Raw genomic sequence first — 55,715 nt, forward strand, 5'->3', positions numbered from 1 at the left:
TATCGGGCGTAAGCCCCTTCAGACGGGCCTGCCACCCGCTGGAGAACCCCACCTGCACAATCTCCGATCGGGCGAGTAGACATAGCCGGCAACAGTTCCGACCATCGACCTGAAGGACACCCATGGACCTGACCCCCCGCCCCGAGCACAAGTTCTCCTTCGGCCTCTGGACCGTGGGCTGGCCCGGAATCGACCCGTTCGGCATCGCCACCCGCCCGATGCTGGATCCCTGGGAGTACGCCGAGCGGCTGGCCGAGCTGGGCGCCTGGGGCATCACCTTCCACGACAACGACGTCTACGCCTTCGAGGCGACTGACGCGCAGCGTGAGCAGGCGACCACGCGGCTCAAGAAGGCCGCCGACGACGCCGGCCTGGTGATCGAGATGGTCACCACCAACACCTTCACCCACCCGGCGTTCAAGGACGGCGGCCTGACCAGCAACGATCGCTCGGTGCGTCGTTTCGGGCTGCGCAAGATCATCCGGGCCGTCGACATGGCCGCCGAGATGGGGGCGAGCACCTTCGTCATGTGGGGCGGCCGCGAGGGCGCGGAGTACGACGGGTCGAAGGACCTCTACGGTGCGTTCGAGCGCTACAAGGAGGGCCTGGACACCGTCGCCGGCTACATCAAGTCGAAGGGCTACGACCTTCGGATCGGGTTGGAGCCCAAGCCGAACGAGCCCCGCGGCGACATCTTCCTGCCGACCGTCGGTCACGCGCTGGCCTTCATCGCCCAGCTCGAGCACGGCGACATCGTCGGCGTGAACCCCGAGACCGGGCACGAGCAGATGGCCAACCTGAACTACACCCACCAGCTCGCTCAGGCGCTCTGGAGCGGCAAGCTCTTCCACATCGACCTCAACGGTCAGCGAGGCCTGAAATACGACCAGGACCTGGTCTTCGGTCACGGCGACCTGACCTCGGCGTTCTTCACGGTCGACCTGCTGGAGAACGGCTTCCCGGGCCAGCCGGACGCGCCTCGCTACGACGGTCCGCGCCACTTCGACTACAAGCCGTCGCGCACCGAGCACCTGCTCGGTGTCTGGGAGTCGGCGAAGGCCTGCATGGAGACCTACCTGCTGCTCGCGGAGAAGGCGAAGGCGTTCCGCGCCGACCCGCAGGTGCAGGAGGCCATGGAGTACGCCGGCGTGTCGAACCTGCGCGTGCCGACCATCGCGGCCGACGAGACCCTGGAGCAGTTCCTGGCGAGCGACGACGGCTTCGACCCTGACGAAGCGGGCCGGCGCGACTACGGGTTCGTGAAGTTGCAGCAGCTTGCCATCAAGCACCTGGTCGGCTGATCCGACGTGCGGTCGGCGCGGGATCGGCCTGCCCCGCAGGACAGGCTGACGGTGGTCCCGCGCCGACTTCGTCCGTGGGTGCTGATCGCGGTCGGTACGGTGTTCGTCGTCTTCGTGGTGGGTTCGGTCGTGAACGTCATCGCGGACTTCAGGTGGGATTCCCCTCTCAGATTCTTCGCCCCCGTCTGCCTGTGCGTCTTTGCATGGATCCACTTCCGGCCGCTGCATGCAGACCGCGACGGCATCACCAGACGCGACACATTCCGCGCGACGCCGTGGTCCCAGGTCGAAGCGCTCATCGAACCCGGCAGGTGGGACCCCACCATCCACCTTCGGATGTCGGGAAAGGATCGGCCGACGGGCTTTCCGGCCGAACACCTCGAGCGCTTGGTCGAGCTCAGCGGCAAGCCGGTGCAGCGCCGTTCGTATCCGGGACCGGCGGCGAGCGGGAGTTGACGGACGTCGAACGGCATCACCGTGGATGACCATCTTCCCGGCGACAGCATCAGCACGCCTAGACCGCTGAGCCGCCACCCGGTCCTGCTGATCCGACCAGTGGTGCTTACCGGGTGCACGGCGTGGGCCGGGTGGAGGCTGGCCGACCACTTCTCTTGGCCGCTGCTGGTCGCAGCGATGCTGATCGCGCTGAACGCAGCATTCAGGTCGGTGGTCATGTTGCGCCCCGGGCGCGCCGATTCCGTCCGCATCCGACCCCGCTTCGCCCTGCGCTCCATGCGCTGGTCCGAGCTGCGTGGTGTACAGACGCCCGGTCGCTGGGACACCGAGGTGTACGTCATGAATCTCGCCGGGAGGCCGCGTGCCACCGGATTCTCGCTCGACTACCTCGACGACCTGGTCCGTATGAGCGGACGAGCGTCGGTGCCGCGGCTTTCCGAGCTGGGGCCGCCGGTGCGCCGCGAACCACTCCCCCGGTCGCGAGAGCAGACGCAACGCGATCTGGCCGCCCGGGTCGAAAGGGTGAGAGCACTCAACGCCGAGCTGCTGAGCGACCCGGACTCACCGACCCCGGCGAATGAAACCGGTGTCGGGAATGAATCGCCCAATCCCTAGTTGAACGATGTAACCGACTTCTCACAACAGTCCGAGGAGGACATGTGGCTCCCAAGGTTTGGTTCATCACCGGCGCGTCCAAGGGCTTCGGCCGCGAGTGGGCGATCGCCGCGCTCGAGCGCGGGGACAAGGTCGCCGCAACGGCGCGCAAGACCGACACCCTCGACGACCTCGTGCAGAAGTACGGCGACGCGATCCTGCCGCTGCAACTGGACGTCAACGACCGCGACGCCGACTTCGCGGCGGTGAAGGCCGCACACGACAACTTCGGCCGCCTCGACGTCGTGGTCAACAACGCCGGTTACGGGCACTTCGGGATGGTCGAGGAGCTCAGCGAGCAGGACCTGCGCGACCAGCTCGAGACCAACCTGTTCGGCGCGGTCTGGGTGACCCAGGCGGCGTTGCCCTACCTGCGCGAGCAGAAGTCCGGGCACATCCTGCAGGTCTCCTCGATCGGCGGCATCAGCGCGTTCCCGATCGTCGGCGCCTATCACGCGTCCAAGTGGGCCCTCGAGGGCATCAGCCAGGCCCTGGCCCAGGAGGTCGCCGACTTCGGCATCCACGTGACACTCATCGAGCCGGGCGGATTCTCCACCGACTGGGCCGGTCCGTCGTCGAAACACTCTGCCGAGCTGAGCGCGTACGACGAGACCCGCACGAAGGTCATGGAGCAGCGTCAGACGCGCAACGCCGAGCCCGGCGACCCCGCGGCCAGCGCGGCCGCCGTGCTGAAGCTGGTCGACGCCGACGAGCCGCCCCTCCGGGTGTTCTTCGGCAGCGGCCCGATCCGGATCGCCAAGGCGGACTACGAGTCGCGCCTCGCCAACTGGGAGAAGTGGCAGCCGCTCGCTGAAGAGGCTCAGGGCTCCAAGTAACCCTGATCGCACGCGAACAGGCCCTCCCACCGATGCGGTGGGAGGGCCTGTCGTGTCTGTCGATCCGGCTCAGATGCCGCCGGACCCGGGCGTCTGCGGGTTCCCGGTGGACGGCGGGTCGTCCAGCGGGCTCGCCGCTGGATTGAACGGCGCCTCGGGATCCTTCTGCGGTGCGGAGTCGAACGTCGACGTGGTCCCGGCCGTCGTGCCGCCCGCCTGCTTCTGGATGGTCTCCTCGGCCTTGTCGCTGGCGGTCTTGATCTTGTCGGCGTACTTGCCCTTGGTCGCGTTGTTGACCGCCCCGCCGACCTTGTCGATGCCACCGCGGATCTTGTCCGGATTCTCGGCGGCGGCCTTCTTGGCCTTCTCGATGTTCTCCTCGGCGGCCTTGGTGGCCTTGTCCAGGGCTTCCTTCGCCTTGTCCATGAAGCTCATGACGTGCTCCTTCGTTCGAGGTCGTCCTTCATCCTGCACCAACGATCGGGTGTCCGGGAACCTCCCCACGGGGGGTCTGCGGATGCGGGGAACGAGCCGTGTGCAGGCGAACAACCGCGCTAGCGTGGAAACGGACCGACCGCTGGATGGGAGCGCCTGTCATGTCATCACGCAAGGGCCCGGGGCCGTCCGTCAAGGACGACGACCTCTACGAGAAGCTGCGCGACGAGGGCAACAGCAAGGAGAAGTCGGCGCGCATCGCGAACGCCGCTGCCAACACCTCGCGATCGAGCGTGGGCCGCAAGGGCGGCTCGCACCCGTCGTACGACGAGTGGACCAAGCACGACCTGTTGCAGCGCGCCCGGGAGATCGGCGTCGAGGGCAGATCAAGGATGTCCAAGGACGAGCTCGTCGAGGCTCTGCGCGACCACTGACCTATGAGCCCGACGCAGCGCGAGCGGGTCCGCGACCTGCTGGACCACCACGGCCGCACGTACGCCGACGAGGCCGGGATCACGTTGCGGGACAAGCCTGCCCCGCTCTACCAGCTGCTCACTCTCGTGACGTTGTTCTCCGTGCCCATCTCCGCCGGGGTCGCTGTCGCCGCGGCGCGTGAACTCTTCGCGGCCGGCTGGCGCACCCCGGAACACCTGCTGGGCTCGACGTGGCAGCAGCGTGTCGACGCGCTCGGCCGCGGCCACTACCGCCGCTACGACGAGAGCACCGCCACCGCTCTCCAGGAGTCCGCCGAACACCTGCGCGCCGCGTGGGGCGGGGACCTGCGCAGGGTGCGCGACGACGCCGCAGGCGACGCGGACGGCATCCAGGAACGCATCGCACGCTTCCCCCGTATCGGCCCGACCGGTGCCGCCATCTTCTGCCGCGAGGTGCAGCAGGTCTGGCCGTCGGTGCGGCCCTTCTTCGATCAGCGAGCCGTCGACGGCGCACGCGATGCGGGGCTCCCGACCGATGTCGGTCGGCTGGCCGCCCTGGTCCACGACGACGACCTCGCGCGGTTCGCGGCGGCCCTCGTACGCCGTGAATTCACCTGACCTGCGGCGTCCTCCCAGACGCCTCTGGCATAAAGGAGCACATGGAACGTCGATCCCTCCTCACCGCGCTGGCCGCGGGAGTCGCCGCCGCCCTGGCCGGATGCAGCAGCGCCAAGCGGTCGGCCACGACCACCGCGCCGCACTCGTCCCCGAACAGCACGGCCACCAAGGCCCCTGCCAGCACCCGGGTCTTCCACGCCCCGCACGGCATCGTGAAGGCACCCGTCCCCCGCGGCACGCTCTACATGTTGCCCGGCACCGGTAACAACGTCGCCCTGACCGTCGACGACGGCACCGACCCGCGCGTCGTGGCCGGATACGCGAAGCTGGCGAAGGACACCGGCCTGCGCCTGACGTTCTTCTGTAACGGTGTCAATCCCAGCTGGACCGAATCGGCGTCGGCGCTGCGACCGCTGCTGGAGGAGGGCCAGATCTTCATGGCCAACCACACCTGGTCCCATCCGAGTCTGCTCAGCCTGAGCAGCGCGGAACTCACCGATCAGGTGCGGCGCAACGAGACCTTCCTGAAGAACACATACGGGGTGCTCGGTCGCCCCTTCCTGCGACCGCCGTTCGGCTATCGCAACGCACGCGTCGACGCGCAGCTCGCCGATCTCGGCTACCCCGCGGTCACCATGTGGTACGGCAGCCTGGCCGACTCCACCGTGTTGAACCCGAAGCGGATCGTGGTGCACGCCGAGGAGTCGCTCAAGGCCGGACACCTGGTCATCGGGCACGCCAACCACGACCCCGTGCTCAAGGTCTACGACCAGATCGTGCACATCATCACCTCGCGGCATCTGCAACCGGTCCATCTGGGCGACGTCTACCAGGTGTGAGCGTCTGGGAGTGACCGTGGCCGATGGGGCAGACTGGCCGGAGTCCACGACCACACGCCCGAGGGAGTCCCATGCCGGAACAAGGTGACACCCGTGTCGCTGTCTATCTCGACTTCGACAACATCGTCATCTCCCGGTACGACCAGGTGCATGGACGGCAGCGCTTCTCCAAGGACAAGGTGCGCACCGCCGACCGAGCGACCGACACCGAGATCCTGGACAAGCTGGCCCAGGCCACGGTCGACGTCGGCGCGATCATCGACTTCGCGTCGTCGTTCGGCACGCTCGTGCTGACCCGGGCGTACGCCGACTGGTCGGCCGACGTGAACGCCGATTACCGCGGCCAGCTCGTCGGGCGCGCCGTCGACCTGGTGCAGCTCTTCCCCGCCGCGGCGTACGGCAAGAACGGCGCGGACATCCGCCTTGCGGTCGACGCGGTCGAGGACATGTTCCGGCTGCCTGACCTCACGCACGTCGTTCTCGTGGCTGGCGATTCGGACTACATCGCGCTCGCCCAGCGGTGCAAGCGGCTCGGCCGGTACGTCGTGGGCGTGGGCGTCGCCGGATCGACCAGCCGCTCGCTCGCGGCGGCCTGCGACGAACTCGTCACGTACGACGCGCTGCCCGGCGTCGAGCCGATCGCCGCGCCGGAGCCCGAGCCGGAGGTACCCGCGACGGCCGACGTGGTCGCCGACGAGAGTCCCGAAGCGGGGACCGAGCCGGCCCCGACCAAACGCAAGCGGGCGACGCGTAAGCAGACCAAGAAGGACGAGGACGACCCGCAGATCGTCGCGACGCGCCTGCTGGAGCGTGCGCTGCGCCTCGGCCATGAGAAGAACGACGACGAGTGGCTGCACAGCTCGGCGGTCAAGAGCCAGATGAAGCGGATGGACCCCTCGTTCAGCGAGAAGGCCCTGGGCTACAAGTCGTTCTCCGGCTTCGTGATGTCACGCGACGACGTCGCGGAACTGGACGACAGCTCCCCCGCGCGCCAGATCCGCGCCCGCAACCGCGACTGAGACCCTGCCGGGTCGCTACAGCTGGGCCCGCTGCAGCCGCGCCTCCCAGCGCGGTTTCCACGGCTCGCACTGCTCGCCGCGCAGGTGCGCCGCGAGGTCGTCGAGATGCACGCCCCAGCCCGCTTCGTGGAAGGGCGCCCGGTCCAGATCGAAACCGCCCTCCTCGACGACGAGGCGGGTGCCGCCGGCCTCGGGCGTCAGCGTCGCCTCGATGGTGGTGGCCTCGTCGTCGCCCTCCGCGAACTCGACGACCAGCCGCCGCGGTGGCTCGCAGGCAGTGATCCGCGCCGGATCCTGGGCCCCGCTGGTGAAGGCGGTGGTGATCTCACCGCCCACCCGCAGGTCGCCCGTCACGGTGACGAGCCACCGCGCCAGACGCGCCGGGTCGGTGACGGCCTCCCACAGGTCCTGCGGGTCCGTCGCGTAGAAGTCGTCGACGTGGACGACTCCGCGCCCGTCGACCTGCTTCACGTAGGTGTGCTGCTCGGTCCGGATCATGTCCTGTCCTCTCGGTGCGATCGCCCGCGGGCGACCTCGGTGTGCAGGGCATCCAGGCGCCGGCTCCACAGGTCGCGGTACGGCGCCAGCCAGCCGTCCAGCTCGGTGAGGCCCTGCGGACGCAGCGAGTAGATCCGGCGTTGCCCCTCGGCGTGGACGTCGACCAGGCCCGCCTCCCGCAGCACACGCAGGTGCCGTGACACACCCGGTCGGGCCACCGGCAGCAGATCGGCGATCTCACCGGCCGTCAGGTCCTGATCGCGCAGCGAATCCAGGATCACCCGACGTCCGGGGTCCCCGATCGCTGCCAGCATCGCGTCCATGACATCGAATGTACCCGATCAGTTACATAACGCAAGTGTTACGCATCGCACGATCGTCACCGCGCGGACCGCACGGGGTCCTGCACCGGCGCCCTGTTCATATCCCATGTCAGCAGGTCCGGTTGACGTAACCGGACTGTCCCCTCGCGACCACGTCGCGGTCCCGCAGGAGCAGCGACACCCGCCCGCGACGCACCGCGCAGGCCTGCGCGAATCGATCTGCCGAGTATTCGATCTCGATGACCTTCGTGCCGTACGCGCTCGTATAGGCGTCGCACTCGTTGTACTCCTGACACTCCTCGGCGACCGCGAAGTCATATCCCGATCGGCGCAGCCGGGTCGCCAGCTCGGCGGCGTTCTTCTGTCCGATGAGCAACTTGTCCCGATGGGCGATGCCCGCGAGCAGTGCAGCGAACGCGACGGCGTCGGCCTGCGTGAGGTGCCCCTGCGAGCGGGTGTAGGAATCGAGGTTGTCCGGTTCGACGGCGTCGTACCCGCTGTGTGCGCACCCGGCGAACCAGCCACCGACAACGGCCGCGATCGCCGTGCGCTTGGCGGGCGTGGCGATGTCCAGTAGCGCTTCGTTCCAGTCGCGGTCGATGATCAGCCGGCCGCTGGCGTCGCGCAGCAGCAGGTTCGGGTGTGTGTGCTGCCACCACGCCAGATCACCGGGCTGCGCCTGGTAGGCGTTGACGTAGCAGACGTTGTAGCGACCCGGCGCCGGCGCTGAGGTGCGGTCCCGGTCGACGATGCGCACACCGGAAGCAGGCGGGTAGGAGCCGCCGATCTGGTAGTCGAAGACACCTGCCGCCGGAAAAGCTCTGGCAGCTGCGGAATTCCGTGTCGGCGTGCCGCTGATCGGGGCAGCTGTGCCCTTCGTGCCGAGCGCGTCCGACGCTGTGGCGCCACATCCGGTCAGCGCAAGAGCGGCCGCGACCAGCAGCGCACCCGTCCGTCGTCGTGCCACCGCACCATCATCACGTAGTTGGTCCCGGCGACGGGCGGGTCGACGGGAGCGGAAGAGCGCGGCGGGCGTCGTACGGGAGCGCGAACTGCGTGCGTACCCCTCGGGAGAAGAGCACCGAGTCCGGCATACGGGTGCTGACCCCGGGCAGACCGCAGTGGGCCACCAGCGAGTCCTGCAGGTGCAGCAGCTCGGCGTTGCGCAGCGGCCACGTCCGGTGCTCGTTCGGGACATACAGGGTCCGGCCGAACGCTCTGGTGTGCAATCCCCAGCGAGCAGTGAGGAACTCGGCCAACGGGTCGGGCTCGGCCAACGCGTCTCCAGGGCGTACGACGACGGTCGTGGCCGCGCTGCGCGGCGCCGGCCACCGCCGTTGCGAGGTGTAGGTGATCACTCCCCCGGTCTCGGCGACGCGCATCCGCGCCCACGTGTAGGGCAGTGCGAACACAGCCCGGGCCCCGAGGACGACAGCCAGTCGGGACGCCTCCAGGGTGCGGAAGACGATGCCCCGTCGCCCCTGCGCATCGACCGAGTAGAGGCGCACGTTCGTCTCCGCGAACGTCCCGAGCCACGGCACCGCGCCACCTCGCCCGACGCCCGCATCGACCATCCGGAACGGAATGAGTCCCACCCAGCTGGTGCCGTCGTGCACGTCCGGACGCGTTCCAGGCGGCAGCAGTGGCTGGACGACCGAGGGTTCGACACGCCAGTGCAGGAACGTCAGGTCGCACCAGTCCTGACTCATCATCTGCAGCCCGGTCAGGGCCGGGGCCGTCGCGCTCACTGCCTGCACCGTCATGCGGCCACTGTGCCCCTTCCTCATCGCCACGACGCCGCCGCCCCGGACGCGCGCGCGCGACAATCGAGGCATGGACCTTCGACGAGTGCTCTTCGCCGCCGCACCTCCCGTCGCCGCCGCCGTGATCGGCGGACTCGGATCCCGGGAGGCGCCCACGACCTACGCGCGGCTGGACAGACCGTCCTGGGCTCCGCCGGCGCAGGCGTTCGGCCCGGCCTGGTCGGTGCTCTACGCCACGATCGGTGCGGCCGGATGGCGCATGTACCCGCGCGTCTCTCGCACGACCCGCCTGCTGCACCTGGCCCAGCTCACGGCGAACGGTGCGTGGCCGGTGGTCTTCTTCGGTGTCCAGGACAAGCGGGCCTCCCTGGCGGTGATCGCCACCCTGGACGCGCTCATGGCCGCCGAGCTGTGGTCGTTGCGCCGGACCGATCCGGGGTCCGCTGCGATCCTGGTGCCGTACGCCGCGTGGATCGCCTTCGCGACCGCCCTCAACGCCGCCGTCAGCGACCCGGGAGCCTGACGCCAGGATCACCGCGCGGCACCGGCACCCGCCGCGGAGTCGAACGACTCAGAGGTTGGTCTCGTCGGTCGGGATGCTGGTGGGCAGGGCGGCGGCCGGTTGATCGTCGCTGTCGCCGACCGACGGGCAGTCGATCCCGATCGTGTAACTGGCCATGCTGATCGATCCGGCGGCGTGCCCCTCGACCAGGGAGCTGACCTGCTCGCCGCTGTCGGCGGCCAGGCCGGCGAAGTAGAGCAGGGGAAGGAAGTGGTCGGGGGTGGGAACGGCCAGTCGGTAGTCCCGGTCGGCGTCCAGCCCGGTGACGTCGATCGGGCGGTCCAGCAGGATCTCGCGGGCGCGTACGTCGAAGCGGGTGGCCCAGTCGTATGCGCTGTCGGGGCGCGAGAAGTCGACCGCGCCGAGATTGTGCACGATGTTGCCGCTGCCGACCACGAGGACCCCCTCACGCCGTAGCGACGCGAGCTTCTGTCCGAGCTCCAGGTGGTAGTCGATCCCCTTGTCGGCGTTGATCGACAACTGCACCACCGGGATGCTGGCGTCGGGGAACGCATGCACCAGCACCGACCAGGTGCCGTGGTCGATGCCCCAGCTGTCGACGTCGCAGCCGACCCACATCGGCTTGGCGACCTCCGCGACCTGGTCGGAGAGCTCCGGCAGCCCTGGCGCCGGGTACTCCACGTCGAAGAGCTCCTGCGGGAAGCCGTAGAAGTCGTGGATGGTGCGCGGGCGCAGCATCGCGGTGACAGCGGTGGCGTTGATGTACCAGTGCGCGGACGACCAGGATCGCCCGCGGCCGGGGCACGGCGGCGCCGAAGGCACGCCACGCCTGGGTGTAGCGGTTGAGCTCGAGCGCGTTCATCGGGTTGCCGTGACCGATGAACGCCGCAGGCATCATCGGTCGGGTATCGGTGGTCGCCGTCATCGTGTCCCCTCACCGCGCGCGTGGTGCGCTGACGCTACCGCTTTCGCACGGATCGGCGCCGCGCCGGCGGAGTCGACGCGCCCGGCGGGGCACCCCCCGTCAGAACGGGTACTGCGGGATGCGGCTCTGCATCGTCACCCATTGCGTTTCGGTGAACGCCTCGATGTTGGCCTCCACCCCGCCGAAGCGCGCGCCCGTGCCCGACGCCGCCGTCCCGCCGAACGGCGCCACGGCCTCGTCGTCGACCGTCTGGTCGTTGATGTGAACGATCCCGGTCGGCACCCGGTCGGCGAGGGCCAGGCCGCGCATGACGTCCTGGGTGAGGATGCCGAGCGACAGGCCGTACTCCGTGCGGCTCGCCAGCTCCACCGCCTCCTCGACGCTGGAGAACTTCGCCACCGGCGCGACCGGGCCGAAGACCTCCTCGTTGAACGCCGGATGGTCCACCGAGCAGTCGGCGATCACCGTCGGACGGTAGAAGAGGTCCTCGTAGGTACCCCCCTCCACCAGTCGCGCGCCGGCCTGCGTTGATCGGGTGACCAGGTCGTGCACGTGGTCGCGCTGACGCACGTCGATGATCGGGCCGAGCGGGGCATCCGTGGCGGCCGGGTCGGCCACCTGAATACCGGCTGCGCTGTGGGCGAGCCGTTCCACGTACTCGTCGTAGATCGCCTCGTGCACGATGTGGCGACCGGTGGTCATGCAGATCTGTCCCTGGTGCAGGAACGACCCCCATGCGCCGGCCGCGACGGCGGCGGGCACGTCCACGTCGTCCATCACGATCAGGGCGTTGTTGCCGCCCAGCTCCAGGTGCGCCCGCTTGAGCAGCCGGCCGGCCGCCTCGCCGACCTTGCGTCCCGCAGCGGTCGAACCGGTGAACGAGATGATCCGCACGCCGGGGTGCTCCACCAGGGCGCTGCCGACGTCCGCGGCACCCGGCAGGACGTGCACGAGGCCGTCGGGCAGACCGGCTTCGGCGAGGATGGCGGCCAGGAAGAGGCCGCCGGAGACGGCGGTGCGAGGGTCGGGTTTGAGGATCACCGCGTTGCCGGTCGCCAGCGCGGGCGCCACGGACCTGCTGGACAGGATCTGCGGGAAGTTGAACGGCGAGATGACGCCGACGACGCCGGCCGGCACTCGCCGCGCCATCGACAGGCGTGGGGCCCTGGTGCGCAGCAGCTGCCCGTACGGCGCCTCGACGGTCGCTGCACCGGTCCAGTACTCCGCAGCGACCAGCGAGGCCTCGAAGCCGGCCTTGCCCTTGCCCGAACCAGCCTCTCGCACAAGCCAGTCGGACAACTCACCGGCGTGCTCCTCGATGAGTGTGGCCGCCCGCCGTAGCGCGGCAGCACGCTGGTCGTACGGCAGCGCGGCCCACTCCTTCTGCGCCTTCGTCGCTGCCGTCACGGCGTCGTCGACGTCCCGAGCGGTGGCGACGCCCACACTGCCGATGACCTGCCCGGTCGCCGGCTCGCGGACGTCGGCGGTCCCGCCCGCCCCGGCGCGCCATCCGCCGCTGCTGATCTTCCCGGCCCAATCGCCTGCGTCGAAGAACGGCATGGAGCACCTTCCGTAGAGCGGATATCTCGTCGCCGAAGAGCATGTGCCGGCGGCACTTCGGATACTAGGGCTGCACGGTGGGTCGCACGAGGATCTCGTTCAAGCTGACGGACTTCGGGCGGGTGACGGCGAACGCGATGATCTCCGCGATGTCCTCCGGCGTGATGGCCATCTGCTCGTACATCTTCTCGGCGCCGCGCTTGGTCTCCTCGTGCGTGATGTGATCGGTCAGTTCGGTCGCGACGGCGCCCGGCTCGATGACGATGACCCGCACGTCCGGCTGCAGCTCCTGGCGCAGCGCCTCGGACCAGCCGTTCAGACCCCACTTGGTGGCGGCGTACACACCGTTGCCCGGTCGGGCCGTGCGTCCGGCGACCGACGAGAGGTTCACCAGGTCGCCTCCGCCGTCGGCTCGCAGCAGGGGGAGGAACACCTCGGTGGCGGTGATCGCGCCGAGCAGATTGACATCGAGCATCTGCTTGTAATCGTCCTTGCGCTCGGCGTCGAACGGCCCGAGCAGCATCACGCCGGCGTTGTTGAGCAGGACGTCGACGCGACCGAGCTCCTTCTCGACGCGCCCGGCGGCCGCCACCAGGGTGTCCCGGTCGGTGACGTCGGCCGCGATCGCGATGCTGCCGTTGTCCAGCTCCCCCGCAAGCGCCTCGATGCGTTCGGCCCGGCGCGCGATCAGGGCCACCGTGTAGCCCGCGGCGGCCAGCGCTCGGGCCGTCGAGGCGCCGATGCCCGAGGATGCCCCGGTGATGACGGCGACCTTGTCCGTGTCCTTCGATGTGGGCATCTGCTGCTCCTCTGGGTCGTGTGATGGCGGCCGACGCCTGCCGGACCGTCGATCGACCGTAGCCCTGATTGAACGCACGGGGAGTCCTCGCCGGGTCGGTCCGGGCTGCGGGAAGGACGGCTCCGTCGGCCTGATCCTCGCCCGTCGCACGGTCCCGCCACCTGCGTCACGGATTCCTCGGATCGCCATTGACGGGCTGCGAGAAGCGGGAGTAGAAGGGGGACGTTCGTCTGTTCGTGCCGGCCCGAACAGACGACCTCGAGGCGCTGTCTCGCCAACCGGCAGTCTCGCCAGGGGTGCTGACCCCGGGCTCACGTCACATATTCGTCCTGCCCAGGGAAGAGCCCATGAACGATCTCAGCGAGGCGTCGCCACGCCGTGCCTGGCGACTGACCGTATTCATCTCATGCGTCCTGCTGCTGTTCGCCTCCGGTGGGGTCTGGGGCGGCGCGAGTGCCGCACCGGCGACCCGACCGTCCGCCACAGCGCACACCGCCGTACGAAGTGCGGTGCGGCTGGTCGCGACGACCACGCCCGGCCGGCTCCGTGCCGCGGCGAAGGGCCAGGCCGCGAAGGTGCACGTCGCGCCCCTGCTGCGGCCGCATCGTCCGTCCCTGTCGACTGAACAGCGGGCCACCGCGCCGCGGACCACGCCGCGTACCGTCGGACACGCCCGGCAACAGCTCCAGGGCGCCCTCTCGCCGACCGTCGAGTTCGACGGAGTCGACGCGATCCAGAGCAAGGCGGTCGCCGGGTACGACGTGGAGCCGCCGGACGAGGGCCTGGGCGCCGGCAACGGATATGTGGCCAATTTCGTCAACGTGGCCGGTGCGATCTACCGCACCGACGGCAGCACGGTGACGGCGCCGTTCTTCCTGAACACCTTCTTCGACGAACCCGCCACGGCCAACCTCACGGACACGCGGGTCTACTACGACTCGCCCAGCCGCACCTGGTTCGCGACGATGCTGGAGTACGGGCTGACCAGTGACGGCTCTGCCGTCACCGAGTCGCATGTCGACCTCGCCGTGAGCAGCACCGCCAACCCGGCGGGTGCGTGGCACATCTACCGGGCCTCCACGACCGACCTCGACCACGCGGGATGCCCGTGTCTCGCGGACTACCCGATCATGGGCGTCAGCCGGTCGAACGTGTACCTGTCCACTAACGAGTTCACCTCCAACGAACAGGCATTCAACGGCGCGCAGCTGTACGTGCTGTCCAAGTCGCAGCTGGTCGCCGGCCGCGCCACCGTCAACACCGTCAACTTCCAGAACCTGGCCGCCGGCGGTGCCCCCGGGTACCACGTCCAGCCGGCCAACACGGTCGCGAACGCACCGGCCGAGTTCATGCTCAGCTCGCTCGACCCCAACAGCACCTTCGACAACCGGTTGGCCGTCTGGGCCGTCACCAACGAATCCTCGGTGACCACTGGACACGGGATGCCGTCCCTCAGCGTGCGGGTCATCGGGTCGGAGGCGTACGGCTTCCCGCCGAACGCGCAGACACCCCCAGGGTTCTGTAACGGAAAAGCCTGCGACGCAGGCCTTCCCACCACCGGCGTCCTGCAGACCGACTTCGATGCCATGCAGGAGACCCAGTACATCAACGGTCGACTCGTCGGAGCCCTGAACACCGGTGTCACCGTCGTCGGCGACACGGTGGCACGATCGGGCGTCGCCTGGTTCGTCATCAAGCCGACCGTGAACGGCGCGAGCGTCGGAAGCGGCACCCGCGTGACCCGCCAGGGGTACGTGTCCACCAGCGGCGAGTACCTGCTCTACCCCCACCTGAACATGACCTCGAGCGGCGCCATGGCGCTGGTCTTCGGGCTGGGTGGACCGGGTACGTACCCGTCCGCGGCGTATGCGACGGCGCGCGCCGGCCGTGACTTCGGGCCGATCCAGGTCGCCGCCGCCGGCACCGGACCCGACAACGGGTTCTCCGGCACCGCGAAGTTCGGCGGTGCGGGCCGATGGGGCGACTACTCCAACGGGGAGATCATCCCGGGGACCAACCGCGTCTGGTTGGCCACCCAGTACATCCCCAACACCGGTGACGGGAACGCCAACTGGGGCAACGCCATCTTCGAGCTACGCCTGCCCTGACCCTGGTTCGATCTGACGGGACACCACTGAGCTGGCGGCCCACACCAGCTCAGTGGTCGCCGTCTCAGGAGTGCATCATCGGCGCGTAGGAGATGCCGACGATCAGGCCCTCGCTCGACTGCAGACGGGCGACCGTCTGTCCCCACGGCTCGGTGCGAGCGTCGTGCAGCAGCGTGAAGCCCTTCGTCGTCAATTCCTGTGCCGCGACCTGTACACCGTCGGTGTCCGCGACCTCGAACTCCACGCTCGCCTGCGGCACCGGCCGGCCCGCGGGCCAGTCCGGCACCCCGAAGCAGGCCCGCGCGGCCTGCTCCAGCGGCCACACACCGAAGGACTTGGATCCATCGATCGTTTCACTGTGCAGGTAACCGTCACCCTCGGCGGCCAGCGGCAGGCCGAGCGCGTCGACGTACAACTCCCGGCTGCGTTGCGGGTCCGGGGTGATCACCGCGAACGAGGTGATGAACTGCACTTCCACGACGCGTCCTCTCGTCGATCTTCCCGTCAGTCGTGCGCGGCGCCCGGGTCGGGCAGCACGTCGCGCCACGAGTGCTGCGGGTCGTAGCCCAGTAGGTCCCGCGCCTTGTCGATCGCGTAGAACGTCTCGTCGCGGCCCATCTCCCGATGCACCCGTACCCCGTCGTAGAAGCGCTCCCGGATCTCTCGCGTCGTCGCGGCCACCGACATGTCGGCGTTGGCGACGTTGAAGACCTCGTAGCCCAGCCCGTCGGTCTCCAGGCAGCGTTGCACCATCTGCCCCAGATCGCGAGTGTCGATGTAGGCGAACACGTTCCGGCGCCGCAGCGAGGGGTCGGTAAGGAACGGCGGGAACAACTCGGCGTACTCGTGCGGCTCGATGACGTTGTTGATCCGCAGCCCGTAGATGTCCGTGCCGGTGCGTGCCTGGAACGAGCGTGCCGTCACCTCTCCGGCGACCTTCGACATGGCGTAGGCGTCCTCGGGCACCGTGGGGTGCTCCTCGTCGACGGGCACGTAGAGCGGGCGCCGCTCGCCCTGTGCGAAGCAGATCCCGTACGTCGTCTCGGAGGACGCGAAGACAATCTTGCGCACGCCGAGTCGGGTCGCGGCCTCGAGCACGTTGTAGGTGCTCAGCACGTTCGTCGCGTACGTCGCGGCGTCCGGCCGTAGCAGGATCCGAGGGATGGCCGCGAAGTGCACGACCGCGTCGTACCCGGGCTTCTCGGCGAGGTCCAGGTCGTCCATGGTCGGTATCCCGGCGATGGCGGAGTAGGTCTCCCCCGCGTCCGTGAGATCCACCCGCAGATCGGTGACCCCCGCGTGTCCGAGGGGCACGAGGTCGGCGTTGGTGACCTGGTGACCCTGTGCGGCCAGATACGGCGCGACATGCTTGCCGGCCTTGCCGCTGCCACCGGTGAAGAAGATTCGCATGACTGCTTCTTACCCTGCTCGCTCGCGTCTGATGCCGTCGAGGTCGTCAGACCCTCCTGCGGCGCCTGGCGGCGGGCCCAGAGAGCGCGTCAGGATCCGAGCCCCGCACCGGAGCGGCGCTCGTGGTCCAGGTGCCGCAGGACGGCCGCGACCCGACGATCGGTCTGCTCCGCGGGTGCCAGGTCCAGCTTGGCGAAGATGCTGCGGATGTGTTTGTGGACCGCCCCTTCGGTCACCACGAGCCGGTCGGCGATCGCGGCGTTACCCAATCCTTCGGCCATCAGTGCCAACACCTCCGTCTCCCGCGGTGTGAGCCGGTCCAGGCCGGCGTCCGGCCGCGTCGTGGTGAGCAGTTGAGCCACCACCTCGGGGTCGATCGCCGTGCCTCCCCCCGCGACCCGGTGCAGGGCGTCGAGGAAGCTCTCCACCCGCCCGACGCGTTCCTTCAGCAGATAGCCGAGTCCCGCCGCACCCGCGACCATGAGATCGGTGGCGAAGGCCTGCTCCACATAGGCCGAGAGCACGAGCACGCCGAGACCGGGTTGGCGCCGTCGGGCCTCGACCGCGGCGACGATGCCCTCGTCGGTGTGGGTGGGCGGCATCCGCACGTCCACCAACGCCACGTCCGGGCGGTGCTCCGCGACGGCGTCGAGGAACGACGGTGCGTCCTGCGCCGTGGCGACGACGTCCAGCGACTCCGCGCGCAAGAGTGCCGCCAGTCCTTCGCGCAGCAACGAGTCGTCCTCGGCGATCACGATCCGCACGGCAGATCCACCTCCAGTCGGGTCGGCCCGCCGCGCGGACTCCGGATACTCATGGTGCCGTCCAGGGCTTCGGCGCGGCGCCGGATGCCCAGCAGTCCAGAGCCCTTCCGATCGGTCGCGCCACCGGCACCGTCATCCTGGATAGCAACATGTAGATGCTCACTGTCACTTCGCACCGTGACGACGATCGATTTCGCTCCGCTGTGCCGTGCGGCGTTCGTGAGGGCCTCGGCCACCGCGAAGTACGCCGTCGCCTCGGTCGCCGCAGCGCACCGGGTGCGAAGGTCGACCTCCAGACGACACGGGATCGGGCTGGCTGCGGCTAGACCGTCGAGCGCTCCGCCCAGACCGCGGTCGGTCAGCACCGGCGGGAGGATGGCGCGCGCGACCGATCTCAGCTCCGCCAACGCGGCCTCGGTCGCGGTCTGCGCCCGGTCGACGGCCTCGAGTGCCGTCGCCGGGTCGCGCAGGACGGCCTGCCGGACACCGCCGAGCAGCACGTTGACGGCGACCAGCCGGTTCTGGGCGCCGTCGTGCAGCGCGCGCTCGATGCGGCGCAGCTCGATGGCGTGCGCATCGAGCGCTGCCGCGCGGGTCGCGGTGAGCTCGGCGATGCGCAGGGACATGTCGCCCTCGTCCGGTGGCGGAAGCAGCAGTCGACCGGCGACGGCCTGCAGCCTTGTGAGGGCCGGAGTGACCAGCAGCACGGCCGCGACGAGCGCGACACCCAGTGCGGTCACCGCCCACGCATGGGACGGATCGTCCAGCGCCCAGTGCACCTCGGCGTCCTGTCGCGGGATCGACTGTCCTGCCGACAGATTGCGCCAGAATGGGAAGCCGAGTGCGCCGACGGCCGCGAGAGGCAGCGCCAGTCCGATGATGCCGAGCGCCACGTCGACCGTGCCGTGCAGGACGAGCCAGGCCAGCTCGCGCCGGGCCGTGGGATCGACCAGGTGATCTCGCGGAGCCGGCACCGGCGCGGCGGGCGACTCGATCGCGTCGCCCCACCGGGTGAGACGGACGCGCTCGCGATCCGCCAGGGGCCGCACGGTGCGCAGGCAGGTCGGCAGCACCAGGAATCCGATCCCCACCACGCAGAGGATCCAACTGGCGGCCAGTAACGCAAGCAGCACCATCGCCAGCAGGGCGCTGCCCAGTCCGCCCGTCAGCTGCCGGAACGAGGTCCGCGCGAGCCGGAGCGGGTTGGTCGAGCTCCGGCGGAGCGCTTGCCCGCCGGGTGCTTCTGCACCCGGTGGACTGCCGAGGCCGTCCGCTGCGTCCAACGTCCTCACCCTCCGCGACGTGCGGGGCGGCGCCTCGCAGAGCCTCATCGTTCCAGGAGTGCGCGCCGGAAGCAGTACAGCCTGCTGCACCATCGAGACACCCGTACGCGGGATCGCGCTCGATGCGCGGTCTGCGGAAACGTCGTGGCCATCGAACGATTCGACCAAGGAGCGATCATGACCGACGACCACGACCCGACCACGCCCCACGACCCTGCCACGGAGGACACCCGTCGCACGCCCTGCTGGATGCGCAGCCGGAAGGCCGCTGCCGCTGGCATCACCGCCGTCGTACTGGCGGGAGGTTGGGCGGTGTCGAGCACACCCGGAGCTCAGGCCGCATACGAACAGGCCGATGCCGTGAACCATCAGCTGGACCGGACGAGCGCGAACCTGGACCGGCTGACCGCCGACCATCACGCCGGAGGCGGCGTCAAGAACACCGCACCCACGGACGCGGCGTTCCAGCGCTCCCTGAACGCGCTGGTCACCAGGGACGGCATCCCGGGTGTCGAGGCGTTCGTGCGGCAGTCCGACGGGAAGGTGCGCAGCTACACGGCCGGTGTGGGCAACCTGAACACCCGGACGCCCGTCCCCGCGGACGGCGAGGTGCGGATCGCGTCCAACACCAAGACCTTCACGGCGACGGCCGTCCTGCAGTTGGTCGGAGAGGGCCGGATCGGCCTGGACAAGCCGATCGAGACCTACCTGCCGGGCCTCGTACGCGGGAAGGGAATCGACGGGCGCCACATCACCGTGCGCAACCTGCTGCAGCAGACCTCGGGCCTGCCCGACTACGACACCCTCGTGGCGTCCAAGGGCCTGCTCGCGGTGCAGCACACCTATTTCGAACCGCGCCAGGCGCTGGACGCGGCACTCACCGCTCCAGCGGAATTCAAGCCGGGGACCAGCTGGGCCTACAGCAACACGAACTACGTGCTGGCCGGACTGATCGTGCAACGGGTGACCGGTCGTCCGATCGGGGAGGTCATCACCCAGCGGGTCATCGACCGCCTCGGGCTGCGCCACACGTACTGGCCGAAAACGGGGGTGCAGACCATCCGTGGACGGCACGCGCAGGCGTACTTCAGCGCCAAGCCGGGCGCGAACCCTGTCAACGTGACCGAGTTGGATCCGTCCCTCGGGTGGGCCGCAGGGCAGCTGATCTCCACGCCGAGTGACCTGTCCACGTTCAATCGCGCGCTGCTCGACGGCAAGCTGCTCGCGCCCGCACAGCAGCAGCAGTTGCTGACCACCGTCGCCGCGCCCGGCTTCGAACCGGAGAAGGGATGGTCCTACGGGCTCGGCTTCGCCAAGCGCACCCTGTCCTGCGGGGTGCAGGCATGGGGCCACGGTGGCGACATCACCGGGTTCGAGACCCGCAACCTGACCGCTCGGGACGGGCGCAGCGTCGTGATCGCGACGACCGCGCTGCCGACCAAGATCGAGGGACTGGTGCACGTGAACGCGGCGGTGCAGCAGGGCATCTGCGACATGCGGTGATCTTGCTTACTGTCACCCGGGACAGCGTGGGCGATGATTTCCCATCGCCCACGCTGCCAAGGTCCGAGCCCGTGCTGGACCCGTCGCCGATGGTGCGTCTACCAGATCCGGCCGCCTCTTAGTCGCTGCCGAAGATCTCGCGGACTTCTTTGAGTGCGTAGTAGACCAGGACGTATCCGGCCACCGGATCCGCCCACCACCACCCCGCCAGGAGATTGAGCAGCAACCCGAGAAGTACGGCGGCCGCAAGCAGGCCGTCGATGAAAGTGACGCGACCCTCGGTTGCCAACACAGGGTTGTCCAGAGCAGCGCCGGTGCGGGCCTTCCCCGCTGCGAGGACGAACATGACCGCCGCGGTCACGGCCGTCCACACGATGCCCAGCGGTGAGTGACGCGGGTGATATCCGATGGCCAGCACCCAGGTGGACTGCACCAGGAGGTAGAGCGCCAGCGCGCCGAACGCACCGCCGATGAGGCGCAGCGCAAAACGCCGACGCATGTCACCGCTGCCGGCCAACTCCCAGATCACGACGGTCGATGCGCCGATCTCGATGACCGAGTCCAGTCCGAAACCCGCCAGAGCCACCGACCCAGCGGTGACCGCTGCAACCGCGAGCACCACGATGCCGACGACGTTCCAGGCCAGCGTCACCTACTCCAGCCAGAAGCCTCGACGTACGAGCACCGCCCGCGCGGAGGCATCGACAGCAGTCACAGCCGAAGTATCGCCGCCGAGGGTTGAGGTCAGCTTCCGGGCGGCACCGGTGGGTCCGTGCTTCGTTCGGTGCCGACACATCCGCCGGGCCGGGTGGGCATCAGTCCGGGGGTGAGGTTCCAGGTGACGCCGGTCTCGGTGACGGTGGCGGTGAGCAGATCGCGGTGAACGATGGTGTGGTGCCGGGCGCACAGCAGCGCTGCGTTGGTCAGGGTTGTCTGTCCGCCGGCCCACCAGGGCCTCACATGGTGGGCATCGCACCAGTCCGGTGGTCTTTCGCAGCCGGGGAAGGTGCAGTGCCTATCGCGGTGGATGATCGCGGTCCGCAGGCCGCCGGTAAACAGGCGTTTCGCTCGCCCGACGTCCAACGGTTCCGACTCGGTGCCCAAAACAGCCGGGATCAGATCCGCATCGCACGCCATCCGTCGCAGAGTGCCCGCGTCGAGATAGTCACCGTCGGTGGTACGCCCGATACCCGGCAGGTACGTCGGTGCGAATCCGCCGTCGTCTGAACTGTGTTCGCTGAGTCGGCCCGCTTCGCGAAGCCCCTCGTACAACGTTGCGTAATCCAGGGTGACCAGGATCTTCGCGGTGCCGCCGAACTCCCCGACCGGCCGCGGGCTGGTGCCGTCCACCACACCGGCGGCGGTGTCGACCAAGCGCACCAGCGCGTCCGCGCGCCGTTTGGCCGGGGTCCGGGTGTCACGCTCGGGCGCACCGGTGCTGTGCTGCGGCGCGGGATCGTCGGTGGTGCTGGTCGAGCACGGCTGTGGCGTGGGCGCGGACAAAGCCCGCAGCGCGTGCTTCACGACCGCGGCGTGCCCGCCGGACAGTTCGGCCACGAACCGGGTCAGCCCGGAAGGCAGGTCGGCCCAGAAGACCGACTCGCAGTCCTGCTGACGTTCCTCGTCCCGTACCAGCCGTTCGGGGGCGTACTCACCCAGGATCCGGTTGCTGAGCTGCCGCAGCGTCCGACACCCGTGATCCGACAGGCTCAGGTAGCGGCCGAGCAGGTCATCACGGTCGGCGGTCGGCAACTGGGGCAGGATCCGGGGCACTTCCCGCAGTGCCACGTCGGCGACCGACACACTCGCCGCCCCCGTCGCCAACGCGTCAACTACGACGTGGTTGCGGGGATCCACGCAGTCCACCCCCACCCTCCCGACCCTACGGGCCACGGCCGGTTCCACACCCGCCGCCTGCCTGTCCACCCACGCCGGTGCCCCTGTCGCGGTGGAGCTCGCGACCGTCCCACGGCCCAGCGCATCCGCGGTCGCCAACGCAGCGACGTTCTCCATCCGGCTGCCCATCCGCAGCATCGACCCGACCACCTCACCCAGAGCGGCCTCGTCCAGCTGCCACAGCGCGCCAGGCCACTCCTCCAAAGCGGTGGTGAACTCCCCCAGCAGCGCCATCAACCGGGCGCCCGTGCCAGGCGCTGGGGGACCATGTACGTCGGTCGTCGGCTGCGCCATGACCCCTCCTGCGCCGGTGATAGCACCCCTTGCCATCTACCCTGAATCATACGCCTGTTCGATTTAGCACACAAGGGTTGGAGCCGCGAATATGACTGCGAAAGCTCATCATTCGAAGTCAAGTTATCCACATCCGTCATCGATATGTCAGCATCCTGGAGGTTGTCCACTCCGCGTTTCCTCCCTTGAGGAGCCGCTTCGATGGGTCCTTCGGCAACCTCGAAAGTGCCCTTCCCCCACAACCTCGGCGGCTTCGGCGCTCCGCCGGTGCGTGATGCCCTGCACCGGCAACTCACATCGACTCAACCCTGGCCGGCGCCGCAGCGCTCCACCGATTGCGCCCTGCGGCACGCCCCCGGCCGGGGGGTACGTTGGCGGCGTGGCAGGTCCGCCGCGGCAGGTGACGGCGGTGAGGGAGTTGACCCGGATGAGCGCACGGTTGCAGGAGCTCGCCTACAGCGAGACTCCGCGCGGCACCATCAGCCTGCGTCGCCGCCGGGAGCCCACGCTCGACGTCGACGTCTACGAGGTGAAGCTCGACGAGGAGTTCCTCATGTCGAGCCTGTTCACCGTCGCGGAGATCGAGCTCGCCCGGCTCGGCCTCGCGCAGACCCGGGGCACCGACCTGGACGTCGTCGTCGGCGGCCTCGGCCTCGGTTGCACCGCACGGGCCGCGTTGGAGGATCCCCGAGTGCGCTCGATGATCGTCGTCGACGCGTTGGCCGAGGTCATCGACTGGCACGAACGAAAGCTGCTGCCGGGAGCCGACGACCTCGTGGACGACCCGCGGACCCGGCTGGTGTTGGCGGACTTCTTCGCCATGGCCGCCTCCGAGGACGGCTTCGACCCGGACGCCGCCGGCCGCCGCTTCGACGCCGTACTGCTCGACATCGACCACACGCCGCGCCACGTGTTGCACCCCGACCACGCGGCCTTCTACAGCCTCGACGGGTTGCGCCGGCTCAAGGGTCATCTGAAACCGGACGGTGTCTTCGCCCTCTGGTCCGACGACCCGCCAGACGATGACTTCATCGCGTTGCTGGACGGGGTCTTCGACTCCTCGGAGGCGCACGTCGTCACCTTCGCGAACTTCCTCACCGGTGGCCACTCGGCCAACACGGTGTACGTCGCGCGGTGACCGCGCCGCGGACGCGGCTGCGGATGCACACCTCGGGCGATCCACAGGTCTAGCCTGGCGAGACGCCCGAAACGAACAGAGGACGCACCGTGACCGTGAGCGAGCAAAACACCGCGACCGGCGAAGAGGCGCGTAGGCATTTCACGCCGGCGCTGTGGCTCGCGGCCATCGCATCGGCGATCTCCTCGTTCCTCTACGGCTACGACACCGGCATCATCTCCGCCGCGCTGCTGCAGATCCGCAGGGACTTCAACACCGGCCACAGCTCCGAGCAGGTGATCGCCGGCAGCATCCTCTTCGGAGCGGTCCTCGGCGCACTCGCCTGCAGTCGACTCTCGGAGCAGCGCGGCCGACGCGGCACCATCCTCATGCTGGCGTGCATCTTCATCGTCGGCGCTCTCGCGTGCGCCCTGTCCCCGAGTGCGCCGCTGCTGTGCGTCTCGCGCGTCATCCTCGGCTTCGCCGTCGGCGGCGCCACCCAGACCGTGCCGATGTACGTCGCCGAACTCGCCCCGCCCGCGCGCCGCGGCCAGCTGGTGCTGACCTTCCAGGTCGGCATCGGCACCGGCATCCTCGTCTCGACCATCGTCGGCGCGACACAGAGCCTCAGCTGGCGCGTCTCCATCGGACTCGCCGTCGTGCCGGCGACGATCCTGCTGCTCACCGTGCTGCGCCTGCCGGAGAGTCCCCGTTGGCTGGTGGCGCAGGACCGAGCGGACGACGCCCGAAAATCGTTGTCGCTCATGCGTCCTGGAGGTGCATCACTGGACGGGGAGATCGGCGAGATCACCCAGAACGTGACCGAGGAGCTCGACGTCAAGGCCAGTCAGCGCGGATGGTCCGGGCTGCGGCAGGCATGGGTGCGGCCCGCCATCATCGTGGGCTGCGGTATCGCGATGTTCACGCAGCTGAGCGGCATCGAGATGATCATCTACTACGCGCCGACCATCCTCACGGATGCGGGATTCTCGACCAGCACCGCGCTACGAGTGAGCGTCGGACTGGCGAGCACCTACCTCGTGATGATGCTGGTCGGCCTCAACATCATCGACCGTGTCGGCCGACGACGGCTCACCCTCATCATGGTGCCGGGCACCGCGGCTGCACTCTTCGTGCTCGGCCTGCTCTTCGTGACCGGTCACAGCGGACGTCACGACATCCCGTTCATCATCACCTGCCTGATCGTCTTCATGTTCTTCAACGCCGGCGGCCTGCAGCTGATGGGCTGGCTGACCGAGTCGGAGATCTACCCGCTCGCGGTCCGCGGCGCGGGATCGAGCCTGCAGGCAGCGGTGCTCTGGACGACCAACCTGGTCATCACACTCACCGTGCTCACCATCATCGACGCTGTCGGTGTCGGGCAGACGATGTGGCTCTACGCCCTCTTCAACGTCGCGGCATGGATCTTCGTCTTCGTGAGGATGCCGGAGCTCACCGGCCGCTCCCTGGAACAGATCGAACACGCCTTGCGCGAGGGGCATTTCACTCCGCGCAGCTTCGCCCAGGCCACCCGCGACGAGGCGACCTGACCACCCGGGAGGACGATGCCGTAGGCCGCTATGCACCGACCGCTCGGGTCCCGGCCCGCCACACCCCTTCCACCTCGTTATCAAGGAGCGCACGTGAACATCGTTGTCGGATACATCCCCAGCCCAGAAGGCCTGGCGGCCATCGACCACGCCGTCATGATGGCCAAGCTCGGTGAGGGGCGAATCGTCGTCCTCAACTGCGGCACCCGTGGAAGCGACGCCGACCCGAGCTTCTCCGAGGCGGCGGACTGGGACGCGGTCGATCAGAAGCTCACCTCGCTGGGCCTCACCCACGAGATGCGTCAGCCCGCGCAGGCCCGGACGCCCGCGGACGAGATCCTCAAGGCCGCGTCCGACATCGCCGCGGATCTCATCGTCATCGGCATCCGCCGCCGGTCCCCCGTGGGCAAGCTGATCGCGGGCAGCACCTCGCAGCAGGTGCTGCTGGACGCGAACTGCCCCGTCCTCGCGGTCAAGCGCCCCCTCGACGGGAGTTGACCGCAGCTCGTCGACGAGCGACCTGATTCGAGCCGACCTCCGTCGTCCCCGGTGATGCGCAGTGGTGCGGCCCGGTATGCAACGAAGCGGCCGGACTCCCGATGGAGGGGGTCCGGCCGCGCCGCGTGCCGGGAGGTCAGGCGGGCATGAAGGGCAGCACCTCCTTCGCCGGAGTCTCGGTGCTCGCCACGAGGTCGTGGACGCCGTAGCTCAGGTGCACCACGTCCTCGGTACGTTGGATGACGATGTCCGCGCCGACATTCACGGCGCCCGGCGGAGAGCTGCCTGGTCCAGTCACCGGCGGTGGCGACGGCCTCGAGCCGACGGTGTCTCGGGATGGCTCGCCTCGGACTGGACGCCGTCGTGCTCGAGCCCCGGGCCATGCCACGCCTCGAGCACCTCGCGGTCGCCCCTCACCCCGCGCTCGACACCGAAGGGACGGGCCGGGCAGGGACATGGCGGTGCATGAAGTCGCGGATGACACCCTGGAAGCGCGCGCGTTCCTCGGTCTGCGGGGAGTGACCCGATTCCTCGAAGACCACGAGCTCCGAGTGCGGCACCAGCGCGGCGATGGTCTCGGAGGAGCTCACGGGGGTGACCCAGTCGTGGCGGCCGACGGTGACGAGCACCGGGAACTCGATGGTGGGGAGGCGGTCCTTGAGGTCGTAGCTGCCCCAGTTGTGCTGGAAGCACCAGTTGTGGGCCTCGTGCCGGTAGTGACCGTTCTCGACCGCCGCGGCCGACCGGGCCGGGTCGTAGTCGTGGTCGTAGAGCCCGATCATCTCGCTCCAGCACTGCTTGAGGTCGGCGTCGTCGCGGATGCGGCCGCTCCAGTACCGGTTGAAGTTGTCCCAGTCGATCTCGATGCGGTCCTGGTTGCGAGCGTTCTCGAAGGCGAGCTTCAGGTTCGATCCGTCCGCGGACGTGTCGCGCAGCACGACGGCCTCGACGTGCTCGGGGTAGGCCAGCGCGTACTCCAGAGCGATGAAGCCGCCGTACGAACCGCCGGCGACGGTGACCCTCTCGACACCGGCCCACCGACGCAGCGCGTCGACATCGGCTGCCCACTGCGCGTGGGAGTACGGCGCCACGGCCTCGCTGACGCCGCAGCCGCGTGCGTCGAAGACAATGACGCGGTACTCATCGGCCAGCGGACCGAAGGTGTCCCGCGGTTCGGCGAGGGAGCCGATCCCTCCCCCGCCGTGGTGGGCGATGACGAGTGGTGCGTCCCTCGGCCCCAGATCCTCGACGTTGAGTCGGCATCCGTTGATGAGCAGGTCCATTCGTTCTCCTCGGGTCAGGTGATGAGGTCGCGGTCCACGAATGCCCGCTCGGTGGCCGGGTCGGTCAGAAGAGCGAGTGACCGCCGTCGATCGACAGGGTCTGCCCGCTGATCCATCCGGCGTCGGGGTCGGCGAAGAAGAGGACGCCTCGGGCGATGTCCTCTGCCCGCCCCGTCCTGCGGGTCGCGATGCGCTCGAGCAGCGCCGTCTGCCCGTCGGATCCGTAGCTGTCCCATTGCTTCTGGGTCGTGGGGTTGGAAAGTACGAAGCCCGGTGCGATGCAGTTGGCCGTGATGCCGTGGGGACCCAGTTCCCAGGCGAGCTGCCGCGTCAGGCCGATGAGCCCCGCCTTCGCGGACGTGTAGGCCTGCACGCCCGTCAGGCTGACGCTGCGCCCGGCACCGGACGAGATCGTGACGATGCGCCCGAAGGACCGCCGTTTCATCCCCGGTGTCACCGCTCGGACCACGTTGAACGCCGTCCGCAGGTTGGCGTCGACGACGGCGTCCCAGGCTTCGTCGGTGACCTGCTCGATCGGGGTGTGGGTCTGACCGCACACCCCACCTGCGGAGTGCACGACGATGTCGACGTCACCCAGTCCGCGCAGGTAGTCGGTCGCGGCGGACGCGTCTGCCAGGTCGACCTGTTCGCGGTCCACCCGGTGCACGTGGGCTCCGGCCCCGGACAGCGCGTCCGCGATCGCTCGTCCGATCCCCTGCGCCGTGCCGGTCACCACGGCCGAGCGTGTGTCGAACGTTGCCACTGGACTCTCCTCAGAAACAGTGCGAGTGCCGCGAGCAGTGCCGGCCGGACCGATCCGACCGGCACTGCTCACGCCGATGCAGACGTGGCTAGGCGTAGACCGCGCTGTGGTCGCCGTCGCCATCCCAGTGACCGGCGAACATCGCGTTGCTGTTGTGCGCGATCAGCGCTTCGCCCTGCGGTGTGAGCGCGATGGTGCCGCCCGTCGCGCCACGGCCGGCCAGCTCCTCGTCGTAGGTGGCGCGCGTGGACTCCTCCAGCGTCGCCCCTGCGTAGCGCACCCGCGCAGCGATGTCGTGGCCGACGACGCCTTGGATGAAGGCTTCGCCCTCGCCGGTGCAGGAGACGGCGATCGACTTCGAGCTCGCGAAGGACCCCGCGCCGATGAGCGCGGTGTCGCCGACGCGGCCGACGGCCTGCGCGACCATCCCGCCGGTCGAGGTCGCGCACGCGACGCCTCCGGAGGCGTCGATCGCGACGGCACCCACGGTGCCGGACTTCGACGGCGCGATCTCCCGCTGCAGAACCTCGTCCAGCTGCTTCTGTCGGTGGGCCGTGACGAAGTAGTCCGGCTCCACCGTCGCCAGGTCCCATTCGGCCGCGAGCTCCGCGGTGGGACTCACGAGCAGCACGTGCTCGGTGCGCTCGAGCACCGCGCGGGCGGCGAGCACCGGATTGCGCGCGTACCGGCTGACAGCGACGGCTCCGGCCCGACCGTCCCCGTCCATGACGGCGGCGTCCAGTTCGGCCGTCCCCTCGCGAGTCAAGGACGCCCCCCGCCCGGCGTTGAAGAGCGGGTTGTCCTCCAGGACCATGACGGCCGCGCACACGGCGTCCAGTGCGCTCCGACCGGCCATCAGAGCGCCGCGTCCGGCGTCCAGGGCATCCTGCAGTCCGCGTCGGTAGTCCTGGGCGGCCTGCAGTGCCAGCTCGGTGGTGCGCGGCCCGGCTCCACCGTGGATGAGCAGCACCGGGCGGATCTCGCCCCGTGCCGAAGGCTGCCGCGAATAGAGAATGTTCATCCCGTCCACGGCTGTCAGCGCCCGCCGGCTTGGCGGGTGATGTAGTTGACGGCGACGAATGATTCGAAGGCCGCCAGGGAGTCGTCCGACTCGATGCGGATCGTCCGGGTGCCGATGCGCTCCGCGCCCTTGACCCAACTCCCGACCTCGGCCATGTCCCCGGTCTGGACGTCGAGGTCGAGCTGGACGGGGTGGGTGAGATCCACCCGCGCCAGGCCTCCGGATGTCGCGCGCTGCACCGCCTCCAGGGCACCCGCTCGGATCAGCCTCCGGGACGCCGTCGGGTGCAGATTCTTCGCGCTGAACCGGGAGTCGGAGTACTTCGTGACGACCCGGACCGCATTGCGCGCGAAGGGCGCCGTCTGCTGCTGGGTCGCATCGTCACCGGTCACCAACCCGATCGGCACCGAGTAGTGGTCGGCGACGAGAGCGTTGATCCCGCTCTCCCCCACCTCCACGCCGTTCACCCGGGCGGCGGAGAAGACCTCGGGGTTGTAGGTGTGCGAGAGCGTCGAGGCTGCACCGGAGATCGACCCGTGGTAGCCGACGAAGAAGATGACGTCGAAGGAATCGTCCAGCTGCTGCATCATGTAGTGCTGCTTGTGCCTGCCGGAGACGTACATCACCTCGTGGGCGAGCGCGCTCGGATCCAGGTTGCGCATGGTCGAGTGCGAGTCGTTCACCACGATCTCGTCCGCGCCGCCCTCGACGGCGCCGTCGATCGCCGCGTTGACCTCACCGAGCATCAGTTCGCAGCCCAGGGCGTACGCCGCGCCGCCCTCGCGGCACTGCTCCCAGTCCACGATCCCGGCGACGCCCTCGAAATCGAACGAGATGTAGACCTTCATGCAGACTCCTTCGTTGCTGCGATGGACCGGGGTTGCAACGCTCCGGCGAACAGGCATGCGGCCAGATGGTCGGGTGCGCCGGCCGGCTGCAGCGCCGGGTCCGTGTCGAGACACGACGACTGCGCGTGCGCGCACCGCGGGTTGAACCTGCAACCCTCGGGCAGATGGATCGGACTGGGCGGTTCGCCCTCAATGGCCGGCGCACGCTCCAGATCGACGGGTCGCATCCGGGGGACGGAGGCGATGAGCGCCTTGGTGTACGGGTGTTGCGGGGCGGCGAACATGGCCTGCACCGGCGCGACCTCGACGATCCGGCCCAGGTACATCACCGCGATCCGGTCCACCAGATGCTGCACGACCGCCAGGTTGTGCGCGATGAAGAGGACGGACAGCCCCAGCTCGGTGCGCAGCGATCGGAACAGATCGAGGATGGTGGCCTGCACCGACACATCGAGGGCCGAGACCGGCTCGTCGGCGACCAGCACCTCCGGTCGCACCGCCAGAGCCCGGGCGATCGCGATGCGCTGCCGCTGCCCACCGGAGAACTGACCCGGATACGCATCGAGCGCACTGTCGTCCAGACCCACCAGGCCCATCAGGCGGGACACTTCCTTGTCGATCTGGTCCCGCGGCACGATCTTGTGGACCCGGAGCACCTCCGCCAGTGTCGAGCGGACGGTCAGCCGGGGGTTGAGGGATGAGTAGGGGTCCTGGAACACCATCTGGATCCGTCGGTGCTCGCCGGCGTTGCGATGTATCCCTATCTCCGACCCGTCGGACAGCACTCGTCCGGAGGTCTGACGGGTCCCTCCCGCGATGATCTTCGCCAGCGTCGACTTGCCGGAGCCGGACTCCCCCACCAGCCCCAGGATCTCCCCGCGCTGCAGCTCCAGGGAAACTCCGTCCAGGGCCCGCAGGATGTTCCTGCGGCTGCCGTACTGCTTGGTGAGGTCCTCGACGCGGAGCGCCTCGTTCACGCCCGAGATGATGCTCATGCGTTGACCTCGAAGATCTCATGGACGCGGTCGCAGGCCGAGAGCCTGCCGCCCGCCACCGGGGCGAGCTGCTTGGCACTCGTCGTGCACGCCTCGACGGCGTGGCGGCAGCGGGGAGCGAATGCGCACCCCGGGAGCGGATGGGTCAACGACGGTGGCAGTCCCGGGATGGGCTTGAGCATCCTCTCCGGGTCATCGAAGTCCGGTGCGGATTCGAAGAGGGCCTCCGTGTAGGGATGCAGGGGCGCGCGATACACATCGCGGACGCTGCCCTCCTCCATGATCTGCCCGCCGTACATCACGCTCAGGCGGCTGCATGTCTGGCTGATGACGGCCAGATCGTGGGTGACGAACACCAGCGCGCTGCCCATGTCCTCGCACAGCGTGGCGAGCAGCCGCAGCACCTGGTCCTGCACGGTCACGTCCAGCGCGGTGGTGGGCTCGTCGCAGAGCACCAACGTGGGCTGGCACGACAGCGCCATCGCGATCATGACCCGCTGGCGCAGACCCCCGGACAGCTCGTGCGGAAAGGCCCTGGCCCGCCGGACGGGGTCGGGGATCCCGGTACGCGCGATCATCTGCACGGCCAGGTCCATCGCCGCCTTCTTCGACAGTCCCAGGTGACGACGCGGTCCCTCCGCGATCTGCGCGCCGACCCGCATGGTGGGGTTCAGCGCGGTCATCGGCTCCTGGAAGATCATCGACAGCTTCGGGCCCATGATCTGCCGGCGTCTGGCCGCCGACATCGACAGGAGATCCTCGCCGCCCAGCCAGGCCTGCCCCTCCATGACCTCCACGCCCCGGGGGAGCAGGCCGGCGATGGCCTTCAAGGTCATCGACTTGCCCGACCCCGACTCCCCCACCAGGCCGTATCGCACACCGGCAGGGACCTCGAAGGACACGTCACGCACCAGGGGATCCCAGTGGCCTTCACTTCGGCGGATACCGAGGCTCAGGTGCTGCACGCTCAGCACCGGCGTCGACGGTGTGTCGGTCGGCACTATCTTCTCCGCTCCGGGGACAGCAGGTCACCCAGGCCATCGCCGATCAGGGACAGTCCGAGCCCCGTGATCACGACGGCGACACCGGGCAGCACTGCCATCCACCACAAGGTGGTGATGAATTCCTGCGCGTCGGAGATCATCGATCCCCATTCGGCGGTCGGTGGCGTGATGCCCAGGCCGAGATAGCCCAGGGTCACGATGACCATGATGTCCATGATGATGTCGGACATGGCGTAGGTGATGGCCTGGCTTACCACGTTCGGGCCCACGTGCCGAGCCAGCACCCGCAGATTCTTCAGGCCCCCGAGGCGGGCGGCCTGCACGTACTCCTGGCGCCTCGCGACGATCACCTCACCGCGCACGATCTTGCAGTAGGAGACCCACGAGACCAGGGCGATCGCGAGATAGATGCTGCGCTCGCCGGAACCCATGACGAAGACGAGGGCGATCACCAGCAGATACAGCGGGAAGGCGTAGAAGACATCGACCACGCGCATGATGATGATGTCGACCCAGCCGCCGTAGTAGCCGGCGATCGCGCCGAGCACGGACCCCACCACGAAGGGGATGAGGACCGCGAGGAAGCCGATCTTGAGGTCGACGCGTGCGCCGTACAGCAGTCGGGAGAGGACGTCGCGACCGAGCTTGTCCGTCCCGAGCCAATGCGAGCCGCTGGGCCCCTGGAGCGCTTGGTCGAGGTTCTGGTGCAGCGGGTTGTCCGGGGAGATGAGCGGGGCCAGGACGGCGAGCAGCACCATGATCCCGACGATGATCAACCCGGCGACGAGCGAGCGGTTCTCATACCAGGGACGCAGCCGACGCGACGCCGGCTGCCCGCCGCGGCGTGACCGACGCAGCGTGGCGACGGCACTCATACGTCACCCCGACGGGTGAGATCGACGCGTGGATCAAGGAGCGTGTAGACGATGTCGGTGAGCACTCCCACCGCCACGACGAACACCGCGACGAACAGGGCCACAGCCTGCACCGACGGGAAGTCGCGCGCCTGGATCGACCCGATCAGCAACGATCCCAGTCCGGGAATCGCGAACACCTGCTCGATGACGAGCGTGCCGCCCACGAGGTAACCGACGTTCACCCCGACGATGCTGACGGCGGGGATCACCGCGTTCCGCAGGACGTGGCCGGAGAACAGCGACCAGCCAGCCGCGCCCTTGGACCGTGCTGTCGCCACATAGTCGCTCTCCAGCACGTTGAGCATCGAGGACCGCAGGCTGCGGATGATCACCGGTGACACGGAGATGGCCAGCGTCAATGCGGGCAGGAAGAGGTACCAGAGGTGTTGGGAGAACGTCTGCCCGTAGCCACCCACCGGGAACCACTTGAACCCGACCGCGAAGACCAGCAGCAGCATCACCCCCACCCAGAACTGGGGCATACCGAGCCCCACGAGCGGCACCACCCGCACGGCATGGTCGCGGGCTCCGCCGGGGCGGCTGGCAGCCCATGCCGACAGCGGGACGCTGATGATCAGCATCAGCACCACGGAGTAGAGGACCAGCAGCAAGGTCACCGGCACCCGCTGCAGGACCAGACTCAGCACCGAGGTCTGGTAGGTGTAGCTCTGCCCCAGATTCCCGTGCGCGATGTTGTCCAGGAAGTGCAGGTACTGCTGCGGCAGTGACTCGTCCAGACCCATCTGCTTGCTGAGCGCCGCGACCCTGGCGGGTGTCGCCTGGGCACCCAGAATGGATTCGGCCGGATTACCCGGAATGAGATGCACGAGCAGGAAGACCACGACGGTCACCCCGAAGGCCACAGGCACCGCCTGCACGATGCGCATGGGCACGAACTTGAGTCGCCCTAGCATGAGATCAGCCCTTCTCCCATTCGACGGACGCCGGGCGCGATTACTTGCTCTTCCACACGTCGGCGAGGGGGTAGTTGCCGAGCGGTGTCACCTCGAACTTGTGCACCTTCTTGGAGACCCCGTAAGCGAACGGCGCGTAATACAGGTACGCCAGCGGGGCATCGTGCGCAGTCACGTCCTGCAGCTGGTTGTAGAGCGCGGCGCGCTGGGTCGGGTCCACCGTCTGCTCCGCCTCGCGGTTGAGTTTGATGGCGGTCGGGCTCGAATAGTTGGTGTAGGCCGACTTCGCACCACCGGCGGGGTCCACCGCGAAGCTAGTCCACTCATCGGGGTCAGGAATGTCCATCGTCCACGCGGACAGACCCATCTCGTACTGCATGTTCTGCTGGGCGTTGTGGTTCGCGGTGGGGTCCAGCTGCTTGATGGTGACGTTGATGTTGTAGGGCTTCAGGTCGCTCTGGATGATCTGCGCGGTGGTCATCTTCGAGGCATCACCGGACGGGATCAGCAGCGTCGTACTGAAACCGTTCGGCACCGAGGACTGGGCGAGTTCGCTCTTCGCGAGGGCTGCGTCCTTCATGATCCCGGGCGTGCTCTTCTGGTAGAACGGCACACCGGGCATCAGCAGCGAGTTCGCCGCGGTCCCGTGGTTGAACAGGACCGCCTTCACGATGGCCTGGCGATCGATCATCGCCGAGATCGCGCGGCGTACGTGGATGTCCTGGAACGGCTTCTTGGCCTCGTTGAACGCGACGTAGTCCAGCTCGGTCGAGGGGAACGCCGTGGCGGAGACCGTCGGGGAGCCCACCGACTGGAACGTCGACCAGTCCGGGTACTCGTCGACGTCGGCCTGCCCGCCCTGCACCTGCAGCTTGCGCGTGTTGGAGTCGGGTACGACGTTGAAGGTCACGGACTGCAGGTGGGGGTAGCCCTTCTGCCAGTAGTTGGGGTTGGCGAGCAGCTTCAGGTACTGCCCGCGCTTCCACTCCCCCCACTTGAACGGCCCCGTGCCCACCGGCGCCTGGTAGAAGGCGTCCATCGTCTTGCCGCCGTAGTTGTTCGGCACCACGGCGTTGGAGAAGAGCGCGAGGTCGGCGATCAGGGGTGCCCACGGGTGCTTCAGCGTCACCACGACCACGTACTTGCTGGGCGCCGAGACCTGCTTGATGGAGCTGTTGATGTAACCCCAGCCCGTGGACGCGTACTTGGTGTCCTGGTCGATGGAGAACTTCACGTCGGCCGAGGTCATCTCCGTGCCGGTGGAGAACTTGATGCCCGGCTTGAGCTGGATCGTGTAGGTCATCTTGTCGGCGGAGATCGTGTACCCCTTCGCCAGCAGAGGGGTCGTGCCCTTGCCGTCGGGGGTGACGGTGAACAGGGGCTGCAGCATCTGCTCGAAGGTGAAGATCGACGTGTTGTCGAAGGTCAGGATGTTGTTCATGGACTTGGCGTCCTGGGCGCGTGCGACGACCAGGTTCCCGCCCTGGACGGGGGTCCCCCCGTCGGCGTTCGTCCCAGAGGTGCCGCCGGAGGCACCACCCGAACATGCGCTCAGCGCAACGCTGCCCATCGCGAGCGCACCCACGGTGGTCAGACTCAGAACCTTGCGTCTCATGGCCTACTCCTCGATGTCGGACGACCCGAGACCCGCGGCGCCAGTGCCCCGCGGGTCGTTGTGTCGAACGTACGGACGCTGCTCCCCCGGTACCAGGAGGGTGAGCAGGTCGTTACGCAAACGTTATTACAGATGTGTCTTGCGCTCTGTTTTTGTATGGTCTGGTTACATCTGTTACGCACCGTCGTGACCCGTTCCGGTCATGCGATCGAGAGTGGAGGGCCCCTGTATGCCAACGGAACCCTCGGCGTCGTCCACGGTCGATGCGCGGGTGCACCAGATGATGGACGGGCTGAGCGACGCCGAACGACGCGTCGCCAGGCGACTGCTGGCCGACTATCCGGCGTGCGGACTCGGCACCAGCCACAGCCTCGCCGCGGAGGCCGGGGTGAGCGCACCGACCGTCGTGCGCCTCGCCACGCGTCTGGGCTTCACCGGGTTCAGCGACATGCAGCGGGCGCTGCGCTCCGAGGTCTCCAGCGGGGCCAGCAGCCCGGTGCAGCGCACGATCGCGCAGAGCCATGATCCGCACGGGCCCACGCCGTTCGCGGAAGCGATGCGGCGACGTGCCGATGCCGTCACCGCCACCGCGCGCCGGCTGCCCCCGTCCGAACTGGACTCGGCCATCGGCCTGATCACCGGCTGCACCAAACAGATCCTCATCACTGGCGGGTTCTTCTCCCGCTCCATCGCTCAGGTCCTCGCCCTGCAGCTCTCCCAGGTGCGCGGCGACGTCGTGTACGTCGACGATCCACTTCGCCACGACGCAGGGCTCATCCTGGATGCCCGAAGGCGTTCTGTCCTGGTGCTTTTCGATCTACGCCGATACGAGCCGGCATCTCTCGAACTCGCCCAGCAGGTCAAGGCCGCCGGACTGGACGTCATCCTGATCACCGACCGGTGGATGTCACCGGTCGCAGCGGTCGCGGACGTCGTCCTCACCGCGGAAGTCGAAGCCGTGCCCTTCGACACGTTCGTCGGGCTGCTCGCGCTGGTCGAGACCATCGTGGAGTCCGTGATGTCCCGGATGGGGGCACAGGGCATCCGTCGGATGCGCAAGTGGGAGGACCAGGCGGTGGGTCACACCAGGGCCCACAACACCAACCCGCCACGCCAGTGACCACCAGCCGGCCGACGAGGCCGGACTAGCGAACAAACCGCAACGAGGAGACACGATGACCGAGAACCTGCAGCACAAGACCGCGATCGTCACCGGCTCGGGCAATGGGATCGGTCGGGCCATCGCGACCGCTCTCGGTGCCGCGGGCGCACGGGTGATGGTGTCGGACGTGCTGGTCGACGACGGCGAACGCACCGTGCGGGAGATCGTCGACAACGGCGGCGAGGCCGCCTTCACCGCCGCGGACGTCTCCGATGCGGACCAGGCGCAGGCGTTGGTCCGCGCGACGGTGGAGCGCTTCGGATCCCTCGACATCCTGGTCAACAACGCCGGCGTCGGTGGCGGCAAGCTCCGGCTGCACGAGATCGAGCCGGCGGACTTCGACCGCGTGATCGACGTCAACCTGCGCGGCACCTTCCTCTGCACCAAGTACGCACTGCACCACTTCCTGGAGCAGGGCAGCGGGTGCGTGGTCAACACCGCATCGACGTACGGACTCATCGGCGCACCGAACGCCGCCGCGTACTGCGCGTCCAAGGCGGCGATCATCAATCTGACCCGTCAGCTGGCCGTCGACTACGGTCACGACGGCCTGCGGTTCAATGCCATCTGCCCGGGATACATCGACACCGGGCTCGGGCGGCGCGGCCCGCAGTTGTCACCCGAGGAGTTCGACGCGGCGACGGCCATCAGGGAGAAGGCCGCGGGCATGCAACCGCTGGGACGTCAGGCCCAGCCCAGCGAGGTGGCCAACCTCGCCGTCTTCCTGGCCTCCGACTCCGCGTCGTTCATGACCGGGTCGATCGTCACCGTGGACGGTGGGTGCACGACGACGTTCAACTACGGCGAGGCCAGCAACTAGCCGCCGCGCGGCGGCGTATCCCGCACCCCAAGAGGGAGCAACCTCGCCGAGGTCCAAGGGTGTCGGGGCGAAAGTCCGCGCGGCGGGTCCACCTCGCGTGAATCCGGACGCGCACGATATGGGGATCCCGCGCTCGTTCCGTGCGCCCCTGACACAGCCACGACAAGAAGCGCTCTGGGGCGCGTCGTCCGGGCGGTGAGGACCGCGTCTGCGGTGCCGAATCGGCCCACACATCGTGGGTCACCGGCAAGACTGGGACACCTCTCCCCCGCCACGTGGTCGCCGTGCGTGTGCCACTCAGGAACAGAGCCGGAGTCCGTCATGGCTTTCCTTCCGCTCCCCCGCAGCGCCGCCTGGTCCCACCGATACACCCGCACCGCGCTCGAGGTCGCGTTCTTCGAATCCAGCACTGAAGGCTACGTATTCGCTGGGTGTACGACCGCCGTCGAGGACGCGAGCCCGTGGCTCGTGAGCTACCGCATCGCCGTCGACACGCAGTGGCGCACCCGCCATGCCGAGATCACCGGTCGCTCCGAGGACGGCCCCCGCTCGCTGGTGCTGGACAGTGACGGCGAAGGACATTGGTTCGTCGACGGGGTGATCCAACCCGGGCTGGAGGGGTGCTTCGATCTGGACCTCGAGTCCTCGGCGCTCACCAACACCCTCCCCGTGCACCGACTCGCGCTGCCCCCAGATGCCGGAAGCCAGGCACCAGCCGCGTACGTCCGAGCCCACGACCTCAGCGTCCATCGCTTCGAGCAGCAGTACGCACGCACTCACGACCCCAGCGCCCAGCGATACTCCTACGCCGCCCCGTCATTCGACTTCTCCTGCGAGTTGACCTACGACGCTGCGGGCCTGGTGCTCACCTACCCAGGGATCGCCACCCGCCTCGTTTAGGCGGGTGGCGGTGGTTTCGTGGCCTACCACCACGTCCTACCGCCCAGAGTGACCCATGCCGCCGCGTTGCGGAACGTGGGCTCAGGCCGGGGGAGCGCGCTTAGGAGCTCGCAGTAAACCTTGGCGATCGTGTCGGTGGTCAGTAGTCCGTCGCCCTGCAATTGGAGGCGAGCGCGCGTCGATCCCACGCGAGACTGGTGAGATCTGCCGGTCCCTCGCACCGATCCCGTCGGGGCCGATGCGCCGGTGATGCCGGCCCGGTCAGCCCTTGTGGCGGGGTTTGCGAGTTGCCCGGTCCTGGAAGGACTCCGCGGAGCCCTTCGTGCCGTCGTCCTCGGCCAGGTCGATCAACCTGCCCGAGATGCGGGTGGTGCGCAGCTTGTCGAAGACCTCGGGGGGCAAGTCGGCCGGCAGCTCCACGAGCGAGAAGTTGGGCCGGATCGAGATGGCGCCGAAGTCGCCGCGGCTCAGTCCGCCCTCGTTGGCGATGGCGCCGACGATCTGGCGCGGCTCCACCTTGTGCCGCTTGCCGACATTGATGCGGTAGCTCGCGAACGTCGTGTGGCCGGGCCGAGCCCGTCGTTCGTGCTGGGCGCCGCGCTCGGGCCGGGCGCCGCGATCGCCACGGCTGGACTTGCTGTCGGCGCCGCGGTCGGGTCGCTCTTCACGGGCGGGGCGCTCGGTGCGCCGCGACTTCTCGGCGACCGGGTCGAGCAGCAACGGCTCCTCCCCCTGGGCCACCACGGCCAGCGCGGCGGCCACGTCGACCTCGGGCACGTCGTGCTCGCGGACGTAGTGGGCCACGATCTCTCGGAAACCCTCGATGCGATCCCTCGCCTGCAGTGCCTCGGTGATCTGGTCATCGAAGCGGGCCAGGCGCGTGGTGTTGACGTCCTCGACGCTGGGCCAGGACATCGGGGTCAGCGGCTGGCGGGTGGCCTTCTCGATGTGCTTGAGCAGGTACCTCTCCCGCGGCGTGATGAACGAGATCGCATCGCCGCTGCGCCCGGCCCGGCCGGTGCGCCCGATCCGGTGCACGTAGGACTCGGTGTCGGTCGGGATGTCGTAGTTGACCACGTGGCTGATCCGTTCCACGTCGAGGCCGCGGGCCGCTACGTCGGTGGCCACCAGGATGTCCAGGGCGCCGGACTTGAGCTGGTTCACGGTCCGCTCCCGCACGTTCTGGGCCACGTCGCCGTTGATCGCCATGGCCGAGAATCCCCGGGCCCGCAACTTCTCGGCCAGGGTCTCGGTCTCGTTCTTGGTGCGGACGAACACGATCATGCCCTCGAAGTTCTCGACCTCCAGGATCCGCGTCAGAGCATCGACCTTCTGCGGATAGCTCACCGTGAGGTAGCGCTGGGTGATGTTGGCCGCCGTGGACGTCTTGCCCTTGACGGTGATCTCGACGGGGTCGTTGAGGTACTTCTTCGACAGCCGGCGGATCTGGGCCGGCATCGTTGCCGAGAACAGGGCGACGTTCTTGTCCCTGGGCGTGTCGGCCAGGATTGTCTCGACATCCTCGGCGAAGCCCATCTTGAGCATCTCGTCGGCTTCGTCGAGCACCAGGAAACGCAACTGGGTCAGGTCCAGGGTGCCCTTGTCGAGGTGGTCCATGATCCGGCCGGGAGTGCCGACGACCACATGGACGCCCCGGCGCAGCGCGGAGAGCTGCACGCCGTACCCCTGGCCGCCGTAGACGGGCAGGACCTTCACGCCCTTGAGGTGGGCGGCGTACTTCTCGAAGGCCTCACATACCTGCAGCGCGAGCTCGCGCGTCGGGGCGAGCACGAGCGCCTGCGGCGCCTTCTGAGTGAGGTCCAGGCGGGACAGGATCGGCAGGGCGAACGCCGCGGTCTTGCCGGTGCCGGTCTGCGCGACGCCGACGACGTCACGGCCTTCGAGCAGCGGCGGAATGGTCGCGGCCTGCACCGCCGACGGGGTCTCGTAGCCCACGTCACGCAACACGGCCTGCACCTTCTCGGGCAACCCGAGCTCGGCGAAGGTCGGCATCTCGCGTGCCGCCGGGGTCCCGTCCGCTACATCACTCACCCGACGACGGTAGTGGGTGCTGGCGCGGACGCGCGCTCACGACGTCGCGGCCACCGTCTGCACCCTGGGTTGCTCTCGCCGCGCCGCCCGAGCCAGCTTCCTCACCCGCACGGCATCCGCGGTCCATACGCTCCGTGTCGCAGCTGGTCTCAGAACGGTGGTGTCACCGACGGTGCCTTCTGGCTGAGCCGATCCCGTGGGTGGGGATGCAGGCTCGGTGCGGGTGACCATCTCGACCACGGCCCACTCGACGTCACTGTCCGGACCGAGTTCACGATCAAGACGGGCGGCCTTCTCCAGGAGGGCACTGAGCCCCTCGATGGGTACGCGCGGTGTCACGCCGCACCCCGAACACCACGGTGTACGCATCTCAGCGGGTCCGTCATACGTCGGTCTTCGGGGTCGCCCGCACCACAACAGCAGGCACCACCGGCTGGCCTGTCATTTCGGGCAGAATCCCGAGCGCGGGGTTCACCGTGAGCACAATGGGGGGCGCAATGGCGTGATCGATGTTCTCGGCCGCCTGTACAAGCCACGCGACGACGCTGGACATCGATCCCTGCTCCACCAAGGTAGGTAGCTGCGTCCAGTACTGCAGGTAGGCCTCCTGCAAGCGGCCCTCAGGGCGATCACCCTGCAAAGCGACCAGGTGGGCATAGACCAGGCCGGTCGTCATGTCGTAGATCTGCGCGAACGCGGCCCGGTCTCCACCGGCAGCAGCCGGCACCTGACTGCCCCACCGTCGCTCCATCGGCAAGGTGTACCAGCCACGAGGGTGCTGCGGCCGCTTAGTAGGTGCGTTCCAGGAATTGAGTCCAACCTGACATCTGCGCAGCGGTGACGTCATTGGAACCTGCCGCTCGTAGCGGCGATGGTGCGCAAGGTCTGTTGCAGTGCGGCCATTTCCTCAGAGGCCAGACCGGTGGCTTCGGTGATGACGGCCCGGATGTGGGGCTCCTGCTCTTGCAGCGCGGCGCCGGCCTCGGTGACGGAGACGGTCACGATCCGTTCGTCCCGGCTACGGCGAGAGCGCGTCACCAGACCGGCTCGTTCCATCCGCCGCAGCAGCGGGGTCAGCGTGCCGTAGTCCAAGCGCACCGCCTCGGCCAACTCCCCGATGGTGGGCTGCGCGGTGCGCCACAGAACGATGAGGACCAAGTACTGCGGGTATGTCAGGTGGTACTGCGACAGCAGCCGCCGGTACACCGCGGTGACGGCACGCGAAGCCGCGTACAGGTCGAAGCAGACCATCGACTCCAACGCGGGGTCCGGGGCTGGGGTGATCGTGGTCATTTGGTCCAGTCTGTCGGCGATAGGAAAACTTGTGTGCAAGTATCTTGCATGCAAGGTGAGATATCAAGTGGTGAGGAGAACGTGATGACGCAGTCCCTTCGCGTGCTGGCGTTGGTGTGCAGCCTGCGCGACAGTTCGTCCGATTCCAGCAGTGATCTGCTGGCCCGCCAGCTCATCGAGCAGATGCCCGACGTGGAGGCCACCGTCGTCCGGGTCGCCGACCATGACGTCAAGGCCGGCGTCGAGGCCGACATGGGCGACGGCGACCAGTGGCCACAGATCCGGGCCCAGCTGATCGCGTCCGACATCGTGATCCTGGCCACCCCCACCTGGATGGGCCAGCCCAGCAGCATCTGCCAACGCGTCCTGGAACGCCTGGACGCAGAACTGTCCGAGACCGACGAGCAGGGTCGTCCCCTGACGTTCGGCAAGGTGGCCATCGCGGCCGTCGTCGGCAACGAGGACGGCGCCCACCACATCAGCGCCATCGTCTTCCAATGCCTCAACGACGTCGGGTTCACCATCCCCGCACAAGGAGTGAGCTACTGGAACGGCGAGGCCATGCACGCCATCGACTACAAAGACCTCGACGCCACCCCCGAGAAGACCGCGAGCACCACCAAGATCGCCGCAGCCAACGCCGTCCACCTGGCACACCTCCTGCAGGCGAACGCCTACCCCGCCACCAGCTGACACCGCTGACCAGCCCGCGAAATCTGGGCCGGTCTTGGAGCACCCCGAGCCGGTTGCGATCCCATCCGCCGCGCTGGGCCGGTTCGAACCACACGACACCAACCATCAAGGAGACACCAACGTGTTCGACAAGAAGACCAACATCGCCTCGCAGGAAGCCTTCGGCGAGGCGGTCAACACCGGCAACCTGGACGCGTTCGACCAGCTCGTCGCCCCCGACGCCGTCGACCACGACCCCGCACCCGGCCAGGGCCACGGTCCCGAGGGCTTCAAGGCGATGTTCACCGACATGCGGACCGCGTTCCCCGACCTGCATGTCGAGGTCGAAACCCTCGTCGCCGACGACGACCAGGTCGCGTTCGCCTACACCCTGACCGGGACCCACAACGGGCCGTTCCAGGGCCACGACGCCACCGGCAAGGCGTTCAAGGCACGCGGCGTTCAGATCAGCAAGTTCGCCGACGGCAAGCTCGTCGAACGATGGGGCAGCAGCGACGAGCTCGGCATGATGACCCAGCTCGGCCTGGCCTGAACCGCACCACCACGCTCACCGCAACCCCTTGCCGAGGTTGAAGCATCGGGCAGCGGGTGAAGACAGCCAGGTGGGAAAGCCCCAGTTCATCGCCTTCGGCCGCGGTCGGATTCATTACGGCAACGCCTGTCAGACCATGGAAGCTGATCCGAGTCAGCGTCGGGATTGTGTGATCGTGACGAGTACGTTCGAACCAGCCGGTGGCTATGGCCACCGGCTGGGCAGCCACGCTGAGCCTGATGTTCTGTTCCCGGGTGTGCATCTAGGACATACCTCATATGCACAGCCGATACGAACCTTTCGTGCGCTGCCCGAACCACGTAGAGTACCGATGCGGAACGCAGCTGAGTTGCTCATCGTGCCGGATCCTGCCGTGGCCAACACCACGGACGACAGATCGCAGCGGCCGTCACCATGTGCCATCAGTCGCCGTCCCGAGCACAGACCCACCCTGGTCTGCCATGGGCCCCGGACCCCGGCCTCGTTTCCTCTCGCGAGTCAAGGACGGCCCTCATGGAACGGGATTTGCTGACCTCACCGCCCGTCACCGGTCGCCGCACGGTAGAAGACTGCATCGCACGCCTGTCCGCCGCGCATCAGGCCCGTGTTCGGGCAGCACTCAGCGGTGCGGATCTTTCGCGGTTGGACATCGCCGAGGTGATCGACCTGTGCGACCGAGTTGCCGGCGTCATCAGCTTCACCGAGTACCAGGCCAGAGGCCGCGCCCGACGTCGGGGCAGTGCGCACCTGGCCTGAGGTCAGCGAACCGGCACTTCACCCTGGACCGTCCGTGTCATGACCGGCGTGCTGGTCAGCCTTAGCGGTCGGATGCAGGAAATCCGTGGCGCCCTCGATGATGTTGGCGGCCACCTGCGTGAGGGTTCGATCGCTGCGGCGGGCATGGCCGCGCATCACCGTGAATGCATCAGAGATTGCCATGCCGTGCTGGGCCGAGAGCATGTCCTTGGCCCGTTCGATCAGGACCCGAGTGTTGAGTACTTCCCGCAGCTGCTCGGCCAGACGGCCAACGGGTCTCCACCTCGACTTGTTCGACGTTGGTCACCGGCAGACCGCTGCGGTAGGCGTCCACACATGGTCCTTGGTCGTGTTGCAGCTCGAACGGCTCCACAGCGGTCGCGGCCAGGGTGTGAGCGAAATCGATCGGATCGAAACCTGACGCCAGGGTGTCAGACATCTCAATGAACGCATCCAAGAGACGTTGCCGAGTGACCATGCCGCGCTCCACTTCCCATGGCGAACACGCGGCGGCAGAGACACAACAAAGACCGCCACCAAACGTCCGGCCGCCGACAGTTGAACCGGTCCGGCATTGCACCTCCGACGGTAAAGAACCCATCAATCGGGGAATGCCTCCTCCAGTGTGACGCTGTTGAACGCACACGTCGTCATCTCGGGTCTCAGCCCACCGTGGCACCGCAGCGGCCCCCGCCCGCAAAGCCGGCGCGCCCACCACGATCACCAGCGCCATCGCACCGACGCGCACGACCGCGATTCCTCACGCTCCCCGGAAATTCCCACGTGACGACTGCGAGAAGTGCCCGACCACGGTGATCCTGGACCGGCCTTCCAGAACCGGCTTCCACCGGCGTATCGAAGACCGGCGAAGGTGGTCCATCAACGATCTGTTCCGGACCGCTCCCCATACCCGCGTAGACGCCTGCTCGCGGATCCCCACCATTTGCATTCGGATCAGCAAATCAGCAAGCGGGATTTCGGCGCGCCGCGTCTCGTCCTTGGGCGGCAGGCTCAGGCGCCGGTGCGGTACCCGCCTTGAAATCCATCTTCGCCCTCGTCGAGCACCTCACGGGCCGAACCCACGATTCGAGGGTCCGGGTGTCCGATGATGCTGCGGTCCTTATTCGGATAATCTAAGCGGTCCAACACGAACCGCATCGCTTCAATACGGCCGCGTTTCTTGTCGTTGGACTTTATTACGGTCCAGGGCGCATAGACCGTGTCCGTGTGTTGAAACATCTCCTCTTTCGCCTGGGTGTACGCGTCCCACTTGTCCACGCTGGCCAGGTCTGTCGGGCTCAGTTTCCACTGTTTGACGGGATCCGTCGCGCGCCGTTCGAAACGGGCGATCTGCTCTTGTCGGCCCACGGAGAACCACAGTTTGATCAATGTGATACCCGCCTCGACCCACATCTGTTCGAGCTGCGGACACGATCGCATGAACTCCTGGTACTGCTGATCAGTGCAGTAACCCATGACGCGCTCGACGCCGGCGCGGTTGTACCACGATCTATCGAAGAAGACGATTTCCCCACTAGCTGGCAAATGTTGCACATACCGCTGGAAGTACCATTGACTCGACTCGCGTTCAGTTGGTTTCTCCAATGCCACGACGGTCGCGCCGCGCGGATTGAGGTGCTCGGTGAATCTCTTGATCGATCCACCCTTACCCGCCGCGTCACGTCCTTCGCATGCGATGAGGACTCTCTGCCCGGTGTCCTTGACCCAGGCCTGCATCTTCAGCATCTCGATCTGGAGCGATCGTTTGATCTGGTCATACTCCCGCCGCGTCATCCGCGTGTCGTAGGGGTACCCCACTCGCCACACACCCTCTTCACTGGCAGGCAAGCTCAGGCCGGCTGCGCCTGGCAGCCCGGCCAGTGGCCCCGCGGTGCCGCCGTCACCAGGCCCCTGGGGATCCCCACGCGCGGTATCGATCTTTCGCACATCTGGTTGCTGCTGATCTGCCATCGGCCCAGTGTGGGCTACGTTCACGGATCACACCTGAATACTGGGTGAACGATCCGTAGATGCATCGCTGCCCCACCGATCGGCGTCACCGACTGGCACGCTGCGTGGTCCAGAGCTTCCGCGTCATCAATATTGACGTACTGATTCTCGAAAAACTCCGTTGTAGGAAGGACCGGTCCGTAGCTGGGTGTCTGGTGGGATTGCGACGCAAGTTCTTGCCGCTGGTCGCGCCCCCGGCTCGGACAACTTCGGGTTGCGAGCTGTTCATCCATTCCTTGTTCCAGTCGGGCCATCACAAACGGCAGACCACCCATGATCCCCAGAATGCCCAGGATCATCAGCAAATGAAGACCTAAGCCCACGTTCACTTCTCCCTCTCATTTGCGCACATAGCCTGAACAAGCGGCGCTTTCGAAATTTCATCCAGAAAGGTGCCACTCGGTCCCGGGGTTCGACTATGCAAGGGCCCCTAGTGTTCGCACCACCTTCAAGAGCGAACCGCTCAGGAATCCGGTCCGTCACGCACTGCGAGCCGAACCTCGGTTGAGTAGGGTTGCCAGCTGCGGGCGCCGGTTCGCAGCTCACATCCGTCGCGGCACCATGGTGCGCTGTGGCCTTGCGGTCTCGGAGTCGGGAACGCGGCGCGCGCGCGACGTCTGAATGAACTCTCGATGAACGCTGCCTCGCCATTTGCCAGACGCCCCGCGAACAGTCGCCGAGCGGTGTGCGCGCCCTCGCAACTGCTCCCATACTCGGTGTCATGAGCGGAGAGCTGTTCATCTTGATCCTCGTCGTGGTGACCGCGGTCGGGTTCGACTTCACCAACGGTTTCCATGACACCGGCAACGCGATGGCCACGTCCATCGCGACGGGTGCGCTGAGACCGAAGGTCGCCGTGGCGCTGTCGGCGATCCTGAACCTGGTGGGCGCCTTCCTGTCGGTCGAGGTGGCGGTGACCGTAACGACCTCGGTGCTGAAGATCCAGCAGAAATCCGGCGGGCTCATCAGTGGCCTCGACCAGGAGAAGGCGATCTTCATCATCTTCGCCGGGCTCGTCGGGGGCATCCTGTGGAACCTCGTGACCTGGCTGTTCGGCCTGCCGTCCAGCTCCTCGCACGCGCTCTTCGGCGGGTTGCTGGGCGCCGGGCTGGCCGCGCTCGGCACGGGAGGCATCAACTGGAACGGCCTCATCTCCAAGGTCATCCTCCCGGCGCTCATGTCCCCGTTCATCGCCGGCGCCATCGCCGCCCTCGGCACCTACCTGATCTATGCGATGACCCGGAACGTCCGGCAGAGCAAACGCTCGGGCGGCTTCCGCTGGGGCCAAGTCGCCACCGCGTCGCTGGTCTCCCTAGCGCACGGCACCGGTGATGCACAGAAGACGATGGGTGTGATCGCGCTGGCCTTGATCGCGCACGGATCGCTCAGCGACAAGGAGATCGAAGCGAACGGGCTGCCCGTCTGGATCATCCTTGTGTGCGCCGGCGCGATCGCCCTCGGCACCTACCTCGGTGGGTGGCGGGTCATCCGCACCCTCGGCAAAGGCCTGGTCGAGATCGAGGCGCCACAGGGCATGGCGGCGGAGGCAGCCTCGGCAGTCATCATCCTGACGTCCAGCAACCTGGGCATGGCACTGTCGACCACCCACGTGGCGACCGGTTCGATCATGGGCTCGGGGGTCGGCAAGCCCGGCGCACAGGTTCGCTGGTCCGTCGCCGGTCGAATGGCGGTCGGTTGGATCCTGACCCTTCCCGCCGCTGCCGTCGTGGGCGCTGTCACCTACTTCATCGGGCACGCCGTGGGCGGGGTCGCGGGCGCCCTGCTCATCTTCGCAATCCTCATCGGCTTGTCCGCGTTCATCTACCTGCGCGCACAGAAGCAGAAGATCGACGCGGCCAACGTCAACGCCGAATGGGACGACGCGACCGGCAGCATCGTGCCAGCGTCGGAGCAGACCCCCACGAACGCGAACGCCTGACGGACTCAGACGTAAAGGAGACAACGCAGTGGGCAGCATCGATTGGTCGACGATCGGCCATAACACTCTGAAGGTGGTCATTGTGGGCGTGGTCCTCGGCGCGGGACTGCCGTTCCTGTTCGCGGTCGGCATCAGGTTGTGGGATCAGGGCAGCGGTGGTGAGCACGCCAACGGCACCATCACCGCCGCCAAGCCGGTGGCACTGGCCGCCGCTTACGCGTTGTTCGCGATCGTCTCGCTGGTGGTGATCTACGCGGTGCTCTACGTCACCAAGAGCAGCCTGGACCACTACCTCGGCATCAAGCTCCCGACGTGATGGCACTCAACCCCCTCACCTCGATCCTGGACTGGCTCCGCAAGGGCTATCCCGACGGGGTGCCGCCCAAGGACTTCCAACCCCTCCTCGTACTGCTGACGCGCACGCTGAGCGAGGATGAGCTCGAGGCGACGATGAGCCAGGTCATCTCGAACAACCCGGACGGGGAAATTCGCGCCAAGGACGTCCGCGACGTCATCGCCGAGGTGAAGGCCGCGCCACCGGTCGAAGCGGACGTCCACACAGTCGCTGCTCGACTTGCCGCCGTCGGCTGGCCGCTCGGCACGCCGCAGCCGGAGTCCCGTAACGGTGACCCCGCGACCGGTCAGCAACAACGTGCCGTGTTCGTGCAACGGGTGTTGGACTGGCTCCGGGCGGGCTACCCGGAAGGCGTGCCAGCGACCGATCGCGTACCCGTCCTAGCCCTGCTGCGTCGACGCCTCTCAGACGAGGAGGTCACGTCCATCGTGAGAGATCTGATCGACGAGGCCGACGGTTCCTCCATCAGCGCGGTTGACGCCCAGGTGCTGATCACCAGGGCCACCAACGAGATGCCGACTGACGAGGAGCTGCAGCGAGTTCGCGCCCGGCTCGCCGCTCAGGGTTGGCCTCTGGACGACTGACGCGCATCCCCGGGGCCCTACGCCGCAGGCGGCGTCTACACCCACAGGGCCGCTGCCGGCAGCGGGGAGATCATCACCTCACTCATGCAACAAACGCAGGCCTTCGACCAAGCTCAAGAGGCGACGGTCCTGGCCGTGACGCGCGACCGCGCCACTCGTGGTTGTTCCACACCCCGTAGGTGACGCTTCCGTCGGCCCGCTTCGCCTTTTCAAGGAAACCAGGCGCGCGGCTTCAGACACGGCGTGGATGGCGGTCCACCGGTTCGCACACACGTCCGCCAGCAGCCGACGGCGCGGCACAACCGCGGGTCGACGCCGACTCGTGTCGATCTGCCTGCTGCACAGCATGGGTCCCACCGCGCAGTGCGCGGTGGGACCCATGCTGCACCCACCGGTCAGGAGGTAGCGGAGGTCGTGCGTTTGCCAGCGTGTGAGTGCGGGACGCGGTCCGCGGCCTTGGCGATCGCGGCGTTCACGTCCTTGTCGATGACGGCGGTCAGGGTGGCGGTACTGACGTGCTGCGCGGTCGCGATCTGCTGCAACGTCTCACCCTTCTTCAAGTCGGCCGACAGTGTCTGCGGGCTCAGCTTCAATGTCGCGGCCACGTTCTTGTATGCCCCACCGAGCCCATGGTGCCTGGCCCACGCGCGGGTCGCCGGGTGCTTGCCCGTCTTGCGCACCGGAAGCTTGGTGTTGAGCAGCTTGGTCACCCGCGCATCCGCGGTCGCGTCGAGGCGGGAGAGGAGCGTCGCGCGGGACACGTGATGGCGGGCAGCGATCTGGACCAGCGACTCACCAGCCTTGCGACCCGCCTTCAGACCGGCGACATCGGTGCCGGCGTCCTTGGCGATGGCGGCACGAGTCAGGCCCAGCTCATGAAGCCTGTCCCGGTGACCCTTGTGCTGGTGATGACGAGTGCTCTGGGCGGCGCTGGACTGTGTCGTGGAGGCCGATGACGCGTAGGCCGGAACCCCCACACCCACCGCGGCGACCGCGGCCAAGCTCGAGCCGGTGATGATCTTGGTCCTGCGAAGCATGCAACTACCTTTCGAAAGCGTCGGGCGAATGCCCGCTTACCAGCTCACAGTGGGGTCTGCGTCTGCAACAGGCCTGTGGGGCCCTGTGCTGAGCCTGTCAACCATGGGCGGGCGACCCGGATCGGGGCCCAGATCGGCTCGTCTATCACGATCACATCGCGACGAGTCAGAGTCCAGGTAGGCAGCTAGACAGCCCATTACGCAGTCACCTCGCGTCCATCCGACGCCGCAGCCGACACGAACCCACCCGGTCCGATTACGACTCGTCGAATTTCCGCGCTTTGCAAGTCGCCCGCGAAGCCAACGGCGAGACCGGCCACCCTCGGCCGGATTCGGCACTGCGACCTGGCGGCAGGTACGCCGGTCGGTCCCTGCGCGAACGGGTGGGTGCTGGACAGGGTCGCGCGGTTCGTCAGTCGCGGTCGCCTTCTTTACGCCGCTCGTCCTGGGAACCCTCGTCGTCCATCGAACGTGCCGAGCGCGATCCCGTCACGGTCCTACCCTTGCCGCATGGTGCTGGACTGGTGGTCGCACGAAATCGTGCGCGGCCACAAACTTCCCCTTGTGTTGGCTCTAGGAGCCTTCCTGGTCACCTTCGTCACCACCCGCACGATCACTCGTCTGATCCGGGCCGGCAAGGGACCGTTCCACAACGTGGCCAGTGGTGGGGTTCACCTGCACCACTCCACACCGGGCACGGTGCTGCTGGTCGCAGGTGCCTTCACCGAGGTTGGGGCGGACGGTCGTTCGCCCGGCTCTTATACGGGTGCTGCGCTGATCGGCGTCGGCTCCTCGCTCGTCCTGGACGAGTTCGCCATGATCTTCCACCTGCAGGACGTGTACTGGTCACAAGAGGGCCAGCTCTCGGTCACCGTGGTCAGCCTCACCGCGGCGTGCGTCGCCCTCGCAGTCGTCGGAGTGTCACCGACCGGTGTCACCGGCCTCAGCCCCACTGCCCGCTTCCTCCGCGGCGGCCTCACGACGGTGTTGGTGATCCACTTGGTCTGCGAGGCAGTGACTGCGCTGAAGGGCAAGATCCCGACAGCGTTGATCTCTCTCTTCCTAGGTCCCTTCGCGTGGTACGCCGCAGTACGAATCGCCCGGCCACGATCGCCGTGGGCGAAGTGGTTCTACGGGCCGCACCGGATGGAGCGCGCGTCGCGCCACACCCGGGAATTCGATGACCACTGGTATCCGGTACGACGACATTGGGACGACTTCATCGGAGGCGCACCTTCCGTTGCCAGCCAGCCCGCTCGGCGGCAGCAGGCGCGCTGACAGATCCGCGGCCGCGCGTGAACAGGGGCTGCGGTCGAATCACCCGTGCTCCTCTGCAGCCCGAGCGTGGGTCAGGTTCGTCTGGCCGAGGTCGATCTCAGGCTCCGCGCGATGCCCCAAGCCGCAACGAGTGTCCACACCGCCTGCAGGATAAGAAACCCCCATTGACCATCCAGATAGGCGACCGCTGTGAGGACCGCGGAGCCGGCCAGGTTCAGCGCGAGGTAGGCATAGCTGTGCTGCGACAGCCGGCCGATCTGCAGTAGTGCGAAGGGCACGAGGATGCCGATCGCGCCGATGAATTGCAGAGCAAGATCCATTGCTGTGAACCCACTCAATGAGCAGCTCGCGGCGTGCGGCCCCGCAGCCGTTCGGTGATGCCCCATAGGGAGACGAGCGCCCAGACCGCTTCGAGGAAGACGAAGCCCCACTCGGCGGTGAGGACGCCCGTGACGGTCATCGCAGCGGAGCCAATGGCGTTGGGAATGAGGTAGGTGTACGAGCGTTGGTCGAGCAGGTCCGCCTGGGCGGCGAGGAAGCCGGCGAGCACGAGCAGCGCTCCGATGATCTGAATGAATTGAGTCATAGGTTTCGGGAGCGTCGTCTTCACTGGGCCGGGTACGGCCCACATCTCGTCCGGGGCAGCCACATGACCACCTATGGTTTGCGCTCCCACGGTAACGGCCGAGCATGGTTCCCAGCCACTCGCCGGCACGCCGGCCGCGCTGAACTCGTTCGGCCATCAGGCCCCGACTAATGCGTCGGACCAGCCTGAGGGGCGTCCCGCCCGCTGATCGAGTGCACTCGACGATTCCGCCGATGCTCGATCCGCATATCTCCAGGTCAGAGGCCTGCGGTGGAGTGGACGTGAAGGGACTCGAACCAAATTAGGAGCTGTTCTCGGAGGCTGTGACTACGTCACCGATGGCCTGCACCCAAGGTCCAATGTTACTGTCAGCGAACAGGTTTCGAATCATCAGAGCATTGGTCAGGTGTGGACGCAAAGGGACGCTGGTACCCTCGCTAATCGCACGCTAATCGCACGACACGCGGAGTTTGCCATGGCGAATAAGTATGGCCACCGGGGCTTTGGTCACATTCGCAGGCTGCCCAGCAAGAAGTGGCAGGCCTCCTACACAGGGCCTGACCTCCAACGGCACCAGGCCCCGCACACGTTCGAGACCCGCCTTGATGCTGAGGCCTGGGTCGGAGCCGAGAGTCGCCTCCTCAGTGCGGACGAGTGGACCTCCCCCAGCGCCAGGCAGAAAGCCACGCGAGCAGCAGAGGCCGCGCGACGGAACAACACATTCGCGGCATACGCAGCATCGTGGCTCGACGGCCGCCAGGACCTGCGTCCGACCACGCGTGCGAGCTACGCCACGGCTCTACGGCGCCATCTCGTTCCGGCCTTCGGGGACGTCCCCATCGATGGCATCACGACCGCGTCTGTGCGAACTTGGTTCAACGCCTACGGATCCCGCACACCCACGGCACGGGCCCACGCCTACCAGGTCTTGCGCGGCATCCTGGCCCAGGCGGAAGACGATGGCCTCCTCCATCGAAACCCAGCTCGCATTCGAGCGGGTGGACGTACTCGCGCCCGGCGCGAGCCTGAAGTGCTCACGCTCAAGGAGTTGTTTGCTCTCGCCGACGCCATGCCGGAGAAGCACCGGACGCTGACGCTCGTGTGCGGTCTGGGCGGTCTTCGCTACGGAGAGGCCGTCGCCTTGCGGCGCCGCGATGTCGATCTTGCTCTGGGAGTCGTGCGCGTCGTGCACAACGCAACACGTGCCGGCGGACAGAAGATGCTGGGACCGCCCAAGACAAACGCCAGCAGACGAGAGGTGGCGCTACCGACCATCGTGGTGGAGAGTCTTCGCGACCATCTGCGTAACAGCACCTTCCGCGGTCGCGATGGCTTGGTTTTCCCCGGTCAAGACGGAGACCTGCTGGCCCCGACTGCGCTGTATGGCCGAACTGCCCGCGTCGAGACGCGCGGCGGAAAGCAATATGAGAAGAACGGGTATGGCTTCTATGCCGCGCGTGCTGCTATTGGCAAACCCACCCTTCACTGGCATGACCTGCGGCGTACGGCCGCCACGCTCGGAGCTCAGCACGGGGCCACCGTGCGCGAGATGCAGCATCGCCTTGGCCACACCACTCCCACGATGGCCCTGCAATACCAGCAAGCCACCGCCGACCGCGATCGCGCTGTGGCCGACCGGCTGCAAGCGGCGATCGACGCGGGTAACGCGGAGGCCTGATCGGGCCGCCGCCGGCTCTGTCCTGCCCGGACTTCGAACCGCTGAATCTATGTCAGCAAACGAAATGTTCAACGCCGCGACACCGCAAGCCCAACGCCCTCCGGGGCCCCGGGGCCCCGGGGCCCCGGGGCCAGGATGAATCGATGGCGAGTGAGCTGCAGCTGCCGCGCCTGCGGGACGCGTCGCTGGTGCTGAGGGCCTTCACGGCCGCGGACGTTAATCTGCTTCGTCATCGCTGACGCCGACACCGACGCCGGGCTGGACAGATCCGCTTATGGCCGGTCGGGAAAGGCCGCGCCAGCGTGGGGTATTGGGTCAGGCCCGCCGCCCGCCGTCGCGGGCTGGACCGTCAGGCCTTGCAGACGGTAGCGATCTGGAGTCTGTCCCTGCCCGCCCTAGACCGGCTGGAGCTCTACATCGAACCGTGAAACGAGGGGTCCTGGCGGGCAGCGGAACGAGCCGGCAACCTCCGCGAGGGGTTGCTACGAAGTTAGCAGCCCGTCGGCGGGAGACGACGCGACATGTTCACGTACTCCCGGCTTCGTACTGACCCCGACATATACCAATACCGCAGATGACCTGCATTCGCGTGCCGATGGAGCTACGGTCGGAATTCCGGCGTTCCATCAGCTTCGTGGGATCAGTCGCACTCTGCCCAGAAGTGGTAGAGCCAGGAGTCGTAGAACCGTTCGGCGAGCCAAGTGTCCTGTCCCCGCGGCATGGGCTCGAGGAAACGCCGCTGCATCTCCCATTTGAGGTGTTCGTCCGATGCGGGTGGGGACTCCGGGGACACCGCGACGTACGTCGCGGCGAACTCGGCGCCGAAGATCTTGTCGAGGACCATGGCGACGCGCGGAATCCTCCAGTGGGCCAGGGGAAGGACGATCTCCCGCGGCTTCCCCGCTTGGATGAGTTCGCGCTTGACGTAGTAAAGATTGCTGATGACGTCACGTGACTCCCTTTCGCGGATGATGTCCGCCTGGGAGACGCCGTGCTCGATCAGATGGTCTGCCATGCGGTCGCATTCGCGGAACGGCTGGGCCACGTCATCACGGTAGAATTTCAGACTGCGGTCACCCGACGTGATGACCAGCGGCTTCGATGCCGCAGCGCCGTACCGCGCGACTGCCATATTTAGCGCGTCGTACACATGGCGCGGGAAATGCCAGGTGGTGGGGTCAGGTTGGGACCCGAGCAGGATGATGGCCTCGCGTCGATCCACGGCGACCTCGATCCTGACTCGGACGGTTTCGCGAGCACGAACGTGAGCTTCGATGTTAATAACCGCCTTGATGGGGCGGGATCCGACAAGTGATTCATATCCCACCGCCACCTAACAGCCGATCGGAGCTTCGATGACGACCAGCTGGGGCAAGCGGGCGGACATGCTCGTGCACGAGGAGGAGCCGTTCAACGCCGAGCCGACGTCGGCCGCGTTGGCAGCCTCCTACCTCACCCCCACCGACACGTTCTACAGCCGCAACCACGGCCCGATCCCGACGCTCGACCGCGGGACGTGGCGCCTGGATGTCGACGGGCTCGTGGACATCAGACTCCGGCTCTCCCTTGCGGAATTACAGGACCGATTTGAGGAGCACGTGGTCACGGCCACCGTGCAGTGCGCGGGAAACCGCCGAGCGGGGTTGATCGCCGTGCGCGACATACCCGGTGAGGACCCGTGGCAGGACGGGGCGACCTCCACAGCGGTCTGGGCCGGAATCCGCCTAGCCGATGTCCTGGCCGAGGCCGGTGTCACGCAAGCCGGCGGCGAAGCGGATGAGACGCACGTGGCGTTCCAGGCCCCCGACGTCTCCCAGCTGGCACGACCATCGCAGGCGTACGGCGGTTCCATCCCCCTGGCGAAGGCGACCCGCCCGGAGGTGCTGCTCGCCTGGTCCATGAACGGCGAAGCGCTCACCCCGGTGCACGGAGCCCCGCTGCGAGTGGTCGTGCCGGGGTGGATCGGCGCCCGCAGCGTGAAGTGGCTCGAGCGAATCATCGTGCGCCACGGCCCCTCGGACAACTACTTCCAGTCGGTGGCGTACCGGTTGCTGCCCCCCGACGCCGACCCGGACACGGCCGGTCCGGGCAACGGCCTGTCCCTGGGGCCCATCGCACTCAACAGCGCAATTCTGTCCCCTGCCGACGACAGCACGGTCTCGGCCGGCGCCCTCGCGGTCAGCGGGTACGCCTTCGCCGGTGACGGCCGTCGGGTCGCCCGGGTGGACGTGTCGCCCGATGGGGGCCACACCTGGGTGCAGGCCGACCTGGGCCCCGACCGCGGTCCCTGGGCCTGGCGGTTGTGGCGTGCCCAAGTGCACCTTGCCGCCGGAGACGCCTTACTCGTCGCCCAAGCCTGGGACGGGACCGCCGCCGCCCAACCCTCGGAAGCCGAACATCTGTGGAACCCCAAGGGATACGTCAACAACGCCTGCCCCCGAGCGAGGGTGCACGCCGTCCACCGGTGATCTGAGACCGACGGGCTTTGAGGGGGACGCGGCACCCCGCCTCGAGCCAGACGCGGTGTCAGGAGAACGTCCAACACTGCTGCTTGGAAGCCCTGCTCAATGGAGGCGCTCCGAAATCCCCGATCGGGGCGACTTTCGAGTACGCGCCGTCTTAGCTGGGGCAGGTTTCCAGATCGGGTTTGCAGGTCCTACAGCTCCCATGTGTCGCGTAAGCCGATCGGGATGCGGCGACTGCCTCTTCTCGCTCAGGTGCGCGGTTCAGCAAACTGGACGCGGAGGATTGTGTGGGCCCCTTCTCGACACCGAGACTGAGCGACCCAGGTGTCGGATGAAGTGTTAGACGACCTGCGTATGGAGTCGGGCGTTTTCACCAGGGTGGTGACGTCCGACTCGAGGCATGAAGGCGTGACCCACTCGTGTCTTTGGTGGCAGGTGGGCCCGAAGTCCACGTAGGCTTCTGGACGAGCCCGCCCAAGGTGCATCTACCCGGTAAGGGTGCGCCCGGCCCGTCGTTTGGTGAGGGTGGCTGCCCGTTCAAGCCGGGCCGGGTCCGGGGAATCCACTTCTCGACGGGGGATGTCGGGGTTCCCACCTCTTTGCACGAAAGAACTCAGCGCGGCCGGACGACCTGCGTCCCAAGTCCGTGCCTATGGACGTGGCTTCGTTCTAGGCGCTGGTGCCGATCTGTCCGAGATGGTGGCGCCGAAACCCACCGCTCCGGTAGACGATCGGGCTGCGGCCCGCCCCGATAGGTTCCCTAGGTGGATCCGGAAACACGCTACTCGCGGCCCGCTGATCGGTTGATC

The 55,715-nt window shown here is 67.7% G+C and carries 60 protein-coding genes and 1 riboswitch; of the genes, 26 read left to right on the plus strand and 34 right to left on the minus strand.

Going from position 1 to position 55,715, the window contains the following annotated elements; all coding sequences use genetic code 11:
* Positions 1-122 precede the first annotated feature (122 nt).
* The 4 genes from xylA (at position 123) to JOB34_RS07270 (ending at position 3,247) form a co-directional block, all read left to right on the plus strand.
* Positions 123-1,301, plus strand: coding sequence for a xylose isomerase (xylA, locus tag JOB34_RS07255; protein WP_208052050.1), 1,179 nt, complete (start codon positions 123-125; stop codon positions 1,299-1,301).
* Between the two features lie 78 nt (positions 1,302-1,379).
* Entirely contained in the window at positions 1,380-1,757 is a 378-nt protein-coding gene (locus JOB34_RS07260; protein ID WP_208052051.1) for a hypothetical protein, read from the plus strand.
* Between the two features lie 216 nt (positions 1,758-1,973).
* Complete coding sequence (locus JOB34_RS07265) at positions 1,974-2,372, plus strand: hypothetical protein (protein WP_208052052.1); 399 nt, start codon at positions 1,974-1,976, stop codon at positions 2,370-2,372.
* Between the two features lie 44 nt (positions 2,373-2,416).
* Positions 2,417-3,247, plus strand: coding sequence for an SDR family oxidoreductase (locus JOB34_RS07270; protein ID WP_208052053.1), 831 nt, complete (start codon positions 2,417-2,419; stop codon positions 3,245-3,247).
* A 69-nt stretch (positions 3,248-3,316) separates the two neighbouring features.
* On the opposite strand, the gene JOB34_RS07275 is transcribed toward JOB34_RS07270, so the two are convergent.
* Complete coding sequence (locus tag JOB34_RS07275; protein WP_208052054.1) at positions 3,317-3,682, minus strand: antitoxin; 366 nt, start codon at positions 3,680-3,682, stop codon at positions 3,317-3,319.
* A gap of 161 nt (positions 3,683-3,843) precedes the next feature.
* Between JOB34_RS07275 and JOB34_RS07280 the strand changes: the two genes are divergently transcribed.
* The 4 genes from JOB34_RS07280 (at position 3,844) to JOB34_RS07295 (ending at position 6,592) form a co-directional block, all read left to right on the plus strand.
* Positions 3,844-4,116: a Rho termination factor N-terminal domain-containing protein gene (locus JOB34_RS07280; RefSeq protein WP_208052055.1), complete on the plus strand. Its 273-nt coding sequence runs from the start codon at positions 3,844-3,846 to the stop codon at positions 4,114-4,116.
* A 3-nt stretch (positions 4,117-4,119) separates the two neighbouring features.
* Positions 4,120-4,734, plus strand: coding sequence for an endonuclease (locus tag JOB34_RS07285; RefSeq protein WP_208052056.1), 615 nt, complete (start codon positions 4,120-4,122; stop codon positions 4,732-4,734).
* A 41-nt stretch (positions 4,735-4,775) separates the two neighbouring features.
* Positions 4,776-5,573: a polysaccharide deacetylase family protein gene (locus tag JOB34_RS07290; RefSeq protein WP_179481050.1), complete on the plus strand. Its 798-nt coding sequence runs from the start codon at positions 4,776-4,778 to the stop codon at positions 5,571-5,573.
* A 71-nt stretch (positions 5,574-5,644) separates the two neighbouring features.
* Complete coding sequence (locus JOB34_RS07295; protein ID WP_208052057.1) at positions 5,645-6,592, plus strand: NYN domain-containing protein; 948 nt, start codon at positions 5,645-5,647, stop codon at positions 6,590-6,592.
* Between the two features lie 15 nt (positions 6,593-6,607).
* Here the strand turns inward: JOB34_RS07295 and JOB34_RS07300 are convergent, their stop codons facing one another.
* The 4 genes from JOB34_RS07300 to JOB34_RS07315 all read right to left on the minus strand — a co-directional run bounded on the left by JOB34_RS07300 (position 6,608) and on the right by JOB34_RS07315 (position 9,176).
* Positions 6,608-7,090, minus strand: coding sequence for an SRPBCC domain-containing protein (locus tag JOB34_RS07300; protein WP_208052058.1), 483 nt, complete (start codon positions 7,088-7,090; stop codon positions 6,608-6,610).
* The gene (locus JOB34_RS07305) at positions 7,087-7,413 is read right to left on the minus strand and encodes a metalloregulator ArsR/SmtB family transcription factor (RefSeq protein WP_208052059.1); all 327 of its coding nucleotides are present in this window, start codon (positions 7,411-7,413) and stop codon (positions 7,087-7,089) included. Before JOB34_RS07305 ends, JOB34_RS07300 begins: the two co-directional genes overlap by 4 nt.
* A gap of 109 nt (positions 7,414-7,522) precedes the next feature.
* Positions 7,523-8,380: an endo alpha-1,4 polygalactosaminidase gene (locus JOB34_RS07310; RefSeq protein WP_208052060.1), complete on the minus strand. Its 858-nt coding sequence runs from the start codon at positions 8,378-8,380 to the stop codon at positions 7,523-7,525.
* A gap of 10 nt (positions 8,381-8,390) precedes the next feature.
* Positions 8,391-9,176: a DUF2071 domain-containing protein gene (locus JOB34_RS07315; protein WP_208052061.1), complete on the minus strand. Its 786-nt coding sequence runs from the start codon at positions 9,174-9,176 to the stop codon at positions 8,391-8,393.
* A 70-nt stretch (positions 9,177-9,246) separates the two neighbouring features.
* On the opposite strand from JOB34_RS07315, the gene JOB34_RS07320 reads away from it, so the two are divergent.
* Positions 9,247-9,699 (plus strand): TspO/MBR family protein, encoded by a 453-nt coding sequence (locus JOB34_RS07320; protein ID WP_208052062.1) that lies wholly within the window; start codon positions 9,247-9,249, stop codon positions 9,697-9,699.
* Between the two features lie 48 nt (positions 9,700-9,747).
* Here JOB34_RS07320 and ygiD read toward each other — a convergent pair whose 3' ends face one another.
* From ygiD to JOB34_RS07335, 3 genes are all read right to left on the minus strand, one after another.
* Positions 9,748-10,521 (minus strand): 4,5-DOPA dioxygenase extradiol, encoded by a 774-nt coding sequence (ygiD, locus tag JOB34_RS07325; protein ID WP_347813767.1) that lies wholly within the window; start codon positions 10,519-10,521, stop codon positions 9,748-9,750.
* Positions 10,522-10,723: 202 nt separating this feature from the next.
* Positions 10,724-12,184, minus strand: coding sequence for an aldehyde dehydrogenase family protein (locus JOB34_RS07330; RefSeq protein WP_208052063.1), 1,461 nt, complete (start codon positions 12,182-12,184; stop codon positions 10,724-10,726).
* A gap of 64 nt (positions 12,185-12,248) precedes the next feature.
* The gene (locus JOB34_RS07335) at positions 12,249-12,983 is read right to left on the minus strand and encodes an SDR family oxidoreductase (RefSeq protein ID WP_208052064.1); all 735 of its coding nucleotides are present in this window, start codon (positions 12,981-12,983) and stop codon (positions 12,249-12,251) included.
* 347 nt (positions 12,984-13,330) lie between these two features.
* On the opposite strand from JOB34_RS07335, the gene JOB34_RS07340 reads away from it, so the two are divergent.
* Positions 13,331-15,091 carry a hypothetical protein gene (locus JOB34_RS07340; RefSeq protein ID WP_208052065.1) on the plus strand — a complete coding sequence of 587 codons (1,761 nt, stop codon included), beginning with the start codon at positions 13,331-13,333 and terminating at the stop codon, positions 15,089-15,091.
* A gap of 64 nt (positions 15,092-15,155) precedes the next feature.
* On the opposite strand, the gene JOB34_RS07345 is transcribed toward JOB34_RS07340, so the two are convergent.
* From JOB34_RS07345 to JOB34_RS07360, 4 genes are all read right to left on the minus strand, one after another.
* Positions 15,156-15,569, minus strand: a complete 414-nt coding sequence (locus JOB34_RS07345; RefSeq protein ID WP_208052066.1) for a VOC family protein — start codon at positions 15,567-15,569, stop codon at positions 15,156-15,158.
* A 26-nt stretch (positions 15,570-15,595) separates the two neighbouring features.
* Positions 15,596-16,501, minus strand: a complete 906-nt coding sequence (locus JOB34_RS07350; protein WP_208052067.1) for an NAD(P)-dependent oxidoreductase — start codon at positions 16,499-16,501, stop codon at positions 15,596-15,598.
* 89 nt (positions 16,502-16,590) lie between these two features.
* A complete protein-coding gene (locus JOB34_RS07355; protein WP_208052068.1) occupies positions 16,591-17,265 on the minus strand; it encodes a response regulator transcription factor in 675 nt (224 codons plus the stop codon).
* Positions 17,253-18,548 carry a sensor histidine kinase gene (locus tag JOB34_RS07360; RefSeq protein WP_208052069.1) on the minus strand — a complete coding sequence of 432 codons (1,296 nt, stop codon included), beginning with the start codon at positions 18,546-18,548 and terminating at the stop codon, positions 17,253-17,255. Before JOB34_RS07360 ends, JOB34_RS07355 begins: the two co-directional genes overlap by 13 nt.
* A 177-nt stretch (positions 18,549-18,725) precedes the next feature.
* Between JOB34_RS07360 and JOB34_RS07365 the strand changes: the two genes are divergently transcribed.
* Complete coding sequence (locus JOB34_RS07365; protein WP_208052070.1) at positions 18,726-20,051, plus strand: serine hydrolase domain-containing protein; 1,326 nt, start codon at positions 18,726-18,728, stop codon at positions 20,049-20,051.
* A gap of 118 nt (positions 20,052-20,169) precedes the next feature.
* On the opposite strand, the gene JOB34_RS07370 is transcribed toward JOB34_RS07365, so the two are convergent.
* Entirely contained in the window at positions 20,170-20,703 is a 534-nt protein-coding gene (locus JOB34_RS07370; protein ID WP_347813768.1) for a cation transporter, read from the minus strand.
* 92 nt (positions 20,704-20,795) lie between these two features.
* Positions 20,796-22,241, minus strand: a complete 1,446-nt coding sequence (locus JOB34_RS07375) for an HNH endonuclease signature motif containing protein (protein ID WP_208052071.1) — start codon at positions 22,239-22,241, stop codon at positions 20,796-20,798.
* A 379-nt stretch (positions 22,242-22,620) separates the two neighbouring features.
* Here JOB34_RS07375 and JOB34_RS07380 point away from each other — a divergent pair, with 379 nt between their 5' ends.
* From JOB34_RS07380 to JOB34_RS07390, 3 genes are all read left to right on the plus strand, one after another.
* Positions 22,621-23,379, plus strand: a complete 759-nt coding sequence (locus JOB34_RS07380; RefSeq protein ID WP_347813769.1) for a spermidine synthase — start codon at positions 22,621-22,623, stop codon at positions 23,377-23,379.
* A gap of 95 nt (positions 23,380-23,474) precedes the next feature.
* Positions 23,475-24,908 carry a sugar porter family MFS transporter gene (locus tag JOB34_RS07385; RefSeq protein WP_208052072.1) on the plus strand — a complete coding sequence of 478 codons (1,434 nt, stop codon included), beginning with the start codon at positions 23,475-23,477 and terminating at the stop codon, positions 24,906-24,908.
* Positions 24,909-25,001: 93 nt separating this feature from the next.
* Complete coding sequence (locus tag JOB34_RS07390; protein ID WP_208052073.1) at positions 25,002-25,406, plus strand: universal stress protein; 405 nt, start codon at positions 25,002-25,004, stop codon at positions 25,404-25,406.
* 136 nt (positions 25,407-25,542) lie between these two features.
* On the opposite strand, the gene JOB34_RS07395 is transcribed toward JOB34_RS07390, so the two are convergent.
* The 10 genes from JOB34_RS07395 to JOB34_RS07440 all read right to left on the minus strand — a co-directional run bounded on the left by JOB34_RS07395 (position 25,543) and on the right by JOB34_RS07440 (position 34,766).
* Positions 25,543-25,704: a hypothetical protein gene (locus tag JOB34_RS07395; RefSeq protein ID WP_208052074.1), complete on the minus strand. Its 162-nt coding sequence runs from the start codon at positions 25,702-25,704 to the stop codon at positions 25,543-25,545.
* Positions 25,705-25,819: 115 nt separating this feature from the next.
* Positions 25,820-26,689, minus strand: a complete 870-nt coding sequence (locus JOB34_RS07400) for an alpha/beta hydrolase (protein WP_208052075.1) — start codon at positions 26,687-26,689, stop codon at positions 25,820-25,822.
* 64 nt (positions 26,690-26,753) lie between these two features.
* Positions 26,754-27,452, minus strand: a complete 699-nt coding sequence (locus JOB34_RS07405) for an SDR family NAD(P)-dependent oxidoreductase (protein WP_208052076.1) — start codon at positions 27,450-27,452, stop codon at positions 26,754-26,756.
* An 88-nt stretch (positions 27,453-27,540) separates the two neighbouring features.
* A complete protein-coding gene (locus JOB34_RS07410; protein WP_208052077.1) occupies positions 27,541-28,473 on the minus strand; it encodes an isoaspartyl peptidase/L-asparaginase in 933 nt (310 codons plus the stop codon).
* 14 nt (positions 28,474-28,487) lie between these two features.
* A complete protein-coding gene (locus tag JOB34_RS07415; protein ID WP_208052078.1) occupies positions 28,488-29,321 on the minus strand; it encodes a M55 family metallopeptidase in 834 nt (277 codons plus the stop codon).
* Positions 29,318-30,316, minus strand: a complete 999-nt coding sequence (locus JOB34_RS07420) for an ABC transporter ATP-binding protein (protein WP_208052079.1) — start codon at positions 30,314-30,316, stop codon at positions 29,318-29,320. Before JOB34_RS07420 ends, JOB34_RS07415 begins: the two co-directional genes overlap by 4 nt.
* A complete protein-coding gene (locus tag JOB34_RS07425) occupies positions 30,313-31,317 on the minus strand; it encodes an ABC transporter ATP-binding protein (RefSeq protein WP_208052080.1) in 1,005 nt (334 codons plus the stop codon). Before JOB34_RS07425 ends, JOB34_RS07420 begins: the two co-directional genes overlap by 4 nt.
* A complete protein-coding gene (locus tag JOB34_RS07430; RefSeq protein ID WP_208052081.1) occupies positions 31,317-32,195 on the minus strand; it encodes an ABC transporter permease in 879 nt (292 codons plus the stop codon). The genes JOB34_RS07425 and JOB34_RS07430 overlap by 1 nt, the downstream gene beginning before the upstream one ends.
* Positions 32,192-33,151, minus strand: coding sequence for an ABC transporter permease (locus JOB34_RS07435; RefSeq protein WP_208052082.1), 960 nt, complete (start codon positions 33,149-33,151; stop codon positions 32,192-32,194). Before JOB34_RS07435 ends, JOB34_RS07430 begins: the two co-directional genes overlap by 4 nt.
* A gap of 40 nt (positions 33,152-33,191) precedes the next feature.
* Positions 33,192-34,766, minus strand: a complete 1,575-nt coding sequence (locus tag JOB34_RS07440) for an ABC transporter substrate-binding protein (protein WP_208052083.1) — start codon at positions 34,764-34,766, stop codon at positions 33,192-33,194.
* Between the two features lie 229 nt (positions 34,767-34,995).
* On the opposite strand from JOB34_RS07440, the gene JOB34_RS07445 reads away from it, so the two are divergent.
* From JOB34_RS07445 to JOB34_RS07455, 3 genes are all read left to right on the plus strand, one after another.
* Positions 34,996-35,886, plus strand: a complete 891-nt coding sequence (locus tag JOB34_RS07445) for a MurR/RpiR family transcriptional regulator (RefSeq protein ID WP_208052084.1) — start codon at positions 34,996-34,998, stop codon at positions 35,884-35,886.
* A 55-nt stretch (positions 35,887-35,941) separates the two neighbouring features.
* Positions 35,942-36,748: an SDR family oxidoreductase gene (locus tag JOB34_RS07450; protein WP_208052085.1), complete on the plus strand. Its 807-nt coding sequence runs from the start codon at positions 35,942-35,944 to the stop codon at positions 36,746-36,748.
* 321 nt (positions 36,749-37,069) lie between these two features.
* Positions 37,070-37,648: a putative glycolipid-binding domain-containing protein gene (locus JOB34_RS07455; RefSeq protein ID WP_208052086.1), complete on the plus strand. Its 579-nt coding sequence runs from the start codon at positions 37,070-37,072 to the stop codon at positions 37,646-37,648.
* A 261-nt stretch (positions 37,649-37,909) separates the two neighbouring features.
* Here JOB34_RS07455 and JOB34_RS07460 read toward each other — a convergent pair whose 3' ends face one another.
* From JOB34_RS07460 to JOB34_RS07470, 3 genes are all read right to left on the minus strand, one after another.
* Positions 37,910-39,661 carry a DEAD/DEAH box helicase gene (locus JOB34_RS07460; RefSeq protein WP_208052412.1) on the minus strand — a complete coding sequence of 584 codons (1,752 nt, stop codon included), beginning with the start codon at positions 39,659-39,661 and terminating at the stop codon, positions 37,910-37,912.
* Between the two features lie 421 nt (positions 39,662-40,082).
* Positions 40,083-40,451 (minus strand): hypothetical protein, encoded by a 369-nt coding sequence (locus JOB34_RS07465; protein ID WP_208052087.1) that lies wholly within the window; start codon positions 40,449-40,451, stop codon positions 40,083-40,085.
* A 92-nt stretch (positions 40,452-40,543) separates the two neighbouring features.
* A complete protein-coding gene (locus JOB34_RS07470) occupies positions 40,544-40,993 on the minus strand; it encodes a MarR family transcriptional regulator (protein WP_208052088.1) in 450 nt (149 codons plus the stop codon).
* 84 nt (positions 40,994-41,077) lie between these two features.
* Between JOB34_RS07470 and JOB34_RS07475 the strand changes: the two genes are divergently transcribed.
* The 3 genes from JOB34_RS07475 (at position 41,078) to JOB34_RS07485 (ending at position 42,974) form a co-directional block, all read left to right on the plus strand.
* The gene (locus tag JOB34_RS07475; RefSeq protein WP_208052089.1) at positions 41,078-41,686 is read left to right on the plus strand and encodes an NAD(P)H-dependent oxidoreductase; all 609 of its coding nucleotides are present in this window, start codon (positions 41,078-41,080) and stop codon (positions 41,684-41,686) included.
* Between the two features lie 121 nt (positions 41,687-41,807).
* Positions 41,808-42,218 carry an ester cyclase gene (locus tag JOB34_RS07480; RefSeq protein WP_208052090.1) on the plus strand — a complete coding sequence of 137 codons (411 nt, stop codon included), beginning with the start codon at positions 41,808-41,810 and terminating at the stop codon, positions 42,216-42,218.
* Positions 42,219-42,731: 513 nt separating this feature from the next.
* Positions 42,732-42,974 (plus strand): hypothetical protein, encoded by a 243-nt coding sequence (locus tag JOB34_RS07485; protein WP_208052091.1) that lies wholly within the window; start codon positions 42,732-42,734, stop codon positions 42,972-42,974.
* A gap of 18 nt (positions 42,975-42,992) precedes the next feature.
* Here JOB34_RS07485 and JOB34_RS07490 read toward each other — a convergent pair whose 3' ends face one another.
* From JOB34_RS07490 to JOB34_RS07500, 3 genes are all read right to left on the minus strand, one after another.
* Complete coding sequence (locus JOB34_RS07490; RefSeq protein ID WP_208052413.1) at positions 42,993-43,238, minus strand: ANTAR domain-containing protein; 246 nt, start codon at positions 43,236-43,238, stop codon at positions 42,993-42,995.
* A 747-nt stretch (positions 43,239-43,985) separates the two neighbouring features.
* Positions 43,986-44,945: a polyphosphate kinase 2 gene (gene ppk2, locus JOB34_RS07495; protein WP_208052092.1), complete on the minus strand. Its 960-nt coding sequence runs from the start codon at positions 44,943-44,945 to the stop codon at positions 43,986-43,988.
* Between the two features lie 20 nt (positions 44,946-44,965).
* Positions 44,966-45,307: a hypothetical protein gene (locus tag JOB34_RS07500; RefSeq protein WP_208052093.1), complete on the minus strand. Its 342-nt coding sequence runs from the start codon at positions 45,305-45,307 to the stop codon at positions 44,966-44,968.
* Between the two features lie 398 nt (positions 45,308-45,705).
* On the opposite strand from JOB34_RS07500, the gene JOB34_RS07505 reads away from it, so the two are divergent.
* The 3 genes from JOB34_RS07505 to JOB34_RS07515 are packed head-to-tail and all read left to right on the plus strand — an operon-like array spanning position 45,706 to position 47,862.
* Positions 45,706-46,923 carry an inorganic phosphate transporter gene (locus tag JOB34_RS07505; RefSeq protein WP_208052094.1) on the plus strand — a complete coding sequence of 406 codons (1,218 nt, stop codon included), beginning with the start codon at positions 45,706-45,708 and terminating at the stop codon, positions 46,921-46,923.
* A gap of 28 nt (positions 46,924-46,951) precedes the next feature.
* Positions 46,952-47,239 carry a hypothetical protein gene (locus tag JOB34_RS07510; protein WP_208052095.1) on the plus strand — a complete coding sequence of 96 codons (288 nt, stop codon included), beginning with the start codon at positions 46,952-46,954 and terminating at the stop codon, positions 47,237-47,239.
* On the plus strand, positions 47,239-47,862 hold the full coding sequence (locus JOB34_RS07515; RefSeq protein ID WP_208052096.1) for a DUF3349 domain-containing protein: 624 nt from the start codon (positions 47,239-47,241) through the stop codon (positions 47,860-47,862). The genes JOB34_RS07510 and JOB34_RS07515 overlap by 1 nt, the downstream gene beginning before the upstream one ends.
* Positions 47,863-48,257: 395 nt before the next feature.
* On the opposite strand, the gene JOB34_RS07520 is transcribed toward JOB34_RS07515, so the two are convergent.
* Complete coding sequence (locus tag JOB34_RS07520; RefSeq protein WP_208052097.1) at positions 48,258-48,899, minus strand: LysM peptidoglycan-binding domain-containing protein; 642 nt, start codon at positions 48,897-48,899, stop codon at positions 48,258-48,260.
* 510 nt (positions 48,900-49,409) lie between these two features.
* Between JOB34_RS07520 and JOB34_RS07525 the strand changes: the two genes are divergently transcribed.
* Entirely contained in the window at positions 49,410-50,177 is a 768-nt protein-coding gene (locus JOB34_RS07525; RefSeq protein WP_208052098.1) for a hypothetical protein, read from the plus strand.
* 71 nt (positions 50,178-50,248) lie between these two features.
* Here JOB34_RS07525 and JOB34_RS07530 read toward each other — a convergent pair whose 3' ends face one another.
* Both JOB34_RS07530 and JOB34_RS07535 read right to left on the minus strand, forming a co-directional pair.
* On the minus strand, positions 50,249-50,497 hold the full coding sequence (locus JOB34_RS07530; protein ID WP_208052099.1) for a hypothetical protein: 249 nt from the start codon (positions 50,495-50,497) through the stop codon (positions 50,249-50,251).
* Between the two features lie 14 nt (positions 50,498-50,511).
* The gene (locus tag JOB34_RS07535) at positions 50,512-50,763 is read right to left on the minus strand and encodes a hypothetical protein (protein WP_179481119.1); all 252 of its coding nucleotides are present in this window, start codon (positions 50,761-50,763) and stop codon (positions 50,512-50,514) included.
* A gap of 8 nt (positions 50,764-50,771) precedes the next feature.
* Positions 50,772-50,838: riboswitch (guanidine-III (ykkC-III) riboswitch) on the minus strand.
* A gap of 955 nt (positions 50,839-51,793) precedes the next feature.
* Here JOB34_RS07535 and JOB34_RS18080 point away from each other — a divergent pair.
* Positions 51,794-52,441, plus strand: a complete 648-nt coding sequence (locus JOB34_RS18080; RefSeq protein WP_347813770.1) for a site-specific integrase — start codon at positions 51,794-51,796, stop codon at positions 52,439-52,441.
* Positions 52,442-53,081: 640 nt separating this feature from the next.
* Here the strand turns inward: JOB34_RS18080 and JOB34_RS07545 are convergent.
* Entirely contained in the window at positions 53,082-53,663 is a 582-nt protein-coding gene (locus tag JOB34_RS07545; protein ID WP_208052101.1) for an ElyC/SanA/YdcF family protein, read from the minus strand.
* A 133-nt stretch (positions 53,664-53,796) separates the two neighbouring features.
* Here JOB34_RS07545 and JOB34_RS07550 point away from each other — a divergent pair, with 133 nt between their 5' ends.
* Positions 53,797-54,909, plus strand: a complete 1,113-nt coding sequence (locus JOB34_RS07550; protein ID WP_208052102.1) for a sulfite oxidase — start codon at positions 53,797-53,799, stop codon at positions 54,907-54,909.
* Positions 54,910-55,715: the final 806 nt, after the last annotated feature.

It is taken from the genome of Allobranchiibius sp. GilTou38 (assembly GCF_017565325.1).
Taxonomy (GTDB): domain Bacteria; phylum Actinomycetota; class Actinomycetes; order Actinomycetales; family Dermatophilaceae; genus Allobranchiibius; species Allobranchiibius huperziae.

Excerpts from the sequence above, each read along its gene's own strand:
- xylA (WP_208052050.1), top strand. The coding sequence starts at position 123 with ATGGACCTGACCCCCCGCCCCGAGCACAAGTTCTCCTTCGGCCTCTGG.
- JOB34_RS07265 (WP_208052052.1), top strand. The coding sequence starts at position 1,974 with ATGTTGCGCCCCGGGCGCGCCGATTCCGTCCGCATCCGACCCCGCTTC.
- JOB34_RS07275 (WP_208052054.1), bottom strand. The coding sequence starts at position 3,682 with ATGAGCTTCATGGACAAGGCGAAGGAAGCCCTGGACAAGGCCACCAAG.
- JOB34_RS07280 (WP_208052055.1), top strand. The coding sequence starts at position 3,844 with ATGTCATCACGCAAGGGCCCGGGGCCGTCCGTCAAGGACGACGACCTC.
- JOB34_RS07285 (WP_208052056.1), top strand. The coding sequence starts at position 4,120 with ATGAGCCCGACGCAGCGCGAGCGGGTCCGCGACCTGCTGGACCACCAC.
- JOB34_RS07290 (WP_179481050.1), top strand. The coding sequence starts at position 4,776 with ATGGAACGTCGATCCCTCCTCACCGCGCTGGCCGCGGGAGTCGCCGCC.
- JOB34_RS07295 (WP_208052057.1), top strand. The coding sequence starts at position 5,645 with ATGCCGGAACAAGGTGACACCCGTGTCGCTGTCTATCTCGACTTCGAC.
- JOB34_RS07300 (WP_208052058.1), bottom strand. The coding sequence starts at position 7,090 with ATGATCCGGACCGAGCAGCACACCTACGTGAAGCAGGTCGACGGGCGC.
- JOB34_RS07305 (WP_208052059.1), bottom strand. The coding sequence starts at position 7,413 with ATGGACGCGATGCTGGCAGCGATCGGGGACCCCGGACGTCGGGTGATC.
- JOB34_RS07315 (WP_208052061.1), bottom strand. The coding sequence starts at position 9,176 with ATGACGGTGCAGGCAGTGAGCGCGACGGCCCCGGCCCTGACCGGGCTG.
- JOB34_RS07320 (WP_208052062.1), top strand. The coding sequence starts at position 9,247 with ATGGACCTTCGACGAGTGCTCTTCGCCGCCGCACCTCCCGTCGCCGCC.
- JOB34_RS07330 (WP_208052063.1), bottom strand. The coding sequence starts at position 12,184 with ATGCCGTTCTTCGACGCAGGCGATTGGGCCGGGAAGATCAGCAGCGGC.
- JOB34_RS07335 (WP_208052064.1), bottom strand. The coding sequence starts at position 12,983 with ATGCCCACATCGAAGGACACGGACAAGGTCGCCGTCATCACCGGGGCA.
- JOB34_RS07340 (WP_208052065.1), top strand. The coding sequence starts at position 13,331 with ATGAACGATCTCAGCGAGGCGTCGCCACGCCGTGCCTGGCGACTGACC.
- JOB34_RS07350 (WP_208052067.1), bottom strand. The coding sequence starts at position 16,501 with ATGCGAATCTTCTTCACCGGTGGCAGCGGCAAGGCCGGCAAGCATGTC.
- JOB34_RS07365 (WP_208052070.1), top strand. The coding sequence starts at position 18,726 with ATGACCGACGACCACGACCCGACCACGCCCCACGACCCTGCCACGGAG.
- JOB34_RS07375 (WP_208052071.1), bottom strand. The coding sequence starts at position 22,241 with ATGGCGCAGCCGACGACCGACGTACATGGTCCCCCAGCGCCTGGCACG.
- JOB34_RS07400 (WP_208052075.1), bottom strand. The coding sequence starts at position 26,689 with ATGGACCTGCTCATCAACGGATGCCGACTCAACGTCGAGGATCTGGGG.
- JOB34_RS07410 (WP_208052077.1), bottom strand. The coding sequence starts at position 28,473 with ATGAACATTCTCTATTCGCGGCAGCCTTCGGCACGGGGCGAGATCCGC.
- JOB34_RS07415 (WP_208052078.1), bottom strand. The coding sequence starts at position 29,321 with ATGAAGGTCTACATCTCGTTCGATTTCGAGGGCGTCGCCGGGATCGTG.
- JOB34_RS07420 (WP_208052079.1), bottom strand. The coding sequence starts at position 30,316 with ATGAGCATCATCTCGGGCGTGAACGAGGCGCTCCGCGTCGAGGACCTC.
- JOB34_RS07430 (WP_208052081.1), bottom strand. The coding sequence starts at position 32,195 with ATGAGTGCCGTCGCCACGCTGCGTCGGTCACGCCGCGGCGGGCAGCCG.
- JOB34_RS07435 (WP_208052082.1), bottom strand. The coding sequence starts at position 33,151 with ATGCTAGGGCGACTCAAGTTCGTGCCCATGCGCATCGTGCAGGCGGTG.
- JOB34_RS07440 (WP_208052083.1), bottom strand. The coding sequence starts at position 34,766 with ATGAGACGCAAGGTTCTGAGTCTGACCACCGTGGGTGCGCTCGCGATG.
- JOB34_RS07445 (WP_208052084.1), top strand. The coding sequence starts at position 34,996 with ATGCCAACGGAACCCTCGGCGTCGTCCACGGTCGATGCGCGGGTGCAC.
- JOB34_RS07450 (WP_208052085.1), top strand. The coding sequence starts at position 35,942 with ATGACCGAGAACCTGCAGCACAAGACCGCGATCGTCACCGGCTCGGGC.
- JOB34_RS07455 (WP_208052086.1), top strand. The coding sequence starts at position 37,070 with ATGGCTTTCCTTCCGCTCCCCCGCAGCGCCGCCTGGTCCCACCGATAC.
- JOB34_RS07460 (WP_208052412.1), bottom strand. The coding sequence starts at position 39,661 with ATGCCGACCTTCGCCGAGCTCGGGTTGCCCGAGAAGGTGCAGGCCGTG.
- JOB34_RS07465 (WP_208052087.1), bottom strand. The coding sequence starts at position 40,451 with ATGGAGCGACGGTGGGGCAGTCAGGTGCCGGCTGCTGCCGGTGGAGAC.
- JOB34_RS07470 (WP_208052088.1), bottom strand. The coding sequence starts at position 40,993 with ATGACCACGATCACCCCAGCCCCGGACCCCGCGTTGGAGTCGATGGTC.
- JOB34_RS07475 (WP_208052089.1), top strand. The coding sequence starts at position 41,078 with ATGACGCAGTCCCTTCGCGTGCTGGCGTTGGTGTGCAGCCTGCGCGAC.
- JOB34_RS07485 (WP_208052091.1), top strand. The coding sequence starts at position 42,732 with ATGGAACGGGATTTGCTGACCTCACCGCCCGTCACCGGTCGCCGCACG.
- ppk2 (WP_208052092.1), bottom strand. The coding sequence starts at position 44,945 with ATGGCAGATCAGCAGCAACCAGATGTGCGAAAGATCGATACCGCGCGT.
- JOB34_RS07505 (WP_208052094.1), top strand. The coding sequence starts at position 45,706 with ATGAGCGGAGAGCTGTTCATCTTGATCCTCGTCGTGGTGACCGCGGTC.
- JOB34_RS07515 (WP_208052096.1), top strand. The coding sequence starts at position 47,239 with ATGGCACTCAACCCCCTCACCTCGATCCTGGACTGGCTCCGCAAGGGC.
- JOB34_RS07520 (WP_208052097.1), bottom strand. The coding sequence starts at position 48,899 with ATGCTTCGCAGGACCAAGATCATCACCGGCTCGAGCTTGGCCGCGGTC.
- JOB34_RS07525 (WP_208052098.1), top strand. The coding sequence starts at position 49,410 with ATGGTGCTGGACTGGTGGTCGCACGAAATCGTGCGCGGCCACAAACTT.
- JOB34_RS07530 (WP_208052099.1), bottom strand. The coding sequence starts at position 50,497 with ATGGATCTTGCTCTGCAATTCATCGGCGCGATCGGCATCCTCGTGCCC.
- JOB34_RS07535 (WP_179481119.1), bottom strand. The coding sequence starts at position 50,763 with ATGACTCAATTCATTCAGATCATCGGAGCGCTGCTCGTGCTCGCCGGC.
- JOB34_RS07550 (WP_208052102.1), top strand. The coding sequence starts at position 53,797 with ATGACGACCAGCTGGGGCAAGCGGGCGGACATGCTCGTGCACGAGGAG.